Source organism: Pseudomonas sp. 15C (assembly GCF_055484735.1).
The window spans coordinates 1-56,069 of the sequence record NZ_JBUDGD010000038.1; the positions used below are offsets into that span (position 1 = coordinate 1).

At 60.1% G+C, this 56,069-nt stretch carries 43 protein-coding genes; 26 read left to right on the forward strand and 17 right to left on the reverse strand.

Features of this window, described 5'->3' with window-relative positions; all coding sequences use genetic code 11:
• The first annotated feature begins 249 nt into the window (after positions 1–249).
• Positions 250–2,142: a penicillin-binding protein 2 gene (gene mrdA, locus ACYYKW_RS18520; protein WP_464990785.1), complete on the forward strand. Its 1,893-nt coding sequence runs from the start codon at positions 250–252 to the stop codon at positions 2,140–2,142.
• Positions 2,143–2,243: 101 nt separating this feature from the next.
• Here mrdA and ACYYKW_RS18525 read toward each other — a convergent pair whose 3' ends face one another.
• Positions 2,244–2,648, reverse strand: a complete 405-nt coding sequence (locus tag ACYYKW_RS18525) for a lysozyme inhibitor LprI family protein (RefSeq protein WP_464990786.1) — start codon at positions 2,646–2,648, stop codon at positions 2,244–2,246.
• Positions 2,649–2,706: 58 nt separating this feature from the next.
• The gene (locus tag ACYYKW_RS18530; RefSeq protein WP_093099853.1) at positions 2,707–3,627 is read right to left on the reverse strand and encodes an ADP-ribosylglycohydrolase family protein; all 921 of its coding nucleotides are present in this window, start codon (positions 3,625–3,627) and stop codon (positions 2,707–2,709) included.
• A 192-nt stretch (positions 3,628–3,819) separates the two neighbouring features.
• On the opposite strand from ACYYKW_RS18530, the gene ACYYKW_RS18535 reads away from it, so the two are divergent.
• Positions 3,820–4,308, forward strand: coding sequence for an SRPBCC family protein (locus ACYYKW_RS18535; RefSeq protein WP_093099856.1), 489 nt, complete (start codon positions 3,820–3,822; stop codon positions 4,306–4,308).
• 285 nt (positions 4,309–4,593) lie between these two features.
• On the opposite strand, the gene acnA is transcribed toward ACYYKW_RS18535, so the two are convergent.
• Entirely contained in the window at positions 4,594–7,335 is a 2,742-nt protein-coding gene (acnA, locus tag ACYYKW_RS18540; RefSeq protein ID WP_464990787.1) for an aconitate hydratase AcnA, read from the reverse strand.
• Positions 7,336–7,557: 222 nt separating this feature from the next.
• Between acnA and rlmM the strand changes: the two genes are divergently transcribed.
• Together rlmM and tusA are read left to right on the forward strand one after the other, a co-directional pair.
• Positions 7,558–8,631 (forward strand): 23S rRNA (cytidine(2498)-2'-O)-methyltransferase RlmM, encoded by a 1,074-nt coding sequence (gene rlmM, locus ACYYKW_RS18545; protein WP_464990788.1) that lies wholly within the window; start codon positions 7,558–7,560, stop codon positions 8,629–8,631.
• A gap of 180 nt (positions 8,632–8,811) precedes the next feature.
• Positions 8,812–9,063 (forward strand): sulfurtransferase TusA, encoded by a 252-nt coding sequence (gene tusA, locus ACYYKW_RS18550; protein ID WP_203418809.1) that lies wholly within the window; start codon positions 8,812–8,814, stop codon positions 9,061–9,063.
• 135 nt (positions 9,064–9,198) lie between these two features.
• Here the strand turns inward: tusA and ACYYKW_RS18555 are convergent, their stop codons facing one another.
• Complete coding sequence (locus ACYYKW_RS18555; protein WP_093099862.1) at positions 9,199–10,608, reverse strand: MATE family efflux transporter; 1,410 nt, start codon at positions 10,606–10,608, stop codon at positions 9,199–9,201.
• A 158-nt stretch (positions 10,609–10,766) separates the two neighbouring features.
• Between ACYYKW_RS18555 and pdxB the strand changes: the two genes are divergently transcribed.
• A complete protein-coding gene (gene pdxB / locus ACYYKW_RS18560) occupies positions 10,767–11,909 on the forward strand; it encodes a 4-phosphoerythronate dehydrogenase PdxB (RefSeq protein WP_464990789.1) in 1,143 nt (380 codons plus the stop codon).
• A gap of 162 nt (positions 11,910–12,071) precedes the next feature.
• On the opposite strand, the gene ACYYKW_RS18565 is transcribed toward pdxB, so the two are convergent.
• Complete coding sequence (locus ACYYKW_RS18565; RefSeq protein WP_336357097.1) at positions 12,072–12,251, reverse strand: PA1571 family protein; 180 nt, start codon at positions 12,249–12,251, stop codon at positions 12,072–12,074.
• A gap of 257 nt (positions 12,252–12,508) precedes the next feature.
• Here ACYYKW_RS18565 and ACYYKW_RS18570 point away from each other — a divergent pair, with 257 nt between their 5' ends.
• Positions 12,509–14,302: an ABC transporter transmembrane domain-containing protein gene (locus ACYYKW_RS18570; protein WP_464990790.1), complete on the forward strand. Its 1,794-nt coding sequence runs from the start codon at positions 12,509–12,511 to the stop codon at positions 14,300–14,302.
• 93 nt (positions 14,303–14,395) lie between these two features.
• Here the strand turns inward: ACYYKW_RS18570 and ACYYKW_RS18575 are convergent, their stop codons facing one another.
• Positions 14,396–16,324 (reverse strand): transglycosylase SLT domain-containing protein, encoded by a 1,929-nt coding sequence (locus ACYYKW_RS18575; protein WP_464990791.1) that lies wholly within the window; start codon positions 16,322–16,324, stop codon positions 14,396–14,398.
• A gap of 214 nt (positions 16,325–16,538) precedes the next feature.
• On the opposite strand from ACYYKW_RS18575, the gene ACYYKW_RS18580 reads away from it, so the two are divergent.
• Positions 16,539–18,461, forward strand: coding sequence for an ATP-binding cassette domain-containing protein (locus tag ACYYKW_RS18580; protein ID WP_090284760.1), 1,923 nt, complete (start codon positions 16,539–16,541; stop codon positions 18,459–18,461).
• Between the two features lie 102 nt (positions 18,462–18,563).
• On the opposite strand, the gene ACYYKW_RS18585 is transcribed toward ACYYKW_RS18580, so the two are convergent.
• Positions 18,564–19,001 carry a universal stress protein gene (locus ACYYKW_RS18585; RefSeq protein WP_434596754.1) on the reverse strand — a complete coding sequence of 146 codons (438 nt, stop codon included), beginning with the start codon at positions 18,999–19,001 and terminating at the stop codon, positions 18,564–18,566.
• 102 nt (positions 19,002–19,103) lie between these two features.
• Here ACYYKW_RS18585 and ACYYKW_RS18590 point away from each other — a divergent pair, with 102 nt between their 5' ends.
• From ACYYKW_RS18590 to ACYYKW_RS18620, 7 genes are all read left to right on the forward strand, one after another.
• Complete coding sequence (locus ACYYKW_RS18590) at positions 19,104–19,541, forward strand: hypothetical protein (protein WP_336357101.1); 438 nt, start codon at positions 19,104–19,106, stop codon at positions 19,539–19,541.
• A 527-nt stretch (positions 19,542–20,068) separates the two neighbouring features.
• On the forward strand, positions 20,069–22,216 hold the full coding sequence (gene fadB, locus ACYYKW_RS18595) for a fatty acid oxidation complex subunit alpha FadB (RefSeq protein WP_090284755.1): 2,148 nt from the start codon (positions 20,069–20,071) through the stop codon (positions 22,214–22,216).
• A gap of 29 nt (positions 22,217–22,245) precedes the next feature.
• Positions 22,246–23,421 (forward strand): acetyl-CoA C-acyltransferase FadA, encoded by a 1,176-nt coding sequence (gene fadA / locus ACYYKW_RS18600; protein WP_007910465.1) that lies wholly within the window; start codon positions 22,246–22,248, stop codon positions 23,419–23,421.
• A gap of 93 nt (positions 23,422–23,514) precedes the next feature.
• A complete protein-coding gene (locus tag ACYYKW_RS18605; RefSeq protein ID WP_093099868.1) occupies positions 23,515–23,751 on the forward strand; it encodes a DUF1653 domain-containing protein in 237 nt (78 codons plus the stop codon).
• 114 nt (positions 23,752–23,865) lie between these two features.
• Complete coding sequence (gene topA / locus ACYYKW_RS18610; RefSeq protein WP_093099869.1) at positions 23,866–26,499, forward strand: type I DNA topoisomerase; 2,634 nt, start codon at positions 23,866–23,868, stop codon at positions 26,497–26,499.
• 144 nt (positions 26,500–26,643) lie between these two features.
• Positions 26,644–27,168, forward strand: coding sequence for a DUF6586 family protein (locus tag ACYYKW_RS18615; protein WP_093099870.1), 525 nt, complete (start codon positions 26,644–26,646; stop codon positions 27,166–27,168).
• Positions 27,169–27,274: 106 nt separating this feature from the next.
• Positions 27,275–27,508: a hypothetical protein gene (locus ACYYKW_RS18620; RefSeq protein ID WP_003226592.1), complete on the forward strand. Its 234-nt coding sequence runs from the start codon at positions 27,275–27,277 to the stop codon at positions 27,506–27,508.
• Positions 27,509–27,603: 95 nt separating this feature from the next.
• On the opposite strand, the gene sulA is transcribed toward ACYYKW_RS18620, so the two are convergent.
• Together sulA and lexA are read right to left on the reverse strand one after the other, a co-directional pair.
• Positions 27,604–28,077 carry an SOS-induced cell division inhibitor SulA gene (sulA, locus tag ACYYKW_RS18625; protein ID WP_090284746.1) on the reverse strand — a complete coding sequence of 158 codons (474 nt, stop codon included), beginning with the start codon at positions 28,075–28,077 and terminating at the stop codon, positions 27,604–27,606.
• 11 nt (positions 28,078–28,088) lie between these two features.
• Positions 28,089–28,697 (reverse strand): transcriptional repressor LexA, encoded by a 609-nt coding sequence (gene lexA, locus ACYYKW_RS18630; RefSeq protein WP_464990792.1) that lies wholly within the window; start codon positions 28,695–28,697, stop codon positions 28,089–28,091.
• Between the two features lie 229 nt (positions 28,698–28,926).
• On the opposite strand from lexA, the gene ACYYKW_RS18635 reads away from it, so the two are divergent.
• From ACYYKW_RS18635 to ACYYKW_RS18650, 4 genes are all read left to right on the forward strand, one after another.
• On the forward strand, positions 28,927–29,634 hold the full coding sequence (locus ACYYKW_RS18635; RefSeq protein WP_090284742.1) for a TetR/AcrR family transcriptional regulator: 708 nt from the start codon (positions 28,927–28,929) through the stop codon (positions 29,632–29,634).
• 158 nt (positions 29,635–29,792) lie between these two features.
• Positions 29,793–30,803 carry a beta-N-acetylhexosaminidase gene (gene nagZ / locus ACYYKW_RS18640; RefSeq protein WP_090284740.1) on the forward strand — a complete coding sequence of 337 codons (1,011 nt, stop codon included), beginning with the start codon at positions 29,793–29,795 and terminating at the stop codon, positions 30,801–30,803.
• An 11-nt stretch (positions 30,804–30,814) separates the two neighbouring features.
• A complete protein-coding gene (locus ACYYKW_RS18645) occupies positions 30,815–31,552 on the forward strand; it encodes an S-methyl-5'-thioinosine phosphorylase (protein ID WP_464990793.1) in 738 nt (245 codons plus the stop codon).
• A gap of 9 nt (positions 31,553–31,561) precedes the next feature.
• Positions 31,562–34,855 carry a DEAD/DEAH box helicase gene (locus ACYYKW_RS18650; RefSeq protein ID WP_464990794.1) on the forward strand — a complete coding sequence of 1,098 codons (3,294 nt, stop codon included), beginning with the start codon at positions 31,562–31,564 and terminating at the stop codon, positions 34,853–34,855.
• Between the two features lie 148 nt (positions 34,856–35,003).
• Here ACYYKW_RS18650 and ACYYKW_RS18655 read toward each other — a convergent pair whose 3' ends face one another.
• Genes ACYYKW_RS18655 through mfd form a run of 3 tightly spaced genes read right to left on the reverse strand, consistent with a single transcriptional unit; the run spans position 35,004 to position 41,730 of the window.
• Positions 35,004–37,694, reverse strand: coding sequence for an SNF2-related protein (locus ACYYKW_RS18655; protein WP_464990795.1), 2,691 nt, complete (start codon positions 37,692–37,694; stop codon positions 35,004–35,006).
• 10 nt (positions 37,695–37,704) lie between these two features.
• On the reverse strand, positions 37,705–38,271 hold the full coding sequence (locus ACYYKW_RS18660; RefSeq protein ID WP_464990796.1) for a CsiV family protein: 567 nt from the start codon (positions 38,269–38,271) through the stop codon (positions 37,705–37,707).
• A gap of 9 nt (positions 38,272–38,280) precedes the next feature.
• Positions 38,281–41,730: a transcription-repair coupling factor gene (mfd, locus tag ACYYKW_RS18665; RefSeq protein ID WP_090284730.1), complete on the reverse strand. Its 3,450-nt coding sequence runs from the start codon at positions 41,728–41,730 to the stop codon at positions 38,281–38,283.
• A 354-nt stretch (positions 41,731–42,084) separates the two neighbouring features.
• Here mfd and ACYYKW_RS18670 point away from each other — a divergent pair, with 354 nt between their 5' ends.
• Positions 42,085–43,548, forward strand: a complete 1,464-nt coding sequence (locus ACYYKW_RS18670) for a glyceraldehyde-3-phosphate dehydrogenase (RefSeq protein WP_016775482.1) — start codon at positions 42,085–42,087, stop codon at positions 43,546–43,548.
• A 182-nt stretch (positions 43,549–43,730) separates the two neighbouring features.
• Here ACYYKW_RS18670 and tcuC read toward each other — a convergent pair whose 3' ends face one another.
• Entirely contained in the window at positions 43,731–45,032 is a 1,302-nt protein-coding gene (gene tcuC, locus ACYYKW_RS18675; RefSeq protein WP_464990797.1) for a tricarballylate/proton symporter TcuC, read from the reverse strand.
• 75 nt (positions 45,033–45,107) lie between these two features.
• Between tcuC and ACYYKW_RS18680 the strand changes: the two genes are divergently transcribed.
• Both ACYYKW_RS18680 and sthA read left to right on the forward strand, forming a co-directional pair.
• Positions 45,108–46,154, forward strand: coding sequence for an FAD:protein FMN transferase (locus tag ACYYKW_RS18680; RefSeq protein ID WP_464990798.1), 1,047 nt, complete (start codon positions 45,108–45,110; stop codon positions 46,152–46,154).
• 201 nt (positions 46,155–46,355) lie between these two features.
• Complete coding sequence (gene sthA, locus ACYYKW_RS18685; protein ID WP_090284726.1) at positions 46,356–47,750, forward strand: Si-specific NAD(P)(+) transhydrogenase; 1,395 nt, start codon at positions 46,356–46,358, stop codon at positions 47,748–47,750.
• 42 nt (positions 47,751–47,792) lie between these two features.
• Here sthA and ACYYKW_RS18690 read toward each other — a convergent pair whose 3' ends face one another.
• Together ACYYKW_RS18690 and ACYYKW_RS18695 are read right to left on the reverse strand one after the other, a co-directional pair.
• On the reverse strand, positions 47,793–48,515 hold the full coding sequence (locus tag ACYYKW_RS18690; protein ID WP_090284724.1) for a glycerophosphodiester phosphodiesterase: 723 nt from the start codon (positions 48,513–48,515) through the stop codon (positions 47,793–47,795).
• Positions 48,516–48,529: 14 nt separating this feature from the next.
• Positions 48,530–49,111, reverse strand: a complete 582-nt coding sequence (locus ACYYKW_RS18695; protein ID WP_090284722.1) for a PilZ domain-containing protein — start codon at positions 49,109–49,111, stop codon at positions 48,530–48,532.
• 94 nt (positions 49,112–49,205) lie between these two features.
• Here ACYYKW_RS18695 and ACYYKW_RS18700 point away from each other — a divergent pair, with 94 nt between their 5' ends.
• From ACYYKW_RS18700 to ACYYKW_RS18710, 3 genes are all read left to right on the forward strand, one after another.
• On the forward strand, positions 49,206–50,456 hold the full coding sequence (locus tag ACYYKW_RS18700; protein ID WP_090284720.1) for a lipoprotein-releasing ABC transporter permease subunit: 1,251 nt from the start codon (positions 49,206–49,208) through the stop codon (positions 50,454–50,456).
• A complete protein-coding gene (gene lolD / locus ACYYKW_RS18705; RefSeq protein WP_093099885.1) occupies positions 50,449–51,147 on the forward strand; it encodes a lipoprotein-releasing ABC transporter ATP-binding protein LolD in 699 nt (232 codons plus the stop codon). Before ACYYKW_RS18700 ends, lolD begins: the two co-directional genes overlap by 8 nt.
• A 63-nt stretch (positions 51,148–51,210) precedes the next feature.
• A complete protein-coding gene (locus tag ACYYKW_RS18710) occupies positions 51,211–52,455 on the forward strand; it encodes a lipoprotein-releasing ABC transporter permease subunit (protein WP_093099888.1) in 1,245 nt (414 codons plus the stop codon).
• Positions 52,456–52,518: 63 nt separating this feature from the next.
• Here ACYYKW_RS18710 and ACYYKW_RS18715 read toward each other — a convergent pair whose 3' ends face one another.
• Entirely contained in the window at positions 52,519–53,904 is a 1,386-nt protein-coding gene (locus ACYYKW_RS18715; RefSeq protein ID WP_464990799.1) for a heavy metal sensor histidine kinase, read from the reverse strand.
• Positions 53,904–54,584 carry a heavy metal response regulator transcription factor gene (locus ACYYKW_RS18720; protein WP_090284711.1) on the reverse strand — a complete coding sequence of 227 codons (681 nt, stop codon included), beginning with the start codon at positions 54,582–54,584 and terminating at the stop codon, positions 53,904–53,906. Before ACYYKW_RS18720 ends, ACYYKW_RS18715 begins: the two co-directional genes overlap by 1 nt.
• A gap of 163 nt (positions 54,585–54,747) precedes the next feature.
• Between ACYYKW_RS18720 and copI the strand changes: the two genes are divergently transcribed.
• Together copI and queF are read left to right on the forward strand one after the other, a co-directional pair.
• Positions 54,748–55,281 (forward strand): copper-resistant cuproprotein CopI, encoded by a 534-nt coding sequence (gene copI / locus ACYYKW_RS18725; protein WP_464990800.1) that lies wholly within the window; start codon positions 54,748–54,750, stop codon positions 55,279–55,281.
• Between the two features lie 61 nt (positions 55,282–55,342).
• A partial coding sequence (queF, locus tag ACYYKW_RS18730) for an NADPH-dependent 7-cyano-7-deazaguanine reductase QueF (protein ID WP_464990801.1) occupies positions 55,343–56,069 on the forward strand: 727 nt, incomplete at its 3' end.

Genomic DNA, 56,069 nt, shown 5'->3' on the forward strand with positions numbered 1-56,069 from the left:
TGGGGTTTCCCCATGTGAGAGTAGGTCATCGTCAAGATTAAATTCCGAAACCCCAATTGCGAAAGCAGTTGGGGTTTTGTTTTGCCTGCGAAAAAGTTTCGCCGATGCATTGATTCTCTCCAACTACCCTTATTAAAGAAAACGTCCTGAAGTGGCCGGGCAGTTTTTGGTATGGTGCAGCTCGTTTTTTACGGACAGCTGCCATGCCCATGGATCGGCATTCATTCATGTCAAAGAGTTGTTGTAGAAATGCCTGAAGCCATCCCGATCAAGGACCACGAAAAAGAGACGCGTCTGGTCAACAAGCGGTTGATTGCCTGCGCCTTGTTCGTCTTTGCCATCAGCTGCGCCCTTGTCGTGCGCCTGTACATCCTGCAAGTAGTGGAGTTCGACTACCACTCGACCATCTCGGAAAACAATCGCGTTCACGTCTTGCCAATCCCGCCGACGCGCGGTCTGATCTACGACCGCAACGGCGTGGTACTCGCCGATAACCGTCCCAGCTTCAACCTGACAATCACCCGCGAACGCGCCAGCGACGTCAATCAAGAGCTGGACGAGGTCATCAATCTCTTGCATCTGCCCGCGGAGGATCGCGCGGTTTTCGACAAGGCGATGAAGCAATCCCGTCATCCGTTTACCCCGGTGACGCTGTTCTACGAGCTGACCGAAGAGCAAATCGCCGTATTGGCCGTCAACGAGTTTCATTTGCCGGGCATTGATGTCGAGCCGCAATTTGTCCGCGATTATCCGCTCGGGGCGCATTTTGCCCATTCAATCGGCTACGTTGGCCGGATCAACGAAAAAGAAGCCAAAACCCTGGATTCGGTCGAGTACCGCGGCACTCAATCCATTGGTAAAACCGGCATTGAGCGATTCTACGAAGCGCAGTTACATGGCCATGTCGGTTATGAGGAAGTCGAAACCAACGCTCAGGGTCGGGTACTTCGAGTGCTTAAACACACCGATCCGGTGCCGGGTAAAAACATCGTGCTCAGCCTCGACGTCAAACTGCAGGAAGCGGCAGAGGCCGCCCTGGGCGATCGCCGTGGTTCAGTGGTAGCGCTTGATCCATCGACGGGCGAGGTATTGGCGATGGTCAGTAATCCGAGCTTCGACCCGAACCTGTTCGTGACCGGAATCAGCTCCAAGGAATACTCGGCACTGCGGGATTCCATAGATCGGCCGCTGTTCAATCGCGTGTTGCGGGGCTTATACGCCCCCGGCTCGACGATCAAACCGGAGGTGGCCATTGCCGGCCTGGATGCCGGTGTCGTGACCCCGCAGACCCGTGTGTTCGACCCCGGTTACTACCAGCTCCCTGATTTCGATCACAAGTATCGCAACTGGAACCACAGCGGCGATGGGTGGGTGGACATGGATGCAGCAATCATGCGCTCCAACGACACTTACTTCTATGATCTGGCCCACAAGCTCGGTATCGATCGCTTGCACGATTACATGGCGATGTTCGGCCTCGGTGAGAAAGTCTCGCTGGACATGTTTGAAGAGTCACCCGGCCTCATGCCGTCGCAAGCCTGGAAGCGTGCTACACGGCGCCAAGCCTGGTTCCCGGGCGAAACCGTGATCCTCGGCATTGGTCAGGGTTATATGCAGGTCACGCCGCTGCAACTGGCTCAGGCCACGGCGTTGATCGCGAACAAAGGAGTGTGGAACCGTCCGCACCTGGCCAAGACGGTCGATGGCGTCGCGCCGGTCGATGAGCACCCGATGCCGAACATCCTGCTCAAGGATCCGCGCGATTGGGAGCAGGTCAACCATGGCATGCAGATGGTCATGCACGACGCCCGAGGTATCGCCCGCGCGGCCGCGGCGGGTGCGCAATACCGCATCGCTGGCAAGAGCGGTACGGCGCAGGTGGTGGCGATCAAGCAGGGCGAGCGCTACAACCGCGAGAAAACCCTTGAGCGCCACCGCGACAACGCCTTGTTTGTCGGTTTCGCCCCGGCCGAACATCCGAAGATTGCCATTTCGGTAATGATCGAAAACGGCGAGGCCGGCGGTCGTGTCGCCGGGCCAGTGGTGCGGCAGATCATGGATGCCTGGTTGCTTGATCAGGATGGTCATCTCAAGCCGCAGTACGCGGTGCCGAGCAAGGCGCCGGGGAATCCGCACGTTTGATCGTTCAGTGGTCAGTGTCTGGCTGACAGCTTCTCGAGCAGGCTCGCTCGCTCCAGTGGAAGCCTTTCAACTGGGGAGCGGGTCTGTGGTTCAGAGCGGTGTCAGGCGCCCGGCACCGGGCAGCTCATGTCACCTTCTTCGCACTTCAGATACTGTTTCAACGATTCAACACGGGTTTTCGTCATGCTGGTCATGCAATTGCTGTAAATCAGCGGATAGACGCTTCCACCCGCGACGCCCGAGGCGGAGAACTTGCACTCGGTATCGCGAAACCCGATCCACGCGCGCTGCGCGCTGATTAACAGTTTCTTGCCATCCGGGTTGTCCTTCAACCGTGCCGTGATCTGCTGATACGCCGTGTTCAGTTCCTTGTCCGCCGCTTTGAAATCCTGGCCTGCACACTGATTCATTGTCGCCTGATCGCTGGCATTCGCGCAGTCAACGGCGGCATGGAGGAGCGGGGAGAACAGAAACGGCGACAGAGCCAAAAGCAGGCGCGGGGACATGGTCAGATCTCGCTGTATTAAAGGGCTGGTGCCGAGCAGTGTAGCGTTTGCGCTGCGTTTATTCAGTCGGGCGAATTCGGGAAGCTGCGAGCAAACGGTCGGCTATAGCCGCAATCTCTGCACCGTCGTGCAGGGTAGCGAGCCAATGCGCAGGAATGCCCTGTACGCCGTAATAGGCGCCGGCCAACTGACCGGTAATCGCAGCAGTGGTATCGGCGTCATCGCCCAGATTGGCCGCTTGCAATATCGCTGCTGCAAAGCTGTTCGTACGCTGAAAGCACCACAGCGCTGCTTCCAGCGACTGCACGCTGTAGCCGCTGCCTTTGATATCTGCCTCGGACAGGCTGAGGTAATCGCCACGGGCAATGGCCGCGACCTTGGGCTGCGAGAAGCTGGCGGATGACAGCCGGCGCAGCTCTGCTTTGCTTGCGCCTGCAAGGGCTTTGGCGATCAAGCCAGCCAGCAACTGGCAACACTCGATGGCTTCCGGGGCGGCGTGGGTAGTTCGCGAACTGTCGGCGGCAAAGGTGTGGATCTGCTGGAGATCGGGAAAGTAAAACAGCACCACCGGAGCCAGGCGCATCAGCGAACCGTTACCAGCGCTGTATGGGTCGGTCGAGCCGGCAAAAGGGTCAGCGGTTTGCTGATAGTGTGCCAGCGCCTGACTGACGGTCGTGCCGATATCGAAACACTCACCAGTCGAGCTGAGATAACCCCACTGCCACCAATTGAGATAGCGGCCCATCTGATCAACCGCATTGAAGCCATTTTTGGTCAGCAGACTTTCCGCCAGACACAACGCCATCGAAGTGTCATCGGTCCATTGCCCGGGTTCGAGGTGGAAGGGGCCACCACCAACCATGTCGGTCAACGGTTGGAATGATCCGCGTGGTTTGAACTCAACCGTAGTACCTACGGCGTCGCCGCACGCCAGACCGAGAAGGGCACCGCGATAACGATCGGCAAGGGATGGCAGCATGACGCAATCCTTTTCATTCATGTCGCTGGCAAAGGTACCAGCTTCGCTGCGAGAGGGGATCGGCATCCATCGTGGCACCGGCAAAAAATGGCAGCAGGATGTTTCCTTTCGGAAGTGGCTGCACCGCTTTGATACAACTTCACATTGGACATGTGGTCATACAAGCCTAGTGTTCAGAACAGGAGGTGACGTATGAAGCCAGTACCCAATAGTTTCGAACGCAAGATCACGCTCAAGGCGCCGCGTTCGCATGTCTGGCGTGCCTTGGTTGATGCCGAGGCGTTTGGCCAGTGGTTTGGCGTGGCGCTGGAGGGCCGTCGGTTCATCGCCGGTGAATGGACGCAAGGGCAGGTCACTTATCCGGGTTATGAACACGTTTTATGGAATGTGTTGATCGAGCGGGTCGAGCCGCAGCAGTTGTTTTCGTTCCGCTGGCATCCGTATGCAGTCAATCCGAAGATCGATTACTCCCAGGAGCCGACGACGCTGGTCAGATTCGAGCTGGAAGATTTCGAGGATGGCACGCTGTTGAAGGTCTCTGAATCCGGATTTGCCCATATTCCCGATATTCGCCAGAAAGAGGCGTACTACATGGACAGTCGCGGCTGGGAAGAGCAACTGAGCAGACTCGAGCATTTCCTCGCAGAGAGCGCCAAGGCCCGTGAAAGCGGTGGCGCCTGACACGGCTAGGGGTTTTCGGAAGGGCTTGTATGGCGAATGTCTTACACGCCTTGGTAGCTTTTACGACTATTACTGATTGGATCCACTGGGTAATCTACACACATCAACTGAGACACAGGGAGTGTTTCAGGATCAAGGATGATCGACCATTGCAAGGATCGCTGCCGACAGGGAGTCGATAATGGTCTTGGGAAAAACCCGCTTCGGCGGGTTTTTTTTCGCCTGCAAAAAGTGACGCGCTCAAATGGAAACACCGCCAAATGGCGGTGTTTCTGTTTCAGCAGATTACGACGCTATCAACTGGCGCAATACATAATGCAGGATCCCCCCGGCCTTGAAGTACTCCACCTCATTCAAGGTATCGATGCGGCACAGCACCTCGATTTTTTCCTGGCGCCCATCCTCACGGGTGATCACCAGCGGCAGATTCATTCTCGGCGTCAGCTCGACCCCGCTCAGTCCTTGGATTTCAAAGGTTTCCTTGCCGGTCAGGTTGAGGCCCTTGCGATTTTGGTCGAGCTTGAATTGCAGCGGCAGCACGCCCATGCCTACCAGATTCGAGCGGTGGATGCGCTCGAAGCTTTCCGCAATCACCGCTTTGACGCCGAGCAGATTGGTGCCCTTGGCCGCCCAGTCGCGACTGGAGCCTGTGCCGTATTCCTGGCCCGCAATCACCACCAGCGGCGTACCCGACGCCTGGTATTTCATGGCCGCGTCGTAGATCGCCAGTTTCTCACCGGTCGGAATGTAGATCGTGTTGCCGCCTTCCTCGCCGCCAAGCATTTCGTTGCGGATCCGGATGTTGGCAAACGTGCCGCGCATCATCACTTCGTGGTTACCGCGCCGTGAGCCGTAGGAGTTGAAGTCGCGCGGCTCCACGCCTTTCTCGCGCAGGTAACGCCCCGCAGGGCTGTCAGCCTTGATGTTGCCGGCAGGGGAAATGTGGTCGGTGGTCACCGAATCGCCGAGCAGTGCCAGTACGCGCGCACCTTTGACATCCTCGATTTGCGGCAGCGGGCCGGAGATATCGTCGAAGAACGGCGGATGTTGAATGTAGGTCGAATCGTCCTGCCACACGTACGTGGCCGCTTGAGGCACTTCGATCGCCTGCCACTGCTCGTCGCCGGCGAACACCTCCGCGTATTCCTTGTGAAACATGGCGGTGTTGACCTGATTCACCGCGTCAGCGATTTCCCGGCTGCTCGGCCAGATGTCGCGCAGGTACACCGGATTGCCTTGTTGGTCTTGCCCCAGCGGTTCGCTGCTGATGTCGCTGCGCACGCTGCCGGCCAGTGCATAGGCGACGACCAGCGGCGGTGAGGCCAGCCAGTTGGTTTTTACCAGCGGATGCACGCGGCCCTCGAAGTTGCGATTGCCGGACAACACCGAGGCCACGGTGAGGTCGGCTTTCTGGATGGCTTTCTCGATCGGCTCAGGTAGCGGCCCGGAGTTGCCGATGCAGGTGGTGCAGCCGTAGCCGACCAGGGAAAATCCGAGCTGATCGAGATATTGCGTCAGACCGGCGGCCTTGTAGTAGTCGGTAACCACTTTCGAACCCGGCGCCAGCGAACTCTTCACCCACGGTTTACGGGTCAGGCCTTTCTCTACGGCTTTTTTCGCCAGCAACCCGGCAGCCATCATTACGCTCGGGTTGGAGGTGTTGGTGCACGAGGTGATCGCGGCGATGACCACGGCGCCATTTTTCAGCCGATAGGTGTGGCCCTCGTATTCGTAATCCGCTTCACCGACCAGATCGGCATTGCCCACCGCAACACCACCGCCACCCTCGCTTTCCAGACGGCCTTCTTCCTTGCTAGTGGGTTTGAACTGCAGATCGAGAAAATCACTGAACGCCTGCGCAACATTGGGCAGCGAAACGCGGTCCTGCGGCCGTTTCGGCCCGGCGAGGCTGGCTTCGACGCTGCCCATGTCCAGCGCCAGGCTGTCAGTGAACAGCGGCTCCTGACCGGGCAGACGCCACAGCCCCTGCGCCTTGGTGTACGCCTCGACCAGTTTGACCACGGCCGGCGGCCGCCCGGACAGGCGCAGGTAGTCCAGCGTGACCTCATCGACCGGGAAGAACCCGCACGTCGCCCCATATTCCGGGGCCATGTTAGCGATGGTCGCGCGGTCGGCCAGAGGCAAGTCAGCGAGGCCGTCGCCATAGAACTCGACGAATTTGCCCACCACGCCTTTCTTGCGCAGCATCTGCGTGACGGTCAGTACCAGGTCAGTGGCGGTGATGCCTTCCTTGAGCTTGCCGGTGAGTTTGAAACCGATCACTTCCGGAATCAGCATCGACACCGGTTGACCGAGCATTGCTGCTTCCGCTTCGATCCCGCCAACGCCCCAGCCGAGCACGCCGAGGCCGTTGATCATGGTCGTGTGCGAGTCTGTGCCGACCAACGTATCCGGGAACGCATAGGTGCGCCCGTCTTCGTCCTTGGTCCACACCGTGCGCCCGAGGTATTCGAGGTTGACCTGGTGGCAAATACCGGTTCCCGGCGGCACCACGCTGAAATTATCGAAAGCACTCTGGCCCCAGCGCAGAAAGGCATAACGTTCGCCGTTGCGCTGCATTTCGATATCGACGTTCTGTTCGAACGCGCTGGCCGAGGCGAATTTGTCGACCATCACCGAGTGATCGATCACCAGATCCACCGGCGACAACGGATTGATACGCTGCGGATCGCCGCCGGCCTTGGCCATCGCCGCGCGCATGGCTGCGAGGTCGACCACAGCGGGTACTCCAGTAAAATCCTGCATCAGTACGCGGGCCGGGCGGTACTGGATTTCGCGGTCGGAGCGGCGTTCCTTGAGCCATGCGGCGATGGCCTTGAGATCAGCGCCGGTGACAGTTTTTTCGTCCTCCCAGCGCAGCAGGTTTTCCAGCAGCACTTTCAGCGACATTGGCAGTTTGTCGAGGTCGCCCAGGCTCTTGGCGGCGTCTGGCAGGCTGAAGTAGTGGTAGGTCTGGTCGTCGATTTGCAGGGTTTTGAGCGTTTTCAGGCTATCAAGGGACGGCATTACGATCACTCCTTTGAGTCCGCACGGCTACGGACTGAGGAAACGGACAGAGCATTAAACCTAGCCCTGTTTTGAATAGCTGGCTATTAACTGGACTCTGTGGCGAGAACCAAGGTTCCAACATCGGCTATCATGCGCCGGTTTTCGTGACAGGCTTTGCTGTAAAGCAAGGCTTGAGCAGCGCGCAGGGGACCAATCCTCGTCCTTTGCCCAGGAGTAACAATGAACACCCTATTCATGCATTGCCGACCAGGCTTCGAAGGCGAAGTCTGTTCGGAGATTTCCGACCTTGCCACCCAACTGAACGTGGCCGGTTACGCCAAGGCCAAAGCGGCTACAGCGTACGCCGAGTTTGTCTGCACCGAAGCAGGCGGCGCCGAGCGCCTGATGCGCGGTCAGCGTTTCGCCGAGCTGATTTTTCCACGGCAATGGGCGCGAGGCTTCTTCATCGATTTGCCGGAAACCGACCGTATCAGCGTGATCCTCGCGCACATGGCCGAGTTCCCGCTCTGCGGCAGCCTGTGGCTGGAAGTGGTCGACACCAACGACGGCAAGGAGCTGTCGAACTTCTGCAAGAAGTTCGAAGGCCCGCTGCGCAAAGCCCTGACCGCTGCCGGCAAACTGGTGGACGACCCCAGCAAGCCGCGCCTGCTGCTGACGTTTAAAAGTGGCCGCGAAGTGTTTCTCGGCATGGCCGATGCTGGCAACTCGGCGATGTGGCCGATGGGCATTCCCCGGCTGAAATTCCCCCGCGAGGCGCCGAGCCGTTCAACGCTGAAACTGGAAGAAGCTTGGCACCACTTCATTCCGCGTGATCAATGGGAAGACCGTCTGCACAGCGACATGACCGGCGTCGACCTGGGCGCCGCGCCTGGCGGCTGGACCTGGCAACTGGTCAATCGCGGCATGCTGGTAACCGCCATCGACAACGGCCCGATGGCCGAAAGCCTGATGGACACGGGGCTGGTTCAGCACCTGATGGCTGACGGCTTTACCTTCAAGCCCAAGCAACCGGTGGACTGGATGGTCTGTGACATCGTCGAGAAACCGGCGCGTAACGCGGCGATGCTCGAAGAATGGATCGGAGAGGGCCATTGCCGTGAGGCGGTGGTGAACCTGAAGCTGCCGATGAAACAGCGTTATGCCGAAGTAAAGCGTTTGCTCGAACGCATCGCCGACGGCTTCAAGGCGCGCGGGATCAAAGTCGATATTGGCTGCAAGCAGCTGTATCACGACCGCGAAGAAGTGACCTGCCATTTGCGTCGGCATGACACAAAGAAAGCCAGATCCCGCTGACACAATACGAAACCCTGTGGGAGCGAGCCTGCTCGCGAAGGCTATCTGTCAGTCAACACATCATTGGCTGACCCAGCGCTTTCGCGAGCAGGCTCGCTCCCACTGCAGTGTGGCGTAACACCGCAGGTGACCGAACACCCGGCAATGCGCGACAATGCCGGCCAGTTTCAGGAGTAAACCATGAGTGAAATGATCGATACCCCGGTCGACGGTACCCTCGACGCCACCGGCCTCAATTGCCCTGAGCCGGTGATGATGCTGCACCAGCACATCCGTGATCTGGCGCCTGGCGGCCTGCTCAAGGTCATCGCCACCGATCCGTCGACCCAGCGCGATATCCCCAAATTCTGCGTGTTCCTCGACCATGAACTGGTCGGCAAGCACGAAGAGGCCGGTACTTACCTGTACTGGATTCGCAAGAAAGACGCCTGAGCCCGGAGCCAACGCTAAGACAAATGTGGGAGCCAGCCTGCTGACGATGACGGCAAATCAGTCGATATCTCCGTGACTGATTTGCCGCGATCGCCAGCAGGCTGGCTCCCATTTTTTTGTTGCGGTAGAAAGTGCTCAGCCAGCCGAGCGACTGATGCGGATGCGTTTGCGCGCGCTGCGGGTCAGGCGGATCGACAGCATCAGTGCCGCACAGCTCAAGCCGACAATCAGACCCTGCCACAGACCGCTCGGGCCGCGTGGTTCGCCGAGCCAGTCGGTCAGGCCAAGGGCGTAACCCACCGGCAAGCCGATGCCCCAATAGGCGAACAGGGTCAGAATCATCGTCACCCGCGTGTCCTGATAACCACGCAGGGCGCCGGCGGCGGTGACCTGGATCGCGTCGGAGAACTGGAACAACGCCGAATAGACGATCAGCATCGCGGCAATGTGGATCACTGTCGGATCGGCGGTGTAGATCGCCGCAATCGGTTCACGCAGTGCCAGCATCATGCTCGCCGAAAGACAGGCATAGGCCAGTGCCGTGGCCATGCCGACACCCGCAGCAAAACGCGCCTCGCGCGGTTCCTCACGGCCGAGCGCCTGACCGACGCGCACGGTGACGGCCATGCCCAGCGAGTAGGGGATCATGAACACCAGCGAACTGACGTTGAGGGCGATCTGATGCCCGGCGACCACCGTGGCGCCGAGGCTGCCGATCAGCAGGGCGATCACCGCAAAAATGCTCGACTCGGCAAACACCGCGATGCCGATTGGCAGACCAATCGCCAGCAGCCGCTTGATCACCGCCCACTGTGGCCAGTCGAAACGGCTGAACAGTTCGCTCGAACGATACGCCGGTGCCCAACGTTCGTAGCCGGCCATGCCGAGGGCCATCACCCACATGACGATCGCCGTGGCCCAACCGCAGCCGACGCCGCCCATGGCCGGCACGCCGAAATGGCCGTAAATGAAGATGTAGTTCAGTGGAATATTCAGCGCCAGCCCGCACAGGCCCAACACCATCGCCGGCCGCGTGCGGCCCAGTCCATCGCTGAAGCAACGCAGCACATGGTAGATCGCCACCGCCGGCAGACCGCTGGCGATGCCATGCAGATATTGCATGCACGGACCGATCAGTTCCGGATCGACGTTCATCAAGTGCAGAACGGGCTCGGCGGCGATCAGCATCGCCGTCGCGATCAGGCCCACCACCAGCGCCAGCCATAGGGCCTGACGGACAATCGGGCCGATCTCGCTGTGCGTACCGGCGCCAAAGCGCTGTGCGACTTTCGGTGTGGTTGCCAGCAGTGTGCCGGTCATCAGCAGAAACACCGGCACCCAGATCGAGTTGCCCAGCGCCACTGCCGCCAGGTCCTTCGGCCCGACACGCCCGGCCATCACCGCATCGACAAAGCCCATGGCGGTGGTCGCCAGTTGCGCGATGATGATCGGCAAGGCCAGGGCGAGCAGGGTTTTCAGCTCCAGGCGAATCCGCGCGGGGCGAGAAAGGCTAACGGCGACAGGTTGATCAGTAACGGAATTCACAGGCAAAACGTCCACAGGTGTTGATGCGCAAGGCGCCGCATTCTACGCCGCTGACATTGCAGTCAGGAAAAATCCTCGTAGCGGATTTGTAAGCGCAAAGGCTGCTGGCCCGGGAAGCGATCTGCACCTAAACTGCCGATCCGCCCAAGGAGCCCGCCATGCTGATTGTTGCCGACGAAAATATCCCGCTGCTCGATGCCTTTTTTGCCGGGTTCGGCGAGATCCGCCGAGTGCCTGGCCGTGCCATCGACCGTGCGACGGTCGAGCAGGCCGACGTACTGCTCGTACGCTCGGTGACCCAGGTCAACCGAGCGCTGCTGGAGGGCAGCAAGGTGCGCTTTGTCGGCACCTGCACGATTGGCACCGATCATCTGGATCTGGATTATTTCAACCAGGCCGGAATCACTTGGTCGAGCGCGCCGGGCTGTAATGCACGCGGTGTGGTCGATTATGTGCTGGGCAGTCTGATGACCCTCGCTGAAATCGAAGGCGTCGATCTGGCTCGGCGCACCTACGGTGTCGTCGGCGCAGGCGAAGTCGGTGGGCGCTTGATCAGCGTGCTCAGAGGCTTGGGTTGGAATGTGAAAGTCTGCGACCCGCCGCGTCAGGCTGCCGGAGGCGGCGATTACGTTCGCCTGGAGCAGATCATCGAGCAGTGCGATGTGATCAGCCTGCACACACCGCTGACACGTAGCGGTGAAGGCGCAACCTGGCATCTGTTTGATGAGCAACGTTTGCGCCAGCTCAAGCCCGGCGCATGGTTGATCAACGCGGCGCGTGGCCCGGTGGTAGATAACGCCGCGCTGCGTCAGGTGCTGCTGGAGCGGGAAGATCTGCAGGCCGTGCTCGATGTCTGGGAGGCCGAGCCCGAAGTCGACGTCGCCTTGGCTGAGCTCTGCGTGCTGGCGACCCCACACATCGCCGGTTACAGCCTTGATGGCAAGCAGCGCGGCACGGCGCAGATCTATCAGGCGTTTTGCGCCTTTATCGGCCAACCCGCGAGCATTCAGCTCGCTGAGCTGCTGCCGGCGCCGTGGTTGGCGCAAGTGACGCTGCACGCCGACAGTGATCCGGCGTGGGCGCTGGCCATGTTGTGTCGTGGTGTATATGACCCACGCCGTGACGATGCGGATTTTCGCCGCAGCCTTGTAGGCAATGTCGCTGAGCAGCGTGCGGCGTTTGATGTGCTGCGCAAGCAGTATCCAGTGCGGCGCGAGATTGAAGGTCTGCAAGTGCGGGTTGACGGGGAGGCGCCGGCATTGGCGCAGATCGTAGCGGCGCTGGGGGCTGTGGCAGTCTAGAAAACCGAGGCGACGCTTTCGCGAGCAGGCTCGCTCCCACAGGTTCTGCGTACGCCGTAGACCCTCTGTGCGAGCCTGCTCGCGAAGGTTGCAATACAGATCCAGAATTGCACCCATAAAAAACCCGGCAAACAGGGCCGGGTCAGGAAGACGGTGGTTATATCACTCTTGTTCGGCAGGCTTGACCAATCGCTTTTCCAGTTCGCGGCACGCGTCCTGGATCATGTCTTCAGTGATCGGTACTTCACGCCCGTCCTTATCGATAATCGAGCAACCCAGAGACTGATCGGGCTTGGTGCGAATCACTTGAATCTTGTCTTCGCTGGTGTGTTGCAAGGACATGGCCTGTCTCCTCATCAGGTTGTGCGCCTAGATTAAAACCGCCGCGTGACCGGGCTGTGACAACTCCCTGTGGTCGGTCGGCGAACAGCATCCTTACTCAAACAGAATTGGCCGTTCGTCTCAACCGCAACCTTAGACCAATCGTTTCTAGCATCCATTGATCACGGGCATATTTAACCTGACTCATTGTGATTTACAGAGTTCCACCCCATCTGAGTCAACAGGCAGGCCCTATTCACCCAGCGGATGTGAATTCCATGATTTCGTTGCTTTCTTCCCGGCACCGGCGCGCTTTGCGTCTGACCAGTCATTTTCTCCTGCCGTATCGCTGGTATGCCTTTGGCGCGCTGCTCGCACTGATCGTGACCGCCGGCATTACCTTGTCGATGGGGCAGGGCATCAAATTACTGGTGGATCAGGGCTTCATGACCCGATCGCCGCATTTGCTCAACCAGTCCATCGGGCTGTTCATGCTGCTGGTGCTCGGGCTGGCGGTGGGCACCTTCGCGCGTTTTTATCTGGTGTCGTGGATTGGCGAGCGTGTGGTCGCCGACATTCGCCGCCAGGTGTTCAACCATCTGGTGTATCTGCATCCGGGTTTTTACGAGGACAACCGCAGCTCGGAAATCCAGTCGCGCCTCACCGCCGATACCACGCTGCTGCAATCGGTGATCGGCTCTTCGCTGTCGCTGTTTTTGCGCAACTTGCTGATGGTGATCGGCGGCGTTGTACTGCTGTTCATTACCAACCCCAAGCTCACCAGCATCGTGGTGATCGCACTGCCGCTGGTGATCGCGCCGATCCTGCTGTTCGGCCGACGCGTGCGCAATCTGTCGCGCCAGAGTCAGGACCGTATCGCTGACATCGGCAGCTACGTTTCCGAAACTCTCGGTCAGATCAAAACCGTGCAGGCCTATAACCATCAAGTCCAGGACGAGCAGCGCTTTGCCTTGACGGTTGAGCAGGCGTTCGACACCGCGCGCAAACGGATTTTTCAGCGCGCGTGGCTGATCACACTGGTGATCGTGTTGGTGCTTGGCGCGGTGGCGGTGATGTTGTGGGTCGGCGGCATGGACGTCATGGCCGGGCGAATTTCTGCAGGGGAACTGGCGGCATTCGTTTTCTATAGCCTGATCGTCGGCAGCGCCTTCGGCACATTGAGCGAAGTCATCGGTGAACTGCAACGCGCGGCCGGCGCAGCTGAGCGCATCGCCGAACTGCTGCGTTCGGAGAACATCATCCAGCCACCCACGACTGGACTGGTGACCTTGCCGGCCCGTGTCAAAGGTGAACTCGAACTTAAGGATGTGCGGTTTTCCTACCCGTCGCGTCCAGAAAGCTACGCGGTCGACAGCTTGAATCTGACCGTGAAAGCGGGCGAAACCCTTGCCTTGGTCGGGCCGTCCGGTGCAGGCAAGTCCACGGTTTATGACCTGTTGCTGCGTTTCTACGATCCGCTGGCGGGGCAGATCCTGCTCGACGGCGTGCCACTGACACGTCTTGATCCGCTGGATCTGCGCCGTTGCTTTGCCCTTGTCTCTCAAACGCCTGCGTTGTTCTTCGGCACCGTTGAGGAGAACATTCGCTACGGTTGCCCGGGGGCGACGCTGGAGCAGGTCAAGGAAGCCGCCCGCATCGCCCATGCCCACGACTTTATCGAGCAAATGCCTGACGGCTACCAGACGCACCTGGGCGATGGCGGCCTCGGCCTTTCCGGCGGCCAGCGCCAGCGCCTGGCCATCGCTCGGGCGTTGCTGGTCGACGCGCCGATCCTGCTGCTGGACGAAGCCACCAGCGCCCTCGACGCGCAGAGCGAGCACCTGATCCAGCAAGCCCTGCCCAGCCTGATGCACAACCGCACCACGCTGGTGATCGCCCATCGTCTGGCCACGGTCAAGAATGCTGACCGCATTGCCGTGATGGATCAGGGCAGGCTTGTGGCGATCGGTACGCATCAGGAACTGATTGCCAGTAACCCGTTGTATGCGCGGTTGGCGGCGTTGCAGTTCAATGATGGTCGGTCTGTTTCAACGGATGAAGCACCGACCTAGTAACCGACCCAGTAATCGACCCAGTAATCGACCATAAAAAATGCCCGTATCTCACGATACGGGCATTTTTTATGGCTCGGCGTCAGCTCGTTCTCACTGATCGTCGAAATACCGCTCATGCCAATCCACCAGCGGCTGTGGCGAGTTGAGCTTCTGGCCGTAAATCACTGAGTACGACAGCACGTTCTGCACGTACTGGCGGGTTTCGTCGAACGGAATGCTTTCCACCCAGACGTCGAAACTCAGGTGATCGGCGCCGCGCAGCCATTGGCGCACGCGGCCTGGGCCGGCGTTGTAGGCGGCGGAGGCGAGGACGCGGTTGCCGTTGAACTGGCTGTGCACCTGGCTCAGGTAAGCGGCGCCGAGCTGGATGTTCTTGTCCGGGTCGAGCACCTGCTGCGGCGAGGCCAGCGGGATGCTGAACTTGCGCGCGGTTTCCTTGGCGGTGCCGGGCATCAGTTGCATCAGGCCGCTGGCGCCGACGCCGGAGCGGGCGTCGTCCATGAAAGCGCTTTCCTGACGGGTGATGGCAAACACCCAGCTCGAGTGCAGGCCACGCACCTTGGCTTCGCGCACCAGCGTGTCGCGGTGGGCCATCGGGAAGCGAATGTCGAGATCGTCCCAATACTGCGCCTGGCTGATGGTGCGGATGGCCGGGAAATACCATTTCAGGTCGTAGGCGAGTTTGGCCTGGGCGACCATTTCGTCACGGTTGAAATGCCGGCTGACGTGATACCACTCGCGGCGACCGTCGACGATCTGCCCGCGAGCGTGGAATTCCAGCGCGCGACGCACGCCCGGTGTGTTGCGTACCTTGTTGATCAAGGCTTGGCTGAGCACCAGCGGCTTGTTGTTCAGCGAGTACGGCGATTGCGAGCGGTCGGCGGCGAGGAAGCCATAGAAGTCACGCTCCCGCGCAAGGTTCTTGTAAAGCGTCTGGGCGTGTGGATTCTGCGGCTGGGCCAGTTCGAGGCTGCGCGCCTGCCAGTAGCGCCAGCGGTTGGTGGTGGCCAGATCCTGCGGCAGACGTTTGGTCAGTTCATAAGCGTCATCCCAGCGGGCCAGGCGCAGCAGCAGGCGCAAGCGCCATTCGGAAACGGTGTTGTCGCGCAGCTCCGGGTCGTACTTGGTCATCACATCGAGGGCGCGGCTGTCGAAGCGGCGGGCCAGGGTCAGGCCGATTTCGCGGGCGATAGCGACTTTTTCATCACGGGAGAAATGCATGCTGCTGGCGTAACCGTCGAGCAGGGCCATGGCCTTGTCCGGGTCCTGACGGGCGAGGCGGCGCAGGCCAAGGCTGACCACGTCGGACATCGGTTCATCCGCCGGGGTAAAGCGCGACGGCTGATTGAGCAACTCGGGTTTTTGCGCGACATCGACCAGCAAACGACCGCGCGGGGCGAGGGTGGTCAAGCCGTTGATCAGGCTGTTCGCCAGCGGATAATTACGCGCCTGTGCGGCGAGTTTGGTGCGTTCCCAGCGTTTCTGTTCGGTGAGCTGGCCGTCAGCCGCCCAAATGCCGAACAGCGCGTCACACGCCGCCGGTTGCGATTTGCCGGTCAGCCAGAGTTTTTCCGCGTTGGCGTAACCCTCGGCCTTCTTGTCGTGGCTGATCTGGTATTGCGCGTTCAGGCAGTCGAGTTCGGTGAAATTGAGTTTCGGGTCGTAATACTTGACGAAGGTTGCCCAGTCGCCGCGGTCGGCGAGCCAGCGCAACCAGCGCAATTTCATCCAGTTGGCCTGGGGCAGGTCGCCGTGCTCGGCGAGAAACTTCTCGATCTCGGCATTGCTCGCCGATTTCAGGCGCGCGGTCAGCTCGTCGTAGGCCAGATACGGCTCCAGCGGATAATCGGCCAGCGCCTGGCTGTAGCGGAAATACGGGCCGGTATCGCCCTTGGCCAGCGCGCGCTTGGCTTCATCGTAATACTGGCGTTGGGTGGACAGGTCCACCGCCTGGGCGGATTGAGCGGCAGCGGCGGTGAAAAACAAACAGGACAAAACACTGAAAAGGCGACTGCGCATGAGACATCCGGGCAGAGAAATCATGACAAGTGCCGACCTCGGTCGGCACTGAATTGCCTGTAGCTTAGCCTTTTGCCAGCAAGCGGCGAAAGCTTTGCAGGGCTCACAGCACAAGTTCGCAACAAATGTTGTGCAGAGTGCTTCCACAGACAAATTGCCGGCCTGCGCGAGCGCTGATTCAGGTAGAATACGCGCCCGGTTTTTGGAGAAGCTCATGACCCTGCTCAAATTCAGCGATGTGTCCCTTGCGTTCGGCGCTATGCCGTTGTTGGACAAGGTGTCCTGGCAGATCGCCCGTGGTGAGCGGGTGTGCATCATCGGCCGCAACGGCACTGGCAAGTCCAGCATGATGAAACTGGTCAAGGGCGACCAGAAGCCCGATGACGGCTCGGTGTGGCGTGCCCCCGGTCTGAAAATCGGCGAATTGCCGCAAGAATTGCCGGTGGCCGACGAGCGGACCGTTTTCGACGTGGTTGCCGAAGGCCTCGATGGCGTCGGTGCATTGCTCGCCGAATATCATCACCTGAGCCAGAACATCGTCACCGACGCCGATCTGGACAAGCTCATGCATGTCCAGCACGACCTCGAAGCCCGCGATGGCTGGCGCTTGCAGACTTTGGTCGACAGCACCCTCAGCCGCCTGCAGCTGCCGGCCGACAAGACCCTCGCCGAATTGTCCGGCGGCTGGCGTCGTCGCGTGCTGCTGGCACAGGCGCTGGTCTCCGAGCCGGATCTGCTCCTGCTCGACGAACCGACCAACCACCTGGATATCGGGGCGATTGCCTGGCTCGAAGAAGCGCTGAAGGATTTCCAGGGCGCCGTGCTGTTCATCACGCACGACCGTTCCTTCCTGCAGAACCTTGCCACGCGTATTCTCGAACTGGACCGCGGCGGCCTGATCGACTGGAACGGCGACTACGCCAGTTTCCTCGTACACAAAGAAGCTGCACTGGCCGCTGAAGAAACCGCCAACGCGCTGTTCGACAAGCGTCTGGCTCAGGAAGAAGTGTGGATCCGTCAGGGCATCAAGGCTCGTCGCACCCGTAACGAAGGCCGCGTACGTGCGCTGAAAGCCTTGCGTGTGGAGCGCAGCGAACGTCGCGAGCGTACCGGCAAAGCCAACATTCAGCTGGAAACCGCCGACAAGTCCGGCAAGCAGGTGATGGTGCTCGAGAATGTGAGTTTTGCTCACCCGGGCGGCCCGTTCCTGATCAAGGATTTCTCGATGGTGTTGCAGCGTGGCGACCGTATCGGTCTGCTCGGCGCCAACGGTACCGGCAAGACTACCTTGCTGAAATTGATGCTCAGCGGTCTGCAACCGACCAGCGGCAAAGTGGAAGAGGGCACACGCATCGACGTCGCTTATTTCGACCAGTTGCGCCATCAGCTGGATCTGGAAAAGACCGTGATCGACAACGTTGCCGAAGGCCGCGACTTCATCGATATCGATGGCCAGAGCCGGCATGTCCTGAGTTACCTCGGTGACTTCCTGTTCAGCCCGCAGCGTGCGCGCACGCCGGTCAAGGCGCTGTCGGGTGGTGAGCGTGCGCGTCTGTTGCTGGCCAAGCTGTTCAGCAAGCCGGCGAACCTGCTGGTGCTCGACGAACCGACCAACGACCTCGACGTCGAAACCCTCGAACTGCTCGAAGAAGTGCTGTTGACCTTCAACGGCACGGTCCTCATGGTCAGCCACGACCGGGCATTCCTCGACAACGTGGTCACCAGCACCCTGGTCTTCGAAGGTGAAGGCAAGGTGCGTGAATACGTCGGTGGCTATCAGGACTGGATCCGTCAGGGTGGCTCGCCACGTCTGCTGGGCGTGACCGAAAGCAAATCGGGCAAGGCTGACTTGAACTCGGCGGTGGTCACCGCTGAGCCGGCACCGGTGGCGGCGCCTGCCGCTGCGGCTCCGGTGGCGAAGAAGAAGCTCAGCTACAAGCTGCAACGTGAGCTGGAAGCCTTGCCGGGCGACATCGACGCCAAGGAACAGCAGATCGCGGCGGTCGAAGCGGAAATGGCCGAGGCCGGTTTCTATCAGCGTCCGCCGGCGGAGACGGCCAAGGTCATCGCTTCGCTGGAGCAGTTGCAGGCCGAGCTGGATGCGCTGGTGGAGCGTTGGGCCGAGCTGGATGCCTGATTGATCCGGATGTGAAAAAGCCCGGCGCTCAGTGATGAGCGCCGGGCTTTTCTTATGTAAGCGCAGTTCCCTTGTAGGAGTGAGCCTGCATGGGACCGTACTTCAGCGCTTCGTCAGGTGCACCGCCAGCACATCGCACGGCGCGCCGTGCAGTACGTCGTTGGCCGTCGAGCCAAGCAACAGCGCCAGACCGTGGCGGCCATGGCTGCCCACTACGATCAGATCGCAGGTTTGCTCCTTGGCGAAGTGGTGGATTTCCTGGCGCGGCTGGCCGTAGGTCAAATGACAGTTGGCGCCCTCGAGTTCGGTGTATTTGAGCTTCAAACGCTCCAGGCGCTCCTTGGCTTGGTCGAACTGCTGTTGTTGCAGTTGTGACAGATCCATCGGCACGTCGCCGCCGAACGCCATGGCCATCGGTTCGACGATATGCACCAGCGACAGTTTGGCGCCGTTGCTGACCGAAAGCTCACGGGCGCGGTGGATGACAGGGTCGCACTCTTCGGTCAGGTCTACGGCGACCAGGATGTGGTGGTAGGGCATGAGGTGCTCTCCTGAGGTTTCAATAGTGGTAAGTATGGCTGGTTTCGAGCGCAATGGTTCCAAAGTGACACATGGCGCTCACCGAGAATGGGGAATAGAGATATGACGGTCTGGTTGGTGGTGTCAATCCTGCTGGTGGTTTTAAGTCCGCTGGCCTGGCTGCGCCCGTCGCGCGCGCAAAGCGGGCGCATCGCACTGCGCACAGAGGCGCGACGCATCGGTCTGGCCATGCAGCTGGCACCCCAGGAATGGCCGCACTGGCTGACGCAGCAGCCGCCAAACCCGTGTGCGCAATACTACCGGCCGCGCAGAAGCAATCAGTCGGCCTGCTGGACGTACTGGCAGAAATCGCCGGGGGTGTGGGTCAATCAATGGCAGGAAGTCTGCGAGGACCGTGCACTGCTCGATCATTTCGAAAAATTGCCGGGCAATGTTTACAAGGTCGACGCCGACAAGCAGTTGATCGCCCTGTATTGGGGCGAAAAGGGCGACGCTGCGGTTTTGCAGGATATTGACGCAACACTGAAAGCGCTGGCATGACCTGCGGACTTTTCGCACTGCAACGGTGTGAAACGTCCGGCAGACGCGCATTAAAAAGCCCGACATGATTCATCGGGCGGGGTTGGCCAGGCAGGCCGGAAACCTTTTTGCTGCCGGCGCGGTATCAAGCGCGTTGTGCATTTCCCTGTAGTCCCACCAGCGTAGCCCCTTAAACAAAGGCTGTGACGGGTTAGGGCGACTTTTCTAAATATTGATTCTATGAATGTCTGGACATGCAGGCGCTTGTTGCAGGTCTTCGTCCTACGGAAATGACCGCAAAGTCGCATTTCAACCGGTATTTTGGGCGATTGACAATTGTCGGGAATTCCGAGAAGGTGACGTACCCAAATCAAACGGGCGTATGAATTGAGCGTTTGTCTTACAGACTGCTCCTACAGAATCCCGACTATCGCGTTGGCGGGTGTGCCGGGTGGATTGGCGTTAGCATTGACGAAAAAGCGTCCTGCCGAGCCATTCGCCTGCGTCCGACGTGTACTGTTCAGCTTCCATATCGTGGAGATCAGTTGATGATTTACGAAGGTAAAGCCATCACGGTTAAAGCTCTTGAAAGTGGCATCGTCGAATTGAAATTCGACCTCAAGGGTGAGTCCGTCAACAAGTTCAACCGTCTAACCCTGAACGAACTGCGTCAGGCCGTAGACACCATCAAGGCAGATGCTTCGATCAAGGGCGTGATCGTCAGCAGCGGCAAGGACGTATTCATCGTCGGCGCCGACATCACCGAATTTGTCGACAACTTCAAGCTGCCGGATGCCGAGCTGGTTGCTGGCAATCTCGAAGCCAACAAGATCTTCAGCGATTTCGAAGACCTCAACGTGCCGACCGTAGCGGCCATCAACGGCATCGCCCTCGGCGGCGGTCTGGAAATGTGCCTGGCGGCTGACTATCGCGTCATGTCGACCAAAGCCAAGATCGGCCTGCCGGAAGTCAAACTGGGCATCTACCCGGGCTTCGGCGGTACCGTGCGTCTGCCGCGCCTGATCGGTGTCGACAACGCGATCGAGTGGATTGCCGCCGGCAAGGAAAACCGCCCTGAAGACGCTCTGAAAGTCAGCGCCGTCGACGCCGTGGTTGCTCCGGAGAAGTTGCAGGAAGCAGCCCTTGAGCTGATCAAGCGCGCCATCTCCGGCGAGTTCGATTACAAGGCCAAGCGTCAGCCGAAACTTGAAAAACTCAAGTTGAACGCCATTGAGCAAATGATGGCTTTCGAAACGGCCAAAGGTTTCGTGGCCGGTCAGGCTGGCCCGAACTACCCGGCGCCGGTCGAAGCGATCAAGACCATCCAGAAAGCCGCGAACTTCGGTCGTGACAAGGCGCTGGAAGTCGAAGCCGCCGGTTTCGTCAAACTGGCCAAGACCTCGGCTGCACAGAGCTTGATCGGTCTGTTCCTGAACGATCAGGAACTGAAGAAAAAGGCCAAGGCCTACGACGAAATCGCCAAAGACGTGAAGCAGGCTGCCGTACTCGGCGCCGGCATCATGGGTGGCGGTATCGCCTATCAGTCGGCGTCTAAAGGCACGCCGATCCTGATGAAGGACATCAACGAGCACGGTATCGAGCAAGGCCTGGCCGAAGCCGCCAAGCTGCTGGTTGGCCGCGTCGACAAGGGCCGCATGACCGCCGCGAAAATGGCTGAAGTGCTCAACGGCATTCGTCCGACCCTGTCCTACGGTGATTTCGGTCATGTGGATCTGGTTGTCGAAGCGGTCGTCGAGAACCCGAAGGTCAAGCAAGCCGTACTGGCTGAAGTTGAAGGTCAGGTCAAAGAGGACACTATCCTCGCGTCCAACACCTCGACCATTTCCATCAGCCTGCTGGCAAAAGCCCTCAAGCGTCCGGAAAACTTCGTCGGCATGCACTTCTTCAATCCGGTGCACATGATGCCGCTGGTGGAAGTGATCCGTGGCGAGAAGTCGAGTGAGCTGGCCGTTGCCACCACCGTTGCCTACGCCAAGAAAATGGGCAAGAACCCGATCGTCGTCAACGACTGCCCGGGTTTCCTGGTCAACCGCGTGCTGTTCCCGTATTTCGGCGGGTTCGCCAAGCTGGTCAGCGCCGGTGTCGACTTCGTCCGCATCGACAAGGTCATGGAAAAATTCGGCTGGCCGATGGGCCCGGCGTACCTGATGGACGTCGTCGGCATCGACACCGGCCACCATGGTCGTGACGTGATGGCAGAAGGTTTCCCGGACCGCATGAAGGATGACCGTCGCTCGGCCATCGACGTGCTGTACGAAGCCAAGCGCCTGGGTCAGAAGAACGGCAAGGGTTTCTACGCCTACGAGGCCGACAAGAAAGGCAAGCAGAAGAAAGTCGCCGATCCGTCGGTGCTCGAAGTGCTCAAGCCGATCGTTTACGAGCAGCGCGAAGTCACCGACGAAGACATCATCAACTGGATGATGATCCCGCTGTGCCTGGAAACCGTGCGTTGCCTGGAAGACGGCATCGTCGAAACCGCCGCCGAAGCCGACATGGGTCTGGTCTACGGTATCGGTTTCCCTCCATTCCGTGGCGGTGCGCTGCGCTACATCGATTCGATCGGTGTCGCCGAGTTCGTTGCCCTGGCTGACCAGTACGCTGATTTGGGCGCGCTGTACCACCCGACCGCGAAGCTGCGCGAAATGGCCAAGAACGGCCAGAGCTTCTTCGGTTAAGCGCCCCCAACTAGAGTGAGAGTGAACTTATGAGCTTGAATCCTAGAGACGTCGTGATTGTCGACTTCGGTCGTACTCCGATGGGCCGCTCCAAGGGCGGCATGCACCGCAACACCCGCGCCGAAGACATGTCGGCGCACCTGATCAGCAAATTGCTGGAACGCAACGCCAAGGTCGATCCGGCGGAAGTCGAGGACGTGATCTGGGGCTGCGTCAACCAGACTCTGGAGCAGGGCTGGAACATTGCGCGCATGGCGTCGCTGATGACCCAGATTCCGCACACCTCGGCCGGCCAGACCGTCAGCCGTCTGTGTGGCTCGTCGATGAGTGCGTTGCACACCGCCGCACAAGCGATCATGACCGGTAACGGTGACGTGTTCGTGGTCGGTGGCGTCGAGCACATGGGCCACGTAAGCATGATGCACGGTGTCGATCCGAACCCGCACATGTCGCTGTACGCGGCGAAAGCCTCGGGCATGATGGGTCTGACCGCTGAAATGCTCGGCAAAATGCACGGCATCACTCGCGAACAGCAGGACGCCTTCGGCGTGCGTTCCCACCAGTTGGCCCACAAGGCCACTGTGGAAGGCAAGTTCAAAGACGAAATCATCCCGATGCAGGGCTACGACGAGAACGGTTTCCTGAAACTGTTCGACTACGACGAAACCATTCGTCCGGAAACCACCCTGGAAAGTCTGGCGGCGCTCAAGCCGGCATTCAATCCGAAGGGCGGCACCGTGACTGCCGGTACTTCGTCGCAGATCACTGATGGTGCTTCGTGCATGATCGTGATGTCGGCGCAGCGTGCCCAGGACCTGGGGATCCAGCCAATGGCGGTGATCCGTTCGATGGCAGTGGCGGGTGTGGACCCGGCAATCATGGGCTATGGTCCTGTGCCGGCGACACAAAAAGCCCTGAAGCGTGCGGGCCTTGGCATCAACGATATCGACTTCTTCGAGCTCAACGAAGCTTTCGCTGCACAGGCTCTGCCAGTGCTGAAAGATCTGAAAGTACTCGACAAGATGAACGAGAAGGTTAACCTGCACGGCGGCGCGATCGCCCTGGGTCACCCGTTCGGTTGCTCCGGTGCACGTATTTCCGGCACCTTGCTGAACGTGATGAAGCAGAATAGCGGCACCTTCGGGGTGGCCACTATGTGCATTGGTCTCGGCCAAGGCATCTCCACCGTCTTCGAACGCGTTTAAGCGTCTCGTCGATGGAAGCCGGGGCCCAGTGCCCCGGTTTTTGTTTTTGGGTTTTTTATTTTATTTTGAAAAAATTTCAGTGAGGGCCGAAGCATGCCGATACAACCTGGGCTCTACCAACATTACAAAGGTCCGCAGTACCGTGTGTTCAGTGTTGCGCGGCACTCCGAGACCGAAGAAGAAGTGGTCTTCTACCAAGCCCTGTATGGCGATTACGGCTTTTGGGTACGTCCGCTGAGCATGTTTCTCGAGTCAGTCGAGGTTGACGGCGAGCAGGTGCCACGCTTTGCTTTGGTGCAGGTCGAACCGAGCGTTTTTGACAAGGCATGAGGCGAGGGCGCAGACAACCCTGTGCTTGACCTCACCTTGTATCAACTATATATAGCGGTGCCGCGTCAGGCGCCAACCGCCTTTCACTTCTAGAATTCAGGAATTTTCTGATCCATGGGCAAATCGCTGGTCATTGTGGAATCCCCGGCTAAGGCCAAGACCATCAACAAGTATCTGGGTAACCAATACGTGGTGAAGTCGAGTATCGGCCATATCCGAGACCTGCCCACCAGCGGTTCGGCTAGCGCCAGCAAAGAGCCAGCCGCCAAGCGTGGCAAGGCTGCCGCGGGTGAAGCTCCGGTACTCACGCCGAAAGAGAAAGCGCGCAAGCAGCTGGTCTCGCGTATGGGTGTCGATCCCGAGCATGGCTGGAAGGCCCAGTACGAGATCCTTCCGGGTAAAGAGAAGGTCATCGAAGAGCTGCGCCGGCTCGCCAAGGATGCTGACACCATCTATCTCGCAACCGACTTGGATCGCGAGGGGGAAGCCATTGCCTGGCACCTGCGCGAAGCCATCGGCGGTGATGACAGCCGCTACAAGCGCGTGGTGTTCAACGAAATTACCAAGAAGGCCATTCAGGAGGCCTTCTCCGAACCAGGCGAGCTGGACATCGATCGGGTCAACGCGCAGCAGGCGCGCCGCTTCCTTGATCGCGTCGTCGGCTACATGGTCTCGCCATTGCTCTGGGCGAAAATCGCCCGTGGCCTGTCCGCCGGCCGTGTGCAATCGGTTGCGGTGAAACTGGTCGTTGAGCGCGAACGAGAAATCCGTGCGTTCAACCCGGAAGAGTACTGGGAAGTGCATGCCGATCTCGGCACCACCAAGGGCTCGACCGTGCGTTTCGAAGTGGCACGCGAGAAGGGTGAAGCCTTCAAGCCGCTGAACGAAGCCCAGGCCATGGCTGCGCTGGAAAAGCTCAAGGCGTCCAGCTACAGCATCGTCAAGCGTGAAGACAAACCGACCAGCAGCAAGCCGTCGGCTCCCTTCATCACGTCCACGTTGCAACAGGCTGCGAGCAACCGCCTGGGCTTTGGCGTGAAGAAAACCATGATGATGGCCCAGCGTCTGTACGAAGCCGGCTACATCACTTACATGCGTACCGACTCGACCAACCTCTCGGCTGATGCCGTGGCGATGGCGCGTACTTATATCGAAGAAGAGTTCGGCAAGAAGTACCTGCCGGAAACGCCGAATGTCTACAGCAGCAAGGAAGGCGCGCAAGAGGCTCACGAAGCGATTCGTCCGTCTGACGCCAACACCATTCCGAGCAAGCTGGCGGGCATGGAGCGTGACGCAGAACGTCTCTACGAGCTGATCTGGCGCCAGTTCCTCGCTTGCCAGATGCTGCCGGCGCAATACCTGTCGACCACCGTCAGCGTTGGTGCTGGCGACTTCGAGCTGCGCGCCAAGGGCCGGATCCTCAAGTTCGATGGCTACACCCGCGTCATGCCGCAAATCGCCAAGCCTGGCGATGACGACGTTCTGCCCGACATGGCGCAGGGCGACGTGATGAAGCTGATCAAGCTCGATCCGTCGCAACATTTCACCAAGCCGCCGGCGCGTTACTCGGAAGCCAGTCTGGTCAAGGAAATGGAAAAACGTGGCATCGGTCGTCCTTCGACTTACGCTGCGATCATCTCGACCATTCAGGATCGTGGTTATGTGACTCTGCACAACCGCCGTTTCTATTCGGAAAAGATGGGCGACATCGTTACCGAGCGTCTGTCCGAAAGCTTCTCGAACCTGATGGACTACGGCTTCACCGCCGGCATGGAAGAGAACCTCGATGACGTGGCCCAGGGCGAGCGCGACTGGAAAAGCGTGCTGGACGAGTTCTATGGCGACTTTAAAAAGAAACTCGAAGTAGCCGAAAACCCGGACAACGGCATGCGTGCCAACCAGCCGGTCATGACCGACATTCCGTGCACCACCTGCGGCCGTCCGATGCAGATCCGTACCGCATCGACCGGTGTGTTCCTCGGTTGTTCGGGTTACAGCCTGCCGCCGAAAGAGCGTTGCAAGGCCACCGTCAATCTGGTGCCGGGCGACGAGATCGCTGCGGACGACGAAGGTGAGTCCGAGTCGCTGGTCCTGCGCGGCAAGCATCGCTGCCCGATCTGCAGCACGGCGATGGATGCCTACCTGCTCGACGAGAAGCGCAAGCTGCACATCTGCGGTAACAACCCGGATTGTGCCGGCTACGAAATCGAAGAAGGCAGCTACCGGATCAAGGGCTACGAAGGTCCGAGCCTGGAATGCGACAAGTGCGGCAGCGAGATGCAGCTCAAGACCGGCCGTTTCGGCAAGTTCTTCGGTTGCACCAACCCGACTTGCAAGAACACCCGCAAATTGCTGAAAAGCGGTGATGCGGCGCCGCCGAAGATGGACCCGGTGAAGATGCCTGAGCTGAAATGCGAAAAGGTCAACGACACCTACATCCTGCGTGACGGCGCATCCGGTCTGTTCCTGGCGGCCAGTCAGTTCCCGAAAAACCGCGAGACCCGTGCTCCGTTGGTGATCGAGATTCTGCCGCACAAGGACGAGATCGATCCGAAGTATCACTTTCTCTGCGAAGCACCTCAGAAGGATCCTGATGGCCTGCCAGCGGTGATCCGCTACAGCCGCAAGACCAAGGAGCAGTACGTGCAGACCGAAGTCGACGGCAAGCCGACCGGTTGGAAGGCGTATTACGACGGTGGCAAATGGACGGTGGAAGACAAGCGCAGCGCGAAGGCCAAGGCTGAGTAAGCGTTAGTCCGGCACTGAAAAGGCCGCATGCGAACCCTCGGGTTTTCATGCGGCCTTTTTGTTTTGTGCTTGCGGTTGGATCGGCTGATCCATGACACTGTCCGGCCTGTGTGAAGCAATTATTTCGTCGTGGAGGCTGCCGTCATGGCTCACGAACTCTATACCCGCACCAACCAGAAGATCTATTTCGCCGGCCTGTCGCTGGAAGCTCTGGCTCGCGCCGAGGAAGGGCGGGCAATGAATTCGCTGGCGCTGATTCAGGCCGGGCGTGAATCAACGCTCTTTCACCTCTACGGTGCCTTGCTGGGGCTTTGCCATGAGATCGCGGGTTTCTATCGCCTGCCGCAGGCCAGTGCGCCGCGCGCAGAAATGTTGCTGACCCCTGAAGTGCTGGAGTCGATTGCGATTCCGGAGCTGGCGGAAATGGTCGAGCTGGCGGGTAATCCGGAAACCTGGCTGGCAAAATTGCTGGCAGCGCATTCGGCGTTGTTTCAGCCACCGCGAGTGCCGCACAAACCCAAGGGCGACGTCACGCAGCCATTGATTCAGATGATCAATCTGGATGAAGAGCAGGCGCCGGAGGAATTGAATCGTGAGGAGCTGGAGAGCTGGCGGCAGAATCTGAAGGGCTTGGCCATTCGTTTTCGCGAAGGCCTGAATGAATGCTGAGGGCGATTGACGCGGTGGCAATCTGAAACATGCTACTGGTCAAGATCCTGAGCGAAGCCCGAATGATGTCTATATAATGCCTGCCTTTCGTGGAGAACAGACTTTTATGCCAACGTCCTTTCTAGAAATTGTCGAGTTACCAGATGGCCGAATCGAACTGCGCAGAGCTGAGGACGAAGGTTCTTTGGTGACACTGGATTTCTCCGAGGATGCCAAAGCGTTCCTGCAGGGTCAGCATGTCGAAATCGCCAAGGCGATGTTGAGCGTCGGCGTGCAAATGGCCGGCCGCATGGTCGAAGGCGAGTTTGATAAGGAAGAAGGGCCGCGGGTTCTTCATTGATCCTGGCCTGTTTTCATCATCAGGCATTACCGCTTCAGATCGGCTTCTCTGTCCATGGAGAAGCCCTGCGCTTCACACAGCGCGTGTTACAGCCGTCAACCCAATCGAATATTCAAGCTCTGAGCATCGCCTGTACGGGCGGCGCTGATCAATTGTTGGCGCAAACTGGCGTTCAGCGGATTGAGCCAGGTCACGACAGTGTGGCTGCGACCCAGCCGCAACGCTTCGCACGCCAGTTGCTGAGCGCTTTGCGCACCCCGCGGTTGCAATAGCAGAATGCGTTCGCGGTTCAGGCCGGCGTCCCGCAGCCAGGTTTGGGTCAGGCTGGCGGGTGGCGCGATCAGCGTCAACCAGCGCGCATCCTGATCTTCGCTGAGTTCGCGAAGGATCGGGGCAAGAAGATTCAGACAGTTCCCGGCAGCACCACGCAGTGACAGCTCACTGAATACTTCCGGTTCGGCAGTCCATGGGCGCTCGACCACGTCTTTCAGGATCGGCGCCAACGGTTGCGCAAGAAACGCTTCGAACAAAGGCAGTTGGGTTTGCTGAGGGGTATGTGGGAACTGCATAAAGCCTCCTATTAGCGGCGGATGACGCCGACACTCAAGCCTTCGATCACCAGTTCCTGATCCTTCAGGTCGACTTCGATGGGGGCGAACTCAGGGTTCTCGGCAATCAGCCAGACCTTGCTGCCTTCACGCTTGAAGCGTTTGACCGTCACTTCATCGCCGATACGGGCCACGACGACCTGACCGTTGCGTGCTTCGCGCGTGGTGTGGACTGCCAGCAGGTCGCCGTCGAAAATGCCGATGTCCTTCATGCTCATGCCATGGACGCGTAAAAGGTAGTCGGCACGGGGATGGAAGAAGGCCGGATTGATATGGCAGGATTCTTCGATGTGCTGCTGGGCCAGAATCGGCGCACCGGCGGCGACCCGGCCAATGATCGGCAGGGTGGAGTCGTCGGGTTTGGCTTCGAAGCCGGGAATGCGGATCCCGCGAGAAGCGCCTGGCGTCATCTCGATGGCGCCTTTGCGGGCCAGCGCCTTGAGGTGTTCTTCAGCGGCATTGGGCGATTTGAAGCCCAGCTCCTGAGCGATTTCCGCGCGGGTTGGCGGATAGCCGTTGTCTTCGAGGCAGCGTTTGATAAAGGCCAGAATCTCGGCTTGGCGTGGCGTCAGCTTTAGCATAATGATCGCTCTGTCTTTTTATACAGTGACTGGGATTATATACAGTGAAGCGATCTTGGCAATCGCCGTTTTTCGGCACGCCGCCAGACGGTCGACAGGCACGCTTTTTAAAGCGCCGGGCTTGTGTGGTTAAATAGCTGACCGACCATTCCCAAAACGAACCGGCAGGCTTGACATTGCATAGGCTGAAACGTATGTTTCAAACAAGTGTTTGTCAGGCGGAGTAGCCATGGCCCAGTCGGAAACCGTTGAACGCATTCTTGATGCTGCCGAGCAATTGTTCGCGGAGAAAGGTTTCGCAGAAACCTCATTGCGTTTGATTACCAGCAAGGCCGGCGTCAACCTGGCAGCGGTTAACTATCACTTCGGCTCGAAGAAAGCGCTGATCCAGGCCGTGTTCTCGCGATTCCTCGGGCCGTTCTGCATCAGCCTCGACAAAGAGCTGGAGCGGCGTCAGGCCAAGCCTGACAACAAGCCGACCCTCGAAGAATTGCTGGAAATTCTCGTCGAACAAGCGCTGGTGGTTCAACCGCGCAGCGGCAACGACCTGTCGATCTTCATGCGTTTGCTCGGCCTTGCCTTCAGTCAGAGCCAGGGCCACTTGCGGCGTTATCTCGAAGACATGTACGGCAAGGTATTTCGTCGCTACATGTTGCTGGTTAATGAAGCGGCACCGCGCATTCCACCGATCGAGTTGTTCTGGCGCGTGCACTTCATGCTCGGCGCGGCCGCGTTCAGCATGTCCGGTATCAAAGCCTTGCGGGCGATTGCCGAGACCGATTTCGGCGTCAATACCTCGATCGAGCAAGTGATGCGCCTGATGGTGCCATTCCTCGCCGCCGGCATGCGCGCTGAAACCGGCGTCACTGATGCAGCCATGGCCACTGCGCAGTTGCGTCCGCGCAGCAAATCGACCCCGGTCGCCGCCAAGGTTTGACCGTACACGGGTGGGCGCGGCAGCGGGGATCCGCTAAGCTAGCCGCCCATGCCGATTCTCGTTCTAAACCCGATCAACAGAAAAGTCACTGACCTGCCGAGCGCTGCTCACGGCAGCGACTGGCTGTCGATCGGGTTTTCTGTTTCCAAGGAATTTTTATGACTGCTGGCCTGCAAGGCTCGTTGATGGTGGACGTCGCCGGTACCTGGCTGACGGCCGAAGATCGCCAATTGTTACGCCAGCCCGAAGTGGGCGGCCTGATCATTTTTGCCCGCAACATTGAGCATCCACGTCAGGTGCGTGAGCTCAGTGCGGCGATTCGCGCGGTTCGCCCGGATCTGTTGCTGGCAGTGGATCAGGAAGGCGGTCGGGTGCAGCGTTTGCGTCAGGGCTTCGTGCGTTTGCCGGCGATGCGCGCCATTGCCGATAACCCGAACGCCGAATACCTGGCCGAGCAGTGCGGCTGGATCATGGCGACCGAAGTGCTGGCGGTCGGTCTCGACCTGAGTTTTGCTCCGGTGCTCGATCTGGACTATCAGCGCAGCGCCGTGGTCGGCACCCGTTCGTTCGAAGGCGACCCGGCCCGCGCCGCGGTGCTCGCCGGAGCCTTCATTCGCGGCATGAACAGCGCTGGCATGGCCGCCACCGGCAAGCATTTCCCAGGCCACGGTTGGGCCGAGGCGGATTCGCATGTGGCGATCCCGAACGACGAGCGCAGCCTGGAAGAGATCCGCGCCAACGACCTTGTGCCCTTCGCCAGGCTCAGCAAACAGCTGGCTGCGGTAATGCCGGCTCACGTCATTTACCCGCAAGTCGATGCGCAACCGGCCGGTTTCTCTCGCCGCTGGTTGCAGGACATCCTGCGCGGCGAATTGCAGTTTGACGGGGTGATCTTCAGCGATGACCTGTCGATGGCCGGCGCTCACGTGGTCGGCGATGCCGCCAGCCGTATCGAAGCCGCGCTTACCGCCGGTTGCGACATGGGTCTGGTGTGCAACGACCGCGCCGCCGCCGAACTCGCGCTCAGCGCCGCGCAGCGCATGAAGGTCAAGCCGTCCGCGCGTATTGCACGCATGCGTGGTCAGGCCTTTGCCAGCACCGATTATCGTCAGGATCCGCGTTGGCTGACCGCCATCGGCGCGCTCAAAGACGCTCAACTGATCGATTAAGGATTTTCGCTATGACCGTTTACGCAATCATCGGTGGCACCGGGCTGACCCAGCTCGAAGGCTTGAGCATTCGCCAGTCGCTGGCGGTGGACACCCCGTATGGCGCGCCGTCGGCCGAGGTGCAGATTGGCGAGTACGCCGGCAAGGAAGTGCTGTTCCTCGCCCGTCACGGCCATCCGCATCGCTTTCCGCCGCACAAGGTCAACTACCGCGCCAACCTCTGGGCGTTGAAGCAGGCCGGTGCTGAAGCGATCATCGCGGTCAATGCGGTGGGCGGGATTCATTCGGCCATGGGCACCGGGCATTTCTGCGTGCCGCACCAGATCGTCGACTACACCAGCGGCCGCGAGCACACCTTTTTCGCCGATGACCTGGAACACGTCACCCACGTCGATTTCAGCTTTCCCTACAGCGAAGCGCTGCGCCAGAGCTTGATCGCCGCCGTCGCCGCCGAAGGCTGTGAGTACAGCGACCAGGGCGTTTATGCCTGCACCCAGGGCCCGCGTCTGGAAACGGTCGCCGAGATCGTGCGCCTGGAACGTGACGGCTGCGACATCGTCGGTATGACCGGCATGCCGGAAGCCGCGCTGGCGCGAGAGCTGGACCTGGATTACGCCTGTCTGGCATTGGTGGTGAACCCGGCGGCGGGCAAGACGACCGAAGTGATCACCATGGCCGAGATCGAGCAGGCGCTGCACGCTGGCATGGGTAAGGTCAAATCGACGTTGGCGCGGGTATTGGCCGGGTAAGGACTGTTCATGAGCGCGCTTATCGAGGAAATCCTTTCGCTGCCGTGGACCGACACGTTCACCAGCAACGCGCTGGCCAAGGCTCGCGCTTATGCGCTAGAGGATCGCGTCGAGATCATCGAAGTCAATGACAGGCAAATCACCGCATTCTGCGTCGGGTCCAATCAGACAGCCTATGAGCAGACCCTTTCCATAGCCAGGCACCGAGGCGCGGGCGGGCTGCTTTGCTATTGCTCGTGTCCGGTGGGCTTCGACTGCAAGCATTGTGCGGCGGTGCTTTATTGTCTGGATATGAATGTCAGCGAAGCCTCCGGGCAGGAGGCTACGGTTGAGCTCGGTCGCTCACTCGAGCATTGGCTTTCGACGATCCCGGTGTCCGTCCAGCCTGCAGAGGAAAAAACTTCGCAAGCGGCGAGCACGCGGCTGTTTTATCAACTGAAGGCTTCACCGGTTGCCGGCAAATGGCAGTTGGATATTTTCAAGGTTTACCAGCTCAAGAGCGGTGAGCTGCGCGACGTCAAACCGTTGTACTCGCTGTCGGACCTGTTGATGCGCCAGCCTGGTTATCTGACCGAGCAGGATCTGCGCATTGCCCGGCTGCTGGTGGCGATGCACTCCCATCACGCCTATTACAGCGGTTATCCGCTGGAGGGCAGCAGCGGTGCCGAACTGCTGGAAATGCTCCTGCGCACGTCGCGCCTGTTTCTCGATTTTCAAACCTTGCAGCCGCTGACGGCAGGCGCCAACCGCAGTGCGCAGTTTGCCTGGGCCGTACAGGCTGACGGCAGTTATCGCCCGCAATGGACAAGTGCCGAGGCGCCGGTGGAAAACGTGCTGGCGCTGGAGCCGCTTTATTACCTGGATCGCGAGCACCGCCAGATCGGCCTGTTACTCAATGATCTCGATGAGAAGCTGGCCTGCCACCTGGCCCTGGCACCGGAGATTCCGGCTCAACAGGCGTTGCAATTCAGTCATCGCATGAGCGCAGCGACCAAAGTGGCGCCACCGCACAAACTGACGGAACGGATCGTCGAGGATGTGGCTCCCCAGGGTTATCTGATCCTGGCGAGCGGCAAACGCTACACGCGCTGGGAATACGAGCCAGAGCACCGTGCCGCTTTGCTGTTCACCTACGACGGCCATCCGGGGCAGGATCGCAACCCGGAAGTGATGATTCTGTCGGGCGCCGAGACCCAGCGGATTCAGCGCCAACCGGCCGCCGAAAAAGCCTTGCGTCAACAACTGCAAAAACACGGTTTCAAAAAAGCCTCGCGCAAAAGCAGCATCGATCTTCCGGGTGAGATGTTCACGCTGCCCGATGATTCTGCGTGGCTGACCTTTACCCAGCAGGGTATCCCGGTCTTGCGCGATGCTGGCTGGGAGGTCGATGTCGGCAGCAATTTCCATTTCAACGTGGAGCCGGTCGAAGACTGGTACGCCGAGATCGAAGAGGATACCGGTCGGCAGTGGTTCGATCTGCAATTGGGCATTGTCGTCAATGGCAAGCGCCACAGCCTGTTGCCGATTCTTCTGCATCTGCTGCGTAGCCAGCCGCAATTGCTCGATCCTGTTTCCTTGGCAGAGCGCGGTGACGATGAGCTGCTGTTGGTTGAGTTGAGGGGCGGGCGCATTGATGCTGCCGACGGTGGCAAAGTCGCACTGCCTTACGGCCGGGTCAAACCGCTGATGGCCACGCTCAGTGAGTTGTATCTGGGCGGCCATCGCGTTGAAAGCTTGCGCTTGAGCGCTCCGGATGCGGCGCGTCTGACACTGCTCGACGGCGTGCCGCTGACCTGGCAGGGCGGCGAACGCCTGCGCAGTTTCGCCCAACGCCTGCGCGAATCGACTTACACACCGGTCGCTGCACCTGCCGGCCTCAACGCGCAGTTGCGTCCGTATCAGCTCGAAGGCCTGAACTGGATGCAAACCCTGCGCGAACTGGGGGTGGGCGGCATTCTCGGCGATGACATGGGGCTGGGCAAAACCCTGCAGACCCTGGCGCATCTGCTGACGGAAAAACAGGCCGGGCGCCTCAATCATCCGGCGTTGGCGGTCATGCCCACCAGCCTGATTCCGAACTGGCTGGACGAGGCGCAGCGCTTCACTCCGCAGTTGAAGGTGCTGGCGCTGCACGGATCAGCACGGCAAAAAGACTTCGCCAGCCTGACCGAATACGATCTGGTGCTGACCACCTATGCGCTACTGCCACGGGATCTGGAGGTGCTGCAGCCGCAGCCGTGGAGTGTGCTGATTCTCGATGAAGCGCAAAACATCAAGAACCCGGTAAGCAAGGCCGCTCAGGCTGCCCGCGATTTGCAGGCCGGTCAGCGCCTGTGCCTGAGCGGCACGCCGCTGGAAAACCACCTCGGCGAGCTGTGGTCGCAGTTTCATTTCCTGATGCCGGGTTGGCTGGGCGACAGCAAAACCTTCAATCGCGACTACCGCACGCCGATCGAAAAACACGGCAATGCCGGGCGCATGCAGCACCTGACTGCGCGGATAAAACCGTTCCTGCTGCGCCGCAAAAAAGATCAGGTCGCTACCGAGCTGCCGCCGAAAACCGAAATCGTGCATTGGGTCGAACTCAGCGATGGTCAGCGCGATGTCTATGAAACCGTGCGCGTGGCCATGGATAAAAAGGTCCGCGACGAAATCGCCCGCAGTGGCGTTGCGCGCAGCCAGATCATCATTCTCGATGCCTTGCTCAAGCTGCGTCAGGTCTGTTGCGACTTGCGGCTGATCAACACGCCGCTGACGGCCAAGGCGCTGCGTTCCGGCAGCGGCAAACTGGTCAGTCTGATGGAAATGCTTGAGGAGTTGCTCGGCGAAGGGCGGCGGATTCTGCTGTTCTCGCAATTCACCTCGATGCTCGCATTGATCGAGCAGGAATTGCAGCAGCGCGGGATCGGCTATTCATTGCTGACCGGTGATACCACCGATCGGCGTACACCGGTGAAGGACTTTCAGGGCGGCAAGGTGCCGCTGTTTCTGATCAGCCTCAAGGCCGGCGGCACTGGTTTGAACCTGACCGCCGCCGACACGGTGATTCACTTCGATCCGTGGTGGAACCCGGCGGTGGAAAATCAGGCCACCGATCGGGCGTACCGGATCGGGCAGAACAACCCGGTGTTCGTCTACAAGCTGATTGCCCGCGGCACGGTGGAAGAAAAAATCCAGGCGTTGCAGCAAGAGAAGGCTGTGCTGGCCGGGGCGGTGCTGGAAGGTGGTACGACGAGTGGGTTCAAATTGGAGCAGGGCGATATCGAGGCGCTGTTTGCGCCGTTGCCTGTTTCCAAGGGTTGAGCCCTGAGTGATTGCGCAATATCGGATGGCCCCATCGCTGGCAAGCCAGCTCCCACAGGTATCGAGTTGAATCGCAATTTCGTGTACAGCTCCTAACCCTGTGGGAGCTGGCTTGCCAGCGATAGCTATCTAACCAGCGACGCAAATTTCAACGCTTCTCAAGCTTGTCCGGCAATGGCGCAAACAACGCTTCGATATCATCACTCTGCAACTTCCAGTCGCCGGCCTTGCGCCCGTCGAGCACGCCCGCTGCAAGGTCGGATTTTTCCTTTTGCAGGTGTTGAATCTTCTCTTCCACGGTACCGCGGGCAATCATCTTGTACACGAAGACCGGTTTTTCCTGGCCAATCCGGTATGCCCGGTCCGTCGCCTGATTCTCGGTCGCGGGGTTCCACCACGGATCGTAGTGAATCACCGTGTCCGCCTCGGTCAGGTTCAGCCCCACACCGCCAGCCTTCAGACTGATCAGAAAGATCTGACGTTTGCCGCTCTGGAATTCCTTCACTGGCGTGCGCCGATCACGGGTCTGGCCGGTCAGCAGTGCGTAGGCGATCTTGCGTTTTTTCAGTTCGTCTTCGATCAGCGCGAGCATCGAGGTGAACTGGGAAAACAGCAAAATCCGCCGACCTTCCTCAAACAACTCTTCGAGCATTTCCATCAGGCTATCGAGCTTGCCCGAGGTGCTGCCGCGGGCGGGCAGGGTGGCGTCGTTGACCAGGCGCAGGTCGCAGCAGACCTGACGTAGCTTGAGCAGTGCCTCGAGAATGATGATCTGGCTGCGCGCCACGCCCTTGCGGGTGATCTCGTCGCGGACTTTCTTGTCCATGGCCAGGCGCATGGTTTCGTAGACGTCGCGTTGCGCTTCGTTGAGATCGACCCAATGGATGATCTCGGTTTTCGGCGGCAACTCGGTCGCCACCTGCTCTTTGGTGCGGCGCAGCAGAAACGGTTTGATCCGACCGTTGAGGTGCTGAAGCCTGACTTCACTGCCGCGCTTTTCAATCGGCACACGGTAATCGGCGTTGAAGCTTTTCACATCGCCGAGCCAGCCCGGCAGCAGGAAGTGGAACAGCGACCACAGTTCGCCCAGGTGGTTTTCCAGCGGCGTGCCGCTCAGGCACAGGCGTTGGCGCGCGTTCAACTCGCGGGCGGCTTGGGCGGCTTTGCTGTTGGGATTCTTGATGTACTGCGCCTCATCCAGCACCAAGACGTGCAGCGGCTGTTTCGCCAGACGCTCGACGTCCTTGGGCAGTAGTGCGTAGGTAGTAAGGATCAGGTCGAAATCCGCGAGGTGATCAAAGTGCTTTTTGCGAGTGGCACCGTACAGCGCGACCACCTTCAATTGCGGCGTGAAGTGCGCGGCTTCGTCGAGCCAGTTCGGAATCAGGCTGGTCGGCATCACCACCATGCACGGCCGATCAAGGCGCCCGGCGTTTTTCTCGCTGAGAATATGCGCCAGGGTCTGTAAGGTTTTGCCCAGGCCCATGTCATCCGCAAGAATCCCGCCGACTTCCAGTTGCCGCAGCGATTGCATCCAGCTCAAGCCTTCGAGCTGATAAGGGCGCAAGGTTGCGTTCAGACCTTCAGGCGCTTCAGCGCTGAAGTCGCGGATGTCGCGCAAGCGCTGGGCAAACGTGCGGATCTGTTCGCCACCCTCCCACAGCAGCGCAATGCCCTCCAGCGAATTGAGGCGTGTGGCATCCGCCTTGCTCAGGCGCAGGGTAGTTTCGCCCGGCTCCTGTAAGTAGAACTCGCCCAACGTCATCAACACCGGTTTTAAACGGCCAAGCGGCAGCGCCACTTGCAGCGGCCCATGCTCGCTGTTGCGCTGCGGAATGTTGACCAGAATCAGCTCGTCATCGCGACGGCGGGCCAGACGTTCCGGGTTGAGGATTTCCGCGTGCGAGCGCATCAGGTTGAGCAGGATTGGCAGCAGGCTCAGGCGCTCACCGTTGACGATGATCCCCAGTTCCAGATCAAACCAGTCGCGCTCAGGCGCCTGTTCGACGGTGGCGTACCAGTCATCCACGGCCGTCAGGTCGAAGCCGAATTCTTCGTCGATCTGCAGTTCCCAGCCCTGACTGCGCAACTTCGGCAGGTCGTTGAGGGTGAAGGTCAGCCAAGCGCTGTCGTTGACCATTTCATACAGTTCGCCAGCGCTTTCCGGCAGGGCTTTGCTCTGCCTTGTGGCGATGCGGAAGCCGAGGATGCGCAACTGCTCGCGGTAGGACTGCTCGACGTCGGGGTGGCGTTTGACGCGCAGGGTTTGGGTGTCCTGACGAATCAGGATGTCGCTGTTTTTCTGCCCGCTGACGTACTCGTCCAGATAGCTGAACGACAGCGCCGCACGGTGCTGGATATAGCGCTGCATGCGCCCGTTGCGTGGTTCGAATGCGCTGAACTCGACGCTGGCCAGCCACAGGCGGGGCAACGGTTGCACATTATCGACCAGCACCTGTGGCGGCGCTTTCGGGCCGCGGTTTTCCAGCACTGCCTGAAGTTTTTCCAGCAACTCGGCGTCTTTGGCGGCAGCGGGGTAATCGAGGGTTTCCTGGACTTTCAGCAGCACCGCCGCGCAGTGTTTGCAGTTGTTGCGAACAGGGCAGGTGCAACCGGCGTCGACCAGCAACAAGGTGCCTTTGGCCGACTCTCGCAAGTGAATGGTCTGACGGTAGACACTGCCGCCAGAGCCTTCGCAACTGGCGGTAATGGTCGCATCGCCGACCTGAGCGATGCGCACGCGGTTTTCCAGGGCATAGCGGCGGCCGCGCTCCAGGCTCTGTTCCTTGAACCGGCTGACCCACGAGGGTGCCAGCGGTTTGCTCAGGGGCGGTGACATGGGACTTCGATCAGTCCGGTACGACTTCAGGCGCTTCCCGTGGCGCAGGTGCGGTCAGGGAAGTGATCTTGATCAGCAGGGCCAGGTGGCCGTTGTCGAGATAATTGAGCTGGCCATTCTTGGTGTGGCTGTCCTGTTTCAAGCGCTCACTGGCGGTGACCAGGCCATTGGCGTCGATCTGATTGACCCAGAAATCGGCACTCACATCGGTGAAGCGGCCGAGTTTCATTTCCAGCGTGCCCTCGATCGGGAACTGACCGAATTGCTCCTGACCGTCGCTGACCGCAACTTTGGCCGGCGTTTCGCCCAGCGTCTGCTGCCAGGCCTTGTGCAGCAGCACGGTGTAGTCGCCGCTGGCGCTTAGTTTGCTGACCACATCGTTCAGCGCCGGCGTGCGCTGGCTTTCATCGCCCAAGCGCTGCGCGCCGGCGGCCCAGTCTTCCGGCGCGGCGCGGCTGACGATGGCGGGTACGGCATTCTGGCGGACCAGAATCATTTCGACCTGATAGGTATCGTCGGCAAATGCCGCAGGTGCTACCAAAGCCAGTAGCAAAGTCAGCGAGCGAAACAGGCGCATTGGGCGTCCTTAAACAGTTTTCGGGAGGAGGCGCTCGAACAACGCCTCTACAGTATTAAAGCGCTCTTCCGGGCGTTCCATGGGCACCTGGAACTTGAACATCGTCGCGCCTTCGAATTTGTAGCGTTTTGGTTGCGTCTGGATCAGCTTGATCAGCGTCATCGGGTCCACCGGCGTCTGCGCCTCGAACTCGATTCGACCACCTTGCGGGCCGCCGTCGACTTTCTTGATGCCGAGCTTTTCCGCCTGCAATTTCAGCGCGGTGATGCGCACCAGATTCTTGGTTGGCTCCGGCAGCAAGCCGAAACGGTCGATCATCTCGACCTGCAGATCTTTCAGGCCTTCCTCGTCGGTGGCCGAGGCGATGCGTTTATACAGAATCAGACGTGCATGGACATCCGGCAGATAATCTTCCGGAATCAGCGCCGGCACCCGCAGGTTGACTTCCGGGCCGCCACCGAGCGGTTGATCGAGATTCGGTTGCTCGCCCTTGCGGATCGACTTCACCGCGCGTTCGAGCATTTCCATGTACAGGGTGAAACCCACTGCCTGGATCTGCCCGCTCTGGCCATCGCCGAGCAATTCACCGGCGCCACGGATTTCCAGGTCGTTGGTCGCCAGCACAAAACCGGCGCCGAGATCCTGAGTGTTGGCGATCGCTTCCAGGCGCTTTTCCGCGTCCGAGGTGATTTGCTGACGCGGCGGCGTCAGCAGGTAGGCGTAAGCCTGGTGGTGACTGCGGCCGACACGACCACGCAATTGGTGCAGCTGCGCCAGGCCGAACTTGTCGGCGCGTTCGATGATGATGGTGTTGGCGCTCGGCACGTCGATACCGGTCTCGATGATGGTCGAGGCGATCAGCACGTTGAAACGCTTGTGATAGAAATCGCTCATCACCTGCTCGAGTTCGCGCTCGCGCATCTGCCCGTGGCCGATACCGATACGGGCTTCCGGTACCAGTTCGGCGAGGTCGGCGGCGCATTTCTCGATGGTCTTCACATCGTTGTGCAGGTAGTAGACCTGACCGCCACGCAGCAGCTCACGCAGCAGGGCTTCCTTGACCGTGCTTTTGTTCTGCTCCATGACGAAGGTGCGCACCGACAAGCGTCGTGCCGGCGGCGTGGCGATGATCGACAGGTCGCGCATGCCCGACACCGCCATGTTCAGCGTGCGCGGGATTGGCGTCGCGGTCAGGGTCAGGATGTCGACTTCGCTGCGCAGGGCCTTGAGCTGTTCTTTCTGGCGCACACCAAAACGGTGTTCTTCGTCGATGATCACCAGCCCGAGGTTTTTGATCTTCACATCGTCGGACAGCAGCTTGTGCGTGCCGATGACGATGTCGATCTTGCCTTCGGCCAGATCGGCGATGGCCGCATTCACTTCCTTGGCGGACTTGAAGCGGCTCATCACTTCCACAGTCACCGGCCAGTCGGCGAAGCGGTCGCGGAAGCTGTTGTAGTGCTGCTGGGCGAGGAGGGTGGTCGGCACCAGAATCGCCACTTGTCGACCGCCGTGCACGGCAATGAACGCCGCGCGCATCGCCACTTCGGTCTTGCCGAAGCCGACGTCGCCGCAGACCAGCCGGTCCATCGGTTTCGGCGCGAGCATGTCTTCGCGCACCGCTTCGATGGTCGATTGCTGATCGGGGGTTTCTTCGAACGGGAAACCGGCGCTGAACGTCGCGTAATCGGCTTTCGGGTCGGCGAATGCATAGCCTTCGCGGGCGGCACGACGGGCATAGATGTCGAGCAGTTCGGCGGCGACGTCACGCACCTGTTCGGCGGCTTTGCGCTTGGCTTTCTGCCAGGTTTCCGAGCCGAGGCGATGCAGCGGCGCCAGCGAGTCGTCGCTGCCGGTATAACGCGCTATGAGGTGCAGGTTGGCCACTGGCACATAGAGCTTGGCGTTCTCGGCGTATTCCAGGGTGAGGAATTCGGCGGCCTGATTGTCGATTTCCAGAATCGTCAGGCCCAAGTAGCGGCCGACACCGTGGTCGATGTGCACCACCGGCGCGCCTTCACGCAGTTCGGTGAGGTTCTTGATCACCGCGTCGTTGCTGACGTCGCTGCGTTTCTCGCGACGCCGGCGTTGCATTACGCGCTGCCCGAACAGCGGACTTTCCGCGACCAGCGCCAGCGCCGGATCGTCGAGCGCCATGCCTTCATCCAGTGGCGCAATGGTGATCGCCAGACGATCCTTGCTTGCAACAAAATCCGGCCAGCTGTCGACGGTTTTCGGTCGCAGCTTCAGGCGTTCGAGCAGCTCCAGCAACACTTCGCGCCGGCCTGCGGATTCGGCGGTGAACAGCACACGACCGGGGAACTCATCGAGGAACGCGGCGAGCGCGGCCAGCGGTTGTGTGGCTTTGGCTTCGATCGCCAGATCCGGCAGCGCGTGCGCCGGGAAGCGTTCGCGGCCGACACCGGTTTCCACGTCCTGCTGGCTGGCCACCACACGCGGCCAGCTCTTCAGGCGGGCGAAGCAGTCTTCGACCGGCAGGAACAATTCGGCCGGCGGCAACAAAGGACGCGAAGGATCGACGCGGCGTTCTTCATAACGATTGCGCACGTCGTTCCAGAAATTCTCCGCGGCCTGCTCGATGCCCGGCAGCGAAAACACTTGCGTGTCCTGCGGCAGGTAATCGAACAGCGTCGAGGTTTCGTCAAAGAACAGCGGCAGGTAGTACTCGATACCGGCCGGTGTGATGCCGCTGCTCAGGTCCTGAAAGATCGGGCAGCGGCGGAAATCGACGTCGAAGCGCTCACGGAAACGCGCCTTGAAGCGGGTGACCGCGTCTTTCTGCAGCGGGAATTCCCGCGCCGGCAGCAGCTTGACCGACTCGACCTTGTCGATCGAACGCTGGGTTTCCGGATCGAAGGTGCGCAGGGTTTCGATTTCGTCGTCGAACAGATCGATACGATAGGGCAGTTTGCTGCCCATCGGGAACAGATCGATCAGCGCGCCGCGGACGGTGAATTCGCCGTGCTCATACACCGTGTCGACGTAGCGATAGCCGCTGGCTTCAAGCCGCGAGCGCATCTGCTCGACGTCGAGCTTCTGGCCGATATCCAGCACCAGACTGCTGCCGAGCAGGAACCGGGTCGGCGCCAGACGATGCAAGGCCGTGGTAATCGGCACCACCAGCACGCCATGCACCAGTTCCGGCAGCCTGTATAAGGCGGCGATACGCTGGGAGATGATGTCCTGGTGCGGCGAGAACAAGTCGTAGGGCAGGGTTTCCCAGTCGGGGAAATGCAGAACGGGCAAATCCGGGGCGAAGAAACTCAGCTCCTGTTCCAGCCGTTCAGCGCTCTGGCTGTCGGCGGTCAGTAGCAGGGTGAAGCGCTTGGCAGCGCTGGCAGCCTCGGCAATCGCCAGACTGAGGGCAGCACCGGGCAGATTGCCCCAGTGCTGTTTGCCTGCCTCGGCAGGGAGTAGCGGTAGACGCAGAACAGGCACGGAAGGTTGAGCTCCAGGCTTTGCGACAAAGTCGGTAATTGTAGCGGCGTCCGGTGCCGGCTGTCAGTTGCAGACTGCGTCTATCTTCGCTGCTTTGACAAAATGTAGTGGTAACCATAAAAACGAGCAGTTTTTACAGGGTTATGTAGTGCCGAAATCGAGTGGTGTTACGGAGGGTTACGGACATCGTCTAACACTCGTCGAAAAATTGACTGCGCTGCAGGCCGCGGATTTACTGGGCTGGCGCGGGGCGTAAATTTTTTGAACGGAAATTTGTTACCGATTGCGCGACAAGCGCGCATTGCTACGGCAGGTTGTCGGCGGCATAATGTAGCCCCTTTTTTCTGCCCCTACATGTGGAAGGTTACCGTGACTCAGAAGCCCGACCAGTGTCTTGGTGAATGGATCGACCGTGAAGCACTCGCAGAAGCGATGATTCCGCTTATCGGTCAGCTCTACCGCAATAACAACGTGGTGAGCTCGATCTATGGCCGCAGTCTGATCAACCAGTCTGTCATCGCGATTCTCAAAGCCCACCGCTTTGCTCGCCACCGTTCTTCCGACGACAGCGAACTCTCCGTCCACGAAACATTCCCGCTGCTCAAAGCCATGAGCGAGCTCAAGCTCGGCGCGGCTTCGGTGGATCTGGGCAAGCTGGCGTTCAAATTCCGTAACGAAGGCAATGGCCGCAGTGCCGAGCAGTTCGTTCGTGAAGAAATGGCTGACGTGGTTGGTCAGCAGAACGCTTCCGCACGTAAAGGCACCGACGTCGTGCTGTACGGCTTCGGTCGTATCGGCCGCCTGCTGGCGCGCATCCTGATCGAGAAAACCGGTGGTGGCGACGGCCTGCGTCTGCGCGCCATCGTCGTGCGCAAAGGCGCCGAAAACGACCTGACCAAACGCGCCAGCCTGCTGCGCCGCGATTCGGTACACGGTTCGTTCAACGGCACCATTACCATCGACGAAGAAAACAACACCATCACCGCCAACGGTAACCTGATCCAGGTGATCTACGCGAAGAACCCGACCGAGGTGGATTACACCCAGTACGGCATCAAAGACGCGCTGCTGGTGGACAACACCGGTGTATGGCGTGATGCCGATGGCCTCGGTCAGCACCTGGCGTGCCCGGGTATCGACCGCGTTGTTCTGACTGCGCCTGGCAAAGGCAAGCTGAAGAACATCGTTCACGGCATCAACCACGGTGAAATCACTGCTGACGACAAGATCGTGTCCGCTGCTTCCTGCACCACCAACGCCATCGTGCCGGTGCTGAAAGCTGTAAATGACAAGTTCGGCATCATCAACGGTCACGTCGAAACCGTTCACTCGTACACCAACGACCAGAACCTGATCGACAACTTCCACAAGGGCGACCGTCGTGGTCGCAGCGCCGCGCTGAACATGGTGATCACCGAGACCGGTGCTGCCACCGCTGCTGCCAAGGCCTTGCCTGAGCTGGCCGGCAAGCTGACCGGTAACGCGATCCGCGTTCCAACGCCAAACGTGTCGATGGCCATTCTCAACCTCAACCTTGAGAAAGCCGCCACCCGTGAAGAGATGAACGAGTACCTGCGCTACATGGCGCTGCACTCCGAGCTGCACAAGCAGATCGACTTCGTCAATTCGCAGGAAGTGGTGTCCACCGACTTCGTTGGCTCGCGCCACGCTGGTGTGGTCGACGCCGAAGCGACCATCGTTCAGGACAACCGCGTTGTACTGTACGTCTGGTACGACAACGAGTTCGGCTACAGCTGCCAGGTGGTTCGCGTGATGGAAGACATGGCTGATGTAAATCCGCCAGCGTTCCCGCGCTAAGCCTTAGCGGTCAATGAAAACGCCCCGACTTGTGTCGGGGCGTTTTTTTATGCCTGAAAAATCTTCATTGCCTGTCGCGGCCCTATCGCTGGCAAGCCAGCTCCCACAGGGTCTTGGGGTGTGAATGCAATCGTATAACCGCCCAGTAAACCTGTGGGAGCTGGCTTGCCAGCGATGGCGTCCTATCGGGCGCCGCCAGGGATCGCTGCCTGCGCCGTACGCAGTTCATGCTTGTTGCCACGGAACAACACCAGCGTCGCGATCAACCCCAGCACCGCCGCGCCACTGAGCCAGATCCCCGGCGCGGCCTTGTTGTCCAGCACATGAATCAGGTAAGTGCACGCCGCCGGGGTGAAGCCGCCGAACGTCGCGGTCGCCAGGCTGTAGGCCAGCGAGAAGCCGGTGGTGCGCACTTCGACCGGCATGATTTCGGTCAGCGCCACGACCATCGCGCCGTTGTACGAGCCGTAGAGAAACGACAGCCACAATTCGACGATCAGCAAATGGCTGAAACTCGGATTCGCCACTAGCCACGACAGCGCCGGGTAAGCGGTGAGGATCGCCAGAATCGTCGCCGCGAGCAGCAGCGGCTTGCGCCCGATCCGGTCGGACACCGAACCCATCACCGGCAGCCAGAAAAAGTTCGACAAGCCGATGCACACCGTCACCAGCAGAGCATCGAGATCGGACAAGTGCAGTTCAGCCTTGCCGAAGGTCGGGGTGTAGGCGGTAATCAGGTAGAAAGACACGGTGGTCATCACCACCAGCGCCATGCCAGCGATGACGATGCCAAAGTTCTGCCCGATCGAGCGGACAATTTCGCGCAGGGTAGGGCGGTGTTTTCTGGCCTGGAACTCGGGTGTTTCCTCCAGCGAACGGCGAATGACGAAAATCACCGGCACGATCATGCAGCCGATCAGGAACGGCACGCGCCAGCCCCAGTCGCCCATCTGCTCCGGGCTCAGCCAATGGTTTAGGCCGACGCCAAGCAGTCCGGCAAAGACCACCGCCGCTTGCTGGCTCGCGGACTGCCAGCTGACGAAAAAACCTTTGCGCCCCGGCGTGGAAATTTCCGCCAGATACACCGAAACACCGCCCAGCTCGACGCCGGCCGAGAAGCCTTGCAGCAAACGGCCGAACAACACCAGCAGCGGTGCGGCGACGCCGAGCGTCGCATAGCCCGGCACGCAGGCGATCAGCACCGTACCGGCGGCCATCATTGCCAGAGTGATGATCAGGCCTTTGCGCCGACCGTGGCGGTCGATGTAAGCGCCAAGGAAGATCGCCCCGAGCGGACGCATCAGGAAACCGGCGCCGAAGGTCGCCAGCGATAGCATCAACGACGCGAAGGCGCTGTCGGTGGGAAAGAAGGTCTTGGCAATGGCCGTGGCGTAAAAGCCGTAGACCATGAAGTCGAACATCTCGAGGAAGTTGCCGCTGACAACACGAAAGATCGCTTTGCCGGTGCCCGGGGTGGTGGACATGGTCGGTTACTCACTGTTTCAATTTTATAAAAAGGCGTGCCGCCCGGCGGGAGCGCACGGGCGCTGTAGTTCATAATGGCCGCCATGGTTTTGCGCAGAGATGAAGATTTGTTAACTGGACGCTGGGCGGGGCTTGTGATGTTGGCGGCGGTGTTGGCCGGCTGCGGCAATGGCGACACCCAGGAGGTGGTCGGCGGTGCGACCATGGGCAGCGCGTGGTCGGTCAAATATGTGCGCCACGCTGGGCTTGCCGATCCCGCGCAAGTTCGTCGTGAAGTGGAAGGCATCCTCGGCGAAGTCGACCGTCAGTTGTCCACTTACCGCAATGATTCGGACATTGAGCGTTTCAATGCTCTGCCTGCTGACAGTTGTCAGGCCATGCCGGCGTCGGTACTCGAATTGATTGGTGTCGGCGAAAAGCTTTCGGTTGAAAGCGAAGGTTCCTACGACCTCACCGTCGAGCCGTTGATGAATCTGTGGGGCTTCGGTCCGCAAGGTCGGCAGGAAAAGATCCCCGCCAGCGCCGCCGTCGCCGAGGTGATGCAGCGTGTCGGCCATCAACATCTACACATCGACGGCGAGCGGTTGTGCAAGGACGCGGCCGTCGAAGTCGATTTCAACAGCCTCGCCGCCGGTTACGCGGTCGATACCATCGCCGCCAGGCTGCAAGCCATGGGCATCGACAATTATCTGGCCGAAGCCACGGGCGAGCTGAAGGCGCAAGGCAGGAAGCCCGACGGTTCGCCCTGGCGCATTGCGCTGGAAGCACCGCTCGATGATCAGCAGGTTGCAGAGCGCGTCATTGATATCGACGGGTACGCGGTCTCGACCTCTGGCGACTACCGTAACTATTTTCTGCAAGACGGCCGGCGCTATTCCCACACCTTCGATGCCCGCAGCGGTGCGCCCGTCCTACATGATCTGGCGTCCGTCACGGTGATTCATCCTTCAGCGTTGATGGCCGATGGACTATCGACGCTGTTACTGATTCTCGGCCCGCAAAGGGCAACGGACTATGCCCAAACGCATGACATTGCTGCATTCTTTGTCGAGCGTGCCGATACAGGTTTTGTCATCCGCAGCAGTCCGGCGTTCGAGCGGCTGGTTGGCGCAAAAAACTGACTGAAGACGACACGAAAGCTGGCGTTGTAGTGCAGGCAAAAGTAGCCTACGACGCGACCAAGGGTTAATGTGCGCGGCGTTGACGCTTCTATAGACTGTGTCCGGGTTCTGTACTGGCCCCCAATTGTTCCTTCGCGCCGCCGTTCGGCGTGATTTAGCCGCCGGTGCTGCTGGCACCGCGGCCTGTTCTGAGGAGTACGCATGGCTGTCTACAACTACGACGTGGTGGTACTGGGTTCCGGCCCGGCGGGAGAAGGCGCGGCAATGAATGCCGCCAAAGCGGGGCGCAAGGTCGCGATGGTCGACAGCCGTCGCCAGGTCGGCGGCAACTGCACCCACCTCGGCACCATCCCGTCCAAGGCACTGCGTCACTCGGTGCGGCAGATCATGCAGTTCAACACCAACCCGATGTTCCGCGCGATCGGCGAGCCACGCTGGTTCTCTTTCCCGGACGTGTTGAAAAGCGCCGAAAAAGTCATTTCCAAGCAAGTCGCTTCGCGCACCGGCTACTACGCCCGCAACCGCGTCGACGTGTTCTTCGGCACCGGCAGCTTCGCCGACGAGCAGACCATCGAAGTGGTTTGCGGCAATGGCGTGGTCGAAAAACTGGTGGCCAAGCACATCATCATCGCCACCGGCTCGCGCCCGTATCGCCCGGCCGACATCGATTTCCACCACCCGCGTATCTACGATAGCGACACCATCCTCAGCCTCGGCCACACCCCGCGCAAACTGATCGTTTATGGCGCTGGTGTGATCGGCTGCGAATACGCTTCGATCTTCAGCGGTCTGGGCGTGCTGGTGGAACTGGTCGACAACCGCGGGCAATTGCTGAGCTTCCTCGACTCGGAAATCTCCCAGGCGTTGAGCTACCACTTCAGCAACAACAACATCACCGTGCGCCACAACGAGGACTACGACCGAGTTGAAGGCGTCGACAACGGCGTGATCCTGCACCTCAAGTCCGGCAAGAAGATCAAGGCTGACGCCTTGCTCTGGTGCAACGGGCGTACCGGCAACACCGATCAACTGGGTCTGGAAAACATCGGCGTCAAGGTCAACAGCCGTGGCCAGATCGAAGTCGACCAGAACTATCGCACCTGTGTAGAGAACATCTACGGTGCCGGCGACGTGATCGGCTGGCCGAGCCTGGCCAGTGCCGCTCACGATCAGGGCCGTTCCGCGGCGGGCAGCATCGTCGACAACGGCAGCTGGCGCTTCGTCAATGACGTGCCGACCGGCATCTACACCATTCCGGAGATCAGCTCGATCGGCAAGAACGAGCAGGAGCTGACCCAGGCGAAAGTGCCGTACGAAGTCGGCAAGGCGTTCTTCAAGAGCATGGCGCGCGCGCAGATCGCCGGCGAGCCGCAAGGCATGCTGAAGATCCTCTTCCACCGTGAAACCCTGGAAGTGCTGGGCGTGCACTGCTTCGGTTATCAGGCGTCGGAGATCGTCCACATCGGTCAGGCGATCATGAACCAGCCGGGCGAACTGAACACGCTGAAGTATTTCGTCAACACCACGTTCAACTACCCGACCATGGCCGAAGCCTATCGGGTAGCCGCGTACGACGGCCTCAACCGGCTTTTTTGACGGGCTCCGGCCGGTGGCCTGAGCCGGCCGGGGAGACCGATTTCAGCAATTCTCAAGGGTGGCAGTGGCCAAACCGGGAAAGTCTGTAATCAGGCTGTCAACGCCGAAGTCGGCGAGTCTGCGCATCAGCGCAGGCTCGTTGACGGTCCACACCGACACATGCAGCCCCTGACGCTGCGCCTTCTGCAGGCGTTCCGGCGTACACAGTGTCCAGTTCAGCGCGAGAATTTCACAGCCGTAGCTTGCCGCGACCTTCAACGGGTCGAGCCAGGCGTATTCGGCGACCAGTCCACGCGACACATCCGGCACCAGATCCAGCGCCGCTTTCAGCACCTCCCGCGAACTCGAGGTGATCGTCACCTTGTCGAGCAGGCCATGGCGCTGAGCCATTTCGCGAATCGCCAGCACGGTGGTTGCCGCGCGGGTGCGCGAAGCGCTCTTGACTTCCAGCTGCCAATGTTCGAAATCACACTTCTCGAACAACTCTTCCAGCGTCGGAATCGGGCACGGTTTGACCCAGCCCGGCCCGCCCTTGCGCGCGTCATAGGTGACCAGCTCGGCGGCGGTGTGCTCGACCACCTTGCCACGCCGGTCGGTGGTGCGCTTGAGCGTCGGGTCATGAATGACCATCAACTCGCCGTCCTTGGACAGGTGCAGGTCCAGTTCGCAGCGGCGCACGCCGTGTGCAAGACAGGCCTGAAAGCTGCTCAGGGTGTTTTCCGGTGCTTCGCCCTTGGCGCCGCGGTGGCCGTAGATAAGGGTCACGGTTCTTCCTTAAGTTAAATGCCTGATTCGTTCTGTTCGCGGGCCAGACGTCGTTCCTGAGCCTGCTTCTGCAAGATATAGCGGGCCAGCAATTGGCGCTGGGCGTCGGTCAAATGTTCGAACTCGGTGCCGACGTCGTAGCCATTGCCCTTGGGATCACAGTGAGTCACCCGGGCGCGCAGCAGCAGGCCCAGGGCCTGTGGCATCAGCACCAGTTTCACCGACAGGTGCGCACCGGTGGCGATAGGTGTCGGGTACTGAAACTCGATGCCGCCTTCGGAGATGATCACCGGTTGCGGCTCGCCGATGTGGCCGAGCACGGTCAGGGCGACCACCTGGCTGAGCAGGTCGATGCGTTTGTTCTGCGATTTGAGGAATGCAGCGATGGCGCGGTCGCGTTCGCTGATCTGGCGCAACAGGTGCTGCGACTCGAATTCGCTCAGGTGCAGTTCGCTGAGCAGGTTGAAGAGGGGGGAAGCATCCTGCAACACTTCCTCGCCTGCGGCTTCGGGAGCGGACAGGGGCCGAATTTCCAGTGCGATCATGTCCTCGATACGGTAGTATTCGCGGCGATCTTCTTCATCTAATGTCGACATGGCGAACCCATGGTAGCGGCGGTGGTCTGAGTGTAAAGCTGGTTATCGACCCCCGCCACAAGGACGTTCCTTTTCCCTCCGAACAAGCCCCGACATGTTCAGACCTCTCTTCGTATTTATCGGCACGCGTTATACCCGTGCAAAGCGCCGCAATCATTTTGTGTCCTTCATTTCCCTGACTTCGATGATCGGGCTCGCCCTTGGCGTGGTCGTGATGATCGTCGTGCTGTCGGTGATGAACGGCTTCGATCATGAGATGCGCACCCGCGTGCTGGGCATGGTGCCCCACGCCACCCTGGAAACCGGCGAGCCGATCAACGACTGGCAGAACCTCGCCGCCAAGGTGAAACAGAATCGGCAGGTGGCGGCAGTAGCGCCGTTCACCCAGATGCAGGGCCTGCTGACCAATAACGGTCAGGTCTCCAAAGTCCTGCTCAATGCCATCGACCCGGCGCTAGAGCGCAACGTGTCGATCATCGACAACTTCATGAAGCAGGGCAAACTCGACGACCTGACGCCGGGCAGCTTCGGCATCGTCATCGGCGACAAGGCCGCGACCAAGCTGGGCGTGGGCATCGGTGACAAGGTGACCTTCGTTGCGCCGGAAGTCAGCGTGACCCCGGCCGGGATGTTCCCGCGCATGAAGCGCTTCACCGTGGTCGGCATTTTCCACGTCGGCGCCGGCGAACTCGACGGCTATCTGGGCGTGACCAACCTGCAGGATCTGGCGAAGATGCATCGCTGGAAAGCCGATCAGGTGCAGGGCCTGCGCCTGAAGTTCGACGACCTGTTCCAGGCGCCGCGCGAGGCGTGGAACATCGCCCAGCAGCTCGGCGAAGACCGTTACTACGCCCGCGACTGGACCCGCACCCACGGCAATCTGTATCAGGCGATCCGCATGGAAAAAGCCATGATCGGCCTGCTGTTGCTGCTGATCGTTGCCGTCGCCGCGTTCAACATCATTTCCACGCTGGTGATGGTGGTCAACGACAAGAAGGGCGACATCGCCATCCTGCGCACCTTGGGCGCGACACCGGGCACGATCATGCGCACGTTCATGGTGCAGGGCACGGTGATCGGCGTGGTCGGCACCGCAATCGGCGCGGTGGTCGGTATTTTCGCCGCGCTCAACGTCAGCGCAGCAATCGCCGCACTGGAAGGCCTGATCGGCCACAAATTCCTTAATGCTGACGTGTATTTCATCGATTATCTTCCTTCGCAAGTGCAGAGCCAGGACGTGGTCATGGTCTGCGCTGCTGCGTTGGTCCTGAGTTTCCTCGCCACCCTGTATCCCGCCTGGCGTGCCGCGCGCACCCAGCCGGCGGAGGCGTTACGTTATGAGTGAGTCGGGCATGAGCGAACAAGCAATTCTGAGCTGCCGCAACCTGGGCAAATCCTATGAAGAAGGCCCGGAGTCGGTGCAAGTGCTGGCCGGCCTGCAACTGGAGTTGCATCCGGGCGAGCGGGTGGCGATCGTCGGCAAGTCGGGTTCGGGCAAAAGTACTTTGCTCAACCTGCTCGGTGGCCTCGATACGCCAACCCAGGGCAGCGTCTGGCTCGACGGCGAAGAACTCTCGGCCCTGAGCGAGAAGAAGCGTGGCCTGCTGCGTAACCGCGCCCTCGGCTTCGTTTACCAGTTCCACCATTTGCTGCCGGAATTCACCGCGCTGGAAAACGTCTGCATGCCGCTGTTGATCGGCAAGACCGCGATCCCCGAAGCGCGTCAGCGCGCCACGGCCTTGCTGGAACGTGTCGGCCTCGGCCATCGCCTTGAACACAAGCCTTCGGAGCTGTCCGGCGGCGAACGCCAGCGTGTGGCTATCGCCCGGGCGCTGGTGAACAATCCTGGCCTGGTGATGCTCGACGAGCCGACCGGCAACCTCGATCTGCACACGGCCGAAGGCATTCAGGATTTGATGCTCGAACTGAGCACCTCGATGCGCACGGCGTTTCTGGTGGTGACTCACGACATGAATCTCGCGCGCCAGATGGACCGCGTCCTGCAATTGCAGGAAGGTTGCCTTACCCCCATCTGACTGGCTGAAACCCGGCGGCCGTAACGGCGCCGGGTCTTTTATTTTTATACGGTGCCCCAGCGAATGTTCAGACCGTTATCGATCTTTATCGGCACGCGCTATACCCGCGCCAAGCGCCGCAATCGCTTTGTTTCGTTCATCTCGATGACCTCGATGATCGGCCTCGCCCTCGGCGTGCTGGCCATGATCGTGGTGTTGTCGGTGATGAACGGCTTCCAGCGCGAGATGAGCTCGCGCATCCTCGGCATGGTGCCGCACGCGACCATCGTCGGCGTCAAGCCGATCGACGACTGGCAGCCGGTGGCCGCTGCTGCAATGAAAAACCCCGAAGTGACGGCCGCTGTGCCATTCACTGAAATGGAAGGCATGCTGTCCTACAAGGGTTCGATGCAGCCGATCCAGATCAGCGGTGTCGATCCGGCGCAGGAAGGCAAGGTCTCGATCGTCGCCCAGCACATCGTGCAGGGCCGTCTCGATGCGTTGAAACCTGGCGAGTTCGGCGTGGTGATCGGTGAAATCACCGCGCGACGTTTCCGTCTGAATGTCGGTGACAAGATCACTCTGATCGTGCCGGAAGTCAGCACCGCACCCGGCGGCATCACCCCGCGCATGCAGCGCTTGAATGTGGTCGGCGTGTTCAAGGTCGGCGCCGAGCTGGATGGCTCGATGGGTCTGATTCACGTCGCCGATGCCGCAACCATGCAGCACTGGCAGCCGAATCAGGTGCAAAGCGTGCGGCTGGCAGTCAAGGATCTCTACGCGGCGCCGAAGGTCTCCTCGGACATCGCCGCTGGTTTGGGCGCCGAATTCAAGGCTGACGACTGGACGCACACCCAGGGCAGCCTGTTCAGCGCGATGAAAATGGAAAAAACCATGATCGGCCTGCTGTTGCTGATGATTGTCGCTGTAGCGGCATTCAACATCATCGCCACGCTGATCATGGTGGTGAACGACAAGGGCGCGGACATCGCCATCCTGCGAACCATCGGCGCCACGCCACGGCAGATCATGGCGATCTTCATGGTCCAGGGCACGGTGATCGGTATCGTCGGCACCATTATTGGCGGCGTGCTGGGCGTGATCGCCGCGCTGAACGTCAGCGAAATGGTCGGCTGGGTCGAGCGCGTCACCGGGCAGCACATCTTCAGTTCAGACGTGTATTTCGTCAGCAACCTGCCTTCGGAATTGCAGGGTGGTGATGTGCTGCTGATCTGCTCGGCGGGCTTTGTTCTGAGCTTCCTGGCGACGGTATACCCGGCGTGGCGAGCGGCGAAGATCGAGCCGGCTCACGCCCTGAGATATTCGTAACCTGAGTGACCGCAATCGCTAGCAGGCTAGCTCCCACACGGTTATGCATTCCAACTGTGGGAGCTAGCCTGCTAGCGATGAGGCCGGTACAGCTGGCCTCACTTTGCCCTTAGGCAACTCAATCACAAATCGCGTCACCCCAGATTCTGATTCGCAATGAATCTGCCCGCCATGGGCGCGAACGATCGATTGCGTAATCGCCAATCCCAACCCTGCATGTTCACTGCTGCCTTCCTGGCGCGCCGGATCAGCCCGGTAGAAGCGGTCAAACAACCGCGGCAGCAACTCCTCTGAAATTCCTTCTCCACTGTTCTGGATGCAGACGCGAACAGAGTTCGCCTGATCGGCAATGCTCAGCCGCACATAACCTTCAGGCGGGGTAAACCGTAGCGCGTTATCCAGCAGATTCGACAAGGCCCGGCGCAACATGCCGCGATCACCGTCGATTCGCGCTTGGCCCTCTCGACTCAATTCAATCCCGGCGTCCTCCGCCAACGGCGCAAAAAACTCCAGCAGCGCATCGCTTTCTTCCGCCAGCTCCAGCGCTTCGCGCTTGGGCACAAGCAAGCCGTGATCGGCCTTGGCCAGGTACAACATGTCGTTGACCAGTTGCGCCATCCATTGCAGTTCTTCGAGGTTGCTGTGCAGCGCTTCGCGATAGTCCTCGAGCGGGCGAGGGCGGGTGAGGGTGACCTGGGTGTGGGTCAGCAGGTTCGACAGCGGCGTGCGCAGCTCATGGGCGATGTCGGCCGAGAACGCCGAGAGCCGCTGAAACGAGTCGTCGAGGCGTGCGAGCATGGCGTTGAAGCTGTGGGCCAATTCGGCAAGTTCGGGCGGCATTTGCGTTTCCGGCAGTCGGGCGTTGAGCGACTGCGCGGAAATCCCCCGGGCCACCGTGCTCATGCGCCGCAACGGACGCAAGCCACTGCGCGCCGCCCAGGCGCCGAGCAACGCGGTGGCCAGCGCTGATAAACCCATGGTCAGCCAGATCAGGCGCTGCATGCGTTGCAAAAAGTGCTGGTGGTGGGTGATGTCCAGCAGCAGGGTCAATTGCGCTGAATCCGCTGTGTCGGGGTAGAGCGGGGCGCGCAGTACGCGGTAATCGGTGCCGCCAGTACTGATCGTCGACAGGCCCGGTTGCAACGGCAGGTTTTGCGGAATTTGTGCCGAGCTGTCATACCAGTGCTGGCCGTCGCCGCTGGAGATCCGCATTGAGAGATCGGCCTGGCGGCTCAGTTCATCTGCCAGGCGCGCGTCGCGTTGAGCGGGCTGAATATCCTGCAAGGCGCGACGCAGGCCGATGAGTCTGGTCTCCAATTGCTGCTGGTCGAGTTCGATGAAATGCGCCTCGCTGGCGCGATTAAACAGCACGCCGGCGAACAGCGACACCACGGCAGTGCAGGCGGCAAACAGCAGGGCCAGACGCGAACTCAACGACAGCCTGCGCATCAGGCGCCACGCTCTTCGAGCACGTAGCCCATGCCGCGCACGGTGTGGATCAGCTTGTCGGGGAAGTCGTCGTCGATCTTCAGGCGCAAACGGCGGATCGCCACTTCGATGACATTGGTGTCGCTGTCGAAATTCATGTCCCAGACCTGCGAAGCGATCAGCGACTTCGGCAACACCTCGCCCTGGCGGCGCAGGAGCATTTCCAGCAGGGCGAATTCCTTGGCGGTCAGGTCGATGCGCTGGCCGCTGCGCTCGACACGGCGGCGGATCAGGTCCAGGCGCAGATCGGCCAGTTGCAGGCTGGTTTCCTGCGGGGTGGCGCTGCCGCGACGCAACAGACTGCGCACCCGCGCGAGCAGTTCGGAAAAGGCGAAGGGCTTGACCAGATAATCGTCGGCGCCGAGCTCAAGGCCGTGAACCCGGTCTTCCACCGCGTCTTTGGCCGTGAGAAAAAGTACCGGCGTATCCAGCCCGGCACTGCGCACTGCCTGGACGATCTGCCAGCCACTGCGCCCCGGCAACATCACGTCGAGGATCAACAAGGCGTAATCGCCGCTCAGCGCCAATTGCTGACCGCTGTTGCCGTCAGCCACCAGCTCCGTGTTGAACCCGGCCTCGGTCAGGCCCTGGCGCAGGTATTGGCCGGTTTTCGCTTGGTCTTCGACAATCAACAGTTTCATGGGCGGCTCGGGTGTTTTCCGGTGTGCAAACGATAGCGTTATACCTTGGCACCACGCGGCAGGTGCCAACCTGACAAAGTTGTAATCTGCCTGTCAGGTGAGTGCCAGCGCATGGCGGCTAGAGTGTCCCACAGGCTGAACCTTATCTTGTTGGAGCATGAGCATGTTTTTGCGTAAATCCCTGATGTTGGCCGCCGCTCTGCTGGCGCTGAGCGCACCGGTGTGGGCGGCGCCGGCGCACACCTACGATTTTGGTCAACCCGCGTCGGCCGCCCAGGCTTCTCGCAGCGTTGAGGTGGTCATGGGTGATATGTCGTTCGATCCCAAGACCCTCCAGATCAAGCCCGGTGAGACGATTCGTTTTGTGCTGGTGAACAAGGGCCAGTTGCTGCACGAATTCAACCTCGGTGACGCCGCGATGCATGCCAGGCACCAGCAGGAAATGTTGCAGATGCAACAAAGCGGCATGCTCACGCCTACCGGCATCAAGGAAATGTCCCACGACATGGCCGGCATGGACCACGCGGCAATGGGCCACGGCATGAAGCACGACGATCCCAACAGCGTGCTGGTCGAACCCGGCAAGACTGCTGAACTGACCTGGACCTTCAACAAGGCGACGAGTCTGGAATTTGCCTGCAACATTCCCGGGCATTATCAGGCCGGCATGGTCGGCAAGTTGACTGTCAGTCAGTAAGCACTGAAAGGCGCGGGCAAAGGCTGGTAGAATCCGCTGATTCTTCAGTCAGGTTTCCGCCATGCATCCCGCAGCCGAACATTCGCCGCTGGGCAAATCCAGCGAATACATCGCCACGTACACGCCGTCCCTGCTGTTTCCGATTCCGCGCACCGCGAAATGGGCCGAGCTTGGCCTGACCGCCGAAACCCTGCCGTATAAAGGCGTGGATTTCTGGAACTGCTTCGAACTGTCGTGGCTGCTGCCCTCGGGCAAACCGGTGGTGGCGATCGGTGAATTCAGCATCCCGGCCGATTCGCCGAACATCATCGAATCGAAGTCGTTCAAGCTGTATCTGAATTCGCTGAACCAGACGTCGTTCGCTGACATCGCCACCCTTGAGGCGACGCTGGTCAAGGACTTGTCCGCCGCGGCCGGCAAACCGGTGGGCGTGCGCGTTCGCAGCCTCAAAGAGGTTGAAGCGGAAGGCGTCGTGGCGTTGCCGGGCGTGTGCATCGATGATCTGGATATCAGCGTCAGCAACTACGAACATCCGCGCCCGGAACTGCTGCGTTGCGACGATTCGCGCATCGTCGAGGAGAGCGTGCACAGCCATCTGCTCAAATCCAACTGCCCGGTGACCAGCCAGCCGGACTGGGGCAGTGTGGTGGTGGAATATCGTGGCTCGGCGCTGGATCACGCCAGCCTGCTCGAGTACATCGTCAGCTTCCGCCAGCATTCGGACTTTCATGAACAGTGTGTCGAGCGGATTTTCCTCGACCTGCAGCGCTTGTTGAAACCCGAGAAAC

Coding starts and splice junctions, on each gene's coding strand:
- ACYYKW_RS18655 (WP_464990795.1), bottom strand. CDS start 37,694: ATGTCACCGCCCCTGAGCAAACCGCTGGCACCCTCGTGGGTCAGCCGG.
- ACYYKW_RS18590 (WP_336357101.1), top strand. CDS start 19,104: ATGACGGTCTGGTTGGTGGTGTCAATCCTGCTGGTGGTTTTAAGTCCG.
- ACYYKW_RS18530 (WP_093099853.1), bottom strand. CDS start 3,627: ATGCTGCCATCCCTTGCCGATCGTTATCGCGGTGCCCTTCTCGGTCTG.
- tcuC (WP_464990797.1), bottom strand. CDS start 45,032: ATGTCCACCACCCCGGGCACCGGCAAAGCGATCTTTCGTGTTGTCAGC.
- ACYYKW_RS18720 (WP_090284711.1), bottom strand. CDS start 54,584: ATGAAACTGTTGATTGTCGAAGACCAAGCGAAAACCGGCCAATACCTG.
- fadA (WP_007910465.1), top strand. CDS start 22,246: ATGAGCTTGAATCCTAGAGACGTCGTGATTGTCGACTTCGGTCGTACT.
- ACYYKW_RS18680 (WP_464990798.1), top strand. CDS start 45,108: ATGGCCGCCATGGTTTTGCGCAGAGATGAAGATTTGTTAACTGGACGC.
- pdxB (WP_464990789.1), top strand. CDS start 10,767: ATGCTGATTGTTGCCGACGAAAATATCCCGCTGCTCGATGCCTTTTTT.
- ACYYKW_RS18635 (WP_090284742.1), top strand. CDS start 28,927: ATGGCCCAGTCGGAAACCGTTGAACGCATTCTTGATGCTGCCGAGCAA.
- ACYYKW_RS18620 (WP_003226592.1), top strand. CDS start 27,275: ATGCCAACGTCCTTTCTAGAAATTGTCGAGTTACCAGATGGCCGAATC.
- ACYYKW_RS18580 (WP_090284760.1), top strand. CDS start 16,539: ATGACCCTGCTCAAATTCAGCGATGTGTCCCTTGCGTTCGGCGCTATG.
- ACYYKW_RS18565 (WP_336357097.1), bottom strand. CDS start 12,251: ATGTCCTTGCAACACACCAGCGAAGACAAGATTCAAGTGATTCGCACC.
- ACYYKW_RS18535 (WP_093099856.1), top strand. CDS start 3,820: ATGAAGCCAGTACCCAATAGTTTCGAACGCAAGATCACGCTCAAGGCG.
- ACYYKW_RS18585 (WP_434596754.1), bottom strand. CDS start 19,001: ATGCCCTACCACCACATCCTGGTCGCCGTAGACCTGACCGAAGAGTGC.
- topA (WP_093099869.1), top strand. CDS start 23,866: ATGGGCAAATCGCTGGTCATTGTGGAATCCCCGGCTAAGGCCAAGACC.
- ACYYKW_RS18645 (WP_464990793.1), top strand. CDS start 30,815: ATGACCGTTTACGCAATCATCGGTGGCACCGGGCTGACCCAGCTCGAA.
- ACYYKW_RS18700 (WP_090284720.1), top strand. CDS start 49,206: ATGTTCAGACCTCTCTTCGTATTTATCGGCACGCGTTATACCCGTGCA.
- ACYYKW_RS18710 (WP_093099888.1), top strand. CDS start 51,211: ATGTTCAGACCGTTATCGATCTTTATCGGCACGCGCTATACCCGCGCC.
- rlmM (WP_464990788.1), top strand. CDS start 7,558: ATGAACACCCTATTCATGCATTGCCGACCAGGCTTCGAAGGCGAAGTC.
- ACYYKW_RS18570 (WP_464990790.1), top strand. CDS start 12,509: ATGATTTCGTTGCTTTCTTCCCGGCACCGGCGCGCTTTGCGTCTGACC.
- tusA (WP_203418809.1), top strand. CDS start 8,812: ATGAGTGAAATGATCGATACCCCGGTCGACGGTACCCTCGACGCCACC.
- acnA (WP_464990787.1), bottom strand. CDS start 7,335: ATGCCGTCCCTTGATAGCCTGAAAACGCTCAAAACCCTGCAAATCGAC.
- ACYYKW_RS18670 (WP_016775482.1), top strand. CDS start 42,085: ATGTGGAAGGTTACCGTGACTCAGAAGCCCGACCAGTGTCTTGGTGAA.
- lexA (WP_464990792.1), bottom strand. CDS start 28,697: ATGCTAAAGCTGACGCCACGCCAAGCCGAGATTCTGGCCTTTATCAAA.
- fadB (WP_090284755.1), top strand. CDS start 20,069: ATGATTTACGAAGGTAAAGCCATCACGGTTAAAGCTCTTGAAAGTGGC.
- ACYYKW_RS18525 (WP_464990786.1), bottom strand. CDS start 2,648: ATGTCCCCGCGCCTGCTTTTGGCTCTGTCGCCGTTTCTGTTCTCCCCG.
- sulA (WP_090284746.1), bottom strand. CDS start 28,077: ATGCAGTTCCCACATACCCCTCAGCAAACCCAACTGCCTTTGTTCGAA.
- ACYYKW_RS18660 (WP_464990796.1), bottom strand. CDS start 38,271: ATGCGCCTGTTTCGCTCGCTGACTTTGCTACTGGCTTTGGTAGCACCT.
- ACYYKW_RS18605 (WP_093099868.1), top strand. CDS start 23,515: ATGCCGATACAACCTGGGCTCTACCAACATTACAAAGGTCCGCAGTAC.
- copI (WP_464990800.1), top strand. CDS start 54,748: ATGTTTTTGCGTAAATCCCTGATGTTGGCCGCCGCTCTGCTGGCGCTG.
- lolD (WP_093099885.1), top strand. CDS start 50,449: ATGAGTGAGTCGGGCATGAGCGAACAAGCAATTCTGAGCTGCCGCAAC.
- ACYYKW_RS18575 (WP_464990791.1), bottom strand. CDS start 16,324: ATGCGCAGTCGCCTTTTCAGTGTTTTGTCCTGTTTGTTTTTCACCGCC.
- sthA (WP_090284726.1), top strand. CDS start 46,356: ATGGCTGTCTACAACTACGACGTGGTGGTACTGGGTTCCGGCCCGGCG.
- ACYYKW_RS18695 (WP_090284722.1), bottom strand. CDS start 49,111: ATGTCGACATTAGATGAAGAAGATCGCCGCGAATACTACCGTATCGAG.
- ACYYKW_RS18650 (WP_464990794.1), top strand. CDS start 31,562: ATGAGCGCGCTTATCGAGGAAATCCTTTCGCTGCCGTGGACCGACACG.
- ACYYKW_RS18715 (WP_464990799.1), bottom strand. CDS start 53,904: ATGCGCAGGCTGTCGTTGAGTTCGCGTCTGGCCCTGCTGTTTGCCGCC.
- mrdA (WP_464990785.1), top strand. CDS start 250: ATGCCTGAAGCCATCCCGATCAAGGACCACGAAAAAGAGACGCGTCTG.
- ACYYKW_RS18615 (WP_093099870.1), top strand. CDS start 26,644: ATGGCTCACGAACTCTATACCCGCACCAACCAGAAGATCTATTTCGCC.
- nagZ (WP_090284740.1), top strand. CDS start 29,793: ATGACTGCTGGCCTGCAAGGCTCGTTGATGGTGGACGTCGCCGGTACC.